The sequence below is a fragment of the Labrys methylaminiphilus subsp. lupini genome, assembly GCF_051161885.1.
Classification (GTDB): domain Bacteria; phylum Pseudomonadota; class Alphaproteobacteria; order Rhizobiales; family Labraceae; genus Labrys.
In genome coordinates, this window is the sequence record NZ_JBMDIH010000002.1 from 1,268,562 (window position 1) to 1,326,232 (window position 57,671).

Here is a 57,671-nt window from a genome sequence, read left to right on the forward strand (position 1 = left end):
AGCCAGCAGGAGTTGATGGAGACCAATCTCGAGTTGCAGCGCCTGACCAATGCTGACGGCCTGACGGGCCTCAGCAACCGGCGCTATTTCGATCAATATCTTGATACCGAGTGGCGCCAGGCCATACGCGCGAAAGAGCCGATCTCGTTGTTGATCATCGATGTCGATCACTTCAAGCAATATAACGACACCTATGGCCACCTTGCCGGTGACGAGGTGTTGAAAACGGTGGCGACAGCGGTGAGGGGCACCTTCCATCGCCCCAAGGACCTGGCAGTACGCCTGGGGGGTGAGGAATTCGCCGTGGTGCTGCCGCAAACCCAGGCGGGCGATCTTGCCTTTCTTGCAGATAAGGTGGTGCAGGCCATCGAGGCGCTAGGGCTGCCGCACGCGGCCTCTCCGATCGCCGACAAGGTCACCATCAGCGTTGGCGGCGCAACCCACGTTCCCGCCAGCGACGACCGGCCCGAAAAATTGATCGAGGCGGCCGACAAGGCGATGTATGAAGCCAAGAGATCCGGCCGCAATCGCGCTACCACGGCGGCGGGCCTGTAGGCCGTTTTGCGACCTCGTTGAGTCACGCAGAATCGCAAAGACGCGTTTAAACAAGGACTTCGGCCAAGAAAGCGCTCTGTCGTGACCACGCCTTGCCATCGGCAAAGTGTGCTCTCTCGCAAAGAGATACTAATGACCGGGGCATTTGCGCGCCAGGGCCTGCAGGCCGGCGAGGGCGAATGTTTCCAGCGCGCATGACATCGGTTCGATCTCCCGTTCGCGCTCTGCCAGGCTCGGGGCGATGGATTCCAGCACACCGCGCTCCACCGTAGCCAGGACCATGAAGGGTGCGTTGAGCGCCAGTTCGGCCCTACCGATGTCGGGATGGTCCAGCGGACGATCTAGCATGCGGGCAAGCAGGTCACGCAGCCAATGAACCTGGGGCGCCAGAAAATCCTCGTCCACAATCAACGTGGAGACTGTGGGCGTCACCATCTCGCGCGTGACCAACCTGATCTGCCATGAGCGTTCGGCCGGCGACAGCAATCGCCGGGCCATCAGGCCATAATAGGCCTTGAGCTGATCCAGGGGCTCGGCGTGTTCCAGAATGGCCGCGAATGCCTCGGGCGGAATGACGACCTCGCGCCGTGCCTCTGACACCGCCGCTTCATAGAGCGGGCGGATACCACCGAAATAATAGTTCACCGCCGCTGTGTTGACGCCGGCCAGATCGCAAATTTCCCGGCTCGTCGCCGCATGATAGCCCTTGTCGGCAAAGACCCGTCCGGCCGTTTCGATCAGGTTTTGGCGCGTCTTCACGCCACGCTCCTGGCTGTCTGGCGAAACACGACGGGCATGCAGGGGTCTGGGCATGAAGCTTGAACACTGTCTCTTGAGAAGTAACTTTTTACCCACGAGCTTTAAAATGTCAATTTCATATTCGGATTTGACATTGCGGTGCCGTTCGAGCAACCTCACGTTCTGCTGAGGCAATGGCTGTGCGCAAAGGCACATGCGGTCTCCGTTGAGCCTGCACCAACCCGCTGGAACCGCGCTATGCCCTTATCTTCGTCGGCGCCTCGCAAGCCAACCGCTCCGGTCGCCGACGAGCAGCACGCCGTTCCCGCGCCGATACCGCAACATACTGCGGGGCAACTCCCGCTCGATCACAGCGTGCCCGTTCCAGCCGTGCAGATATATCGGGATACCAGCGCACATGTCGTTGTCATCTGCGCCAATGCCTTGACCCGGACCTGCCTCATGCATTGCCTGACAGGCTCTGAAACCGGGTTGGTGGTGGAGGGTTACGCCGACGTCGAAGAGTGGGGCAGGCGGGGGCAGGGCGCCTCCATCGCATTGCTGTGCGTCACCGGTACACGGGAGACGACAATCGCCGTCGAGCGAGTGGTGAGGCGCGTTCTTGCCGTCACGCCCGGTGTGCGGGTTGTGGTGATTTCCGACATGAAATCGGCAAGCGACGTTTCGAAGGCTCTGGAGCAGGGTGCCAGTGGCTTCATCGCCATGGATTCCAATGTCGATGTCGCCATCGCCGCCATTCGCCTCGTCCGCAGCGGCGGTGTGTTCGTGCCCTCCCACAGCGTGATGCAGTCTCGAACCGAGACCATGCCTTTGCCAAGTGGTGGGGGATCCTTGCGGGATCGGGTGACCGCAAAGCAGCTCGAGGTCGTCGGCCTGATCCGCAGGGGGCTGCCGAACAAGCTGATTGCTGCTGAACTCGAGATGAGCGAGTTCACGGTGAAAGTGCATGTCAGGAACATCATGAAGCGTCTCAATGCGCGCAACAGAACAGAGGTTGTGGCCTTGACCAATGCCTATTTTACGCGCGACTACGCGATGGATGATGGCATCTGAAACACGACCCTGCGGGTAGGGACGGCGGAACATCTTCACCAGATCGGGCGTTAGCCGAATTGGCCACCAAATCGCGCTCCGTCAGAACCGAATATTCTATAACCTATTGTTATTAATAGTTTTTTGACCAGGAACACGCCACGTCTCTGCAAAGAGCGGGGAATGCCATCTCGGCCCTCCGCAACAGGCCGGTGGGCATGGTTGTGATTCGAGGAGCATCGAGCATGACGCATCCACTTTTCAGCCTGTTGCGAACGCTGGATCAGCAGCAGCTTTGGTATGTGCTGGACCGACTGACGCCCGACTCGATCACCCTGACGGTGACGGCCGCCGACAGTCGGTTCGAGATCGACATCTACGAGAATGGGCGTGTCGAATATACGCATTCCCCGACAGGCGGCGAGACTGATCGGGCCAGCCAGGCATTGGAGGGGACCCTCAAGCTGCTGGCCATCGCCGCACGCAGAGTCGCCCGGCCGGATCCGTAGACTTGAAGCATTTTTCTCCATGGCATCATACTTAATCTAAATGTTAAGAAAATATCTATAATATATTGATATTGCTTAATATTTATAGATATTAATCCATTTATCAGCAGTTCTCTCTAGAAGAACTGGCTGAGGAACACCGCCGCCTCGTCCGTGATGCCGATGATCTTGTTCGTCGCTTGCCGATAGAATTTGAAATTGAGCTCCGTGCCGGGCTGGCCGTCCTGCCAATTGCTGAGACGTTTGAGCTCGCGGCGCCCCAGTGGCCTCTGGGCAAGCGCGATGCGGCGCACGGCAATGCTCACACGCGGGGTCTGCCGAAGGGTGTCCTGTTTCTTGGCAACCGCCTCGGCAGAGGTCACGACGCCACGGGCGAAAAGACCCTGGCCCCCCTCATTTTCGCTCGCAAACAGGAAGATGATGTCGCCCTCAGCGATATGCTTGCCGCCATACATCGTCTTCTGTGCGGTGAAGCTGAGATTTTCCGCATCCAGGTCACGAATCTCGGCCTTGATCGCAAATGCCATGCTTCCACGCCTTGTCCTGACGCTCTGGGACCGCCCGTCCATGCTTCCCGGCCTGCGCAACAGTGAAACCTGTCCGGTTGCCGTGCGCAAGGCGGTCGGCGACACTGGCGGGAAGGGCGACGGCTTTCGAGCTGGCGTATCCGGTCGAATGTCGGAAAAGCGCGCACTGCTTCGTCCTTGAGGCAGGTAACGATAGGAGAGCAGGAGGAATCATGCCCGAATTCGTCACTGTGAAGGCGAACCGAGCCAACTGAGACGGCCAGCGATGGTCTTGGATCTTGGGATGATAGGTTTCCTCATGCCAAATATGCATTCTGAATACGGAGCAGGATCATGAAGGCACTGATTGCGGGAGCTGGCATCGGTGGGTTGACCGCAGCTTTGTTCCTTCATCGGGTGGGAGTAGACGTCGAGATTTTCGAGGGCGCAAAGGATGTGCGTGAACTGGGCGTCGGCATCAACATGTTGCCGCATGCCGTCGGCCTGTTGACGGAGCTGGGGCTGATCGAGGAACTCGATGCCGCGGGCATCCGGACGCGCGAATTGATCCATGCGAACCGGTTCGGGCAGGTGGTGTGGCGCGAGTTGCGCGGCATCGATGCAGGTCTCGCCGCACCTCAGTTCAGCATTCACAGAGGTAGGTTGCTCGGCCTGATCCATCGCGCCGTGATCGAGCGGATGGGCCCGGCGGTGATCCGCACCGGATGCCGCGTGAATGGTTTCGAGCAAAACAGTAATGCCGTCATCGTTCACCTGTCGGACAGCCTCGGCAGGCCGACGCAAGCTGTCGGTGACCTGCTCGTGGGGGCCGATGGCATTCATTCGGCCGTGCGTGCCGCACTCTATCCTGGAGAGGGCCAGCCGATCTGGAGCGGCATCATGCTCTGGCGTGGCGCCACCCCCTGGCCGAAATGGCAGGACGGTCGCACCATGGCGATCGCGGGCGGAAACTTTGCCAAATTCGTGTTCTATCCAATTGAAAAACATGAACAAAACTCAGAGACGCACCTCACCAATTGGGCGGTGATGGCACGAGCAGGCCAAGAGAGGGTTCAGAGCTTCTCCCTGGGAAACTGGAGCAGGCCCGGCGTGCTCGAAGAAGTCCTGCCATTCGTTCGCGACCGCTTCCACCTCGACTATGTCGATCCCGTCGCAATCATCAAAGCCACGGACGCGTTCTACGAATATCCCAACTGCGATCGCGAACCACTGCCGCGCTGGTCGTTCGGGCGCGTTACCTTGCTGGGGGATGCAGCCCATCCCATGTATCCGGTCGGTTCGAACGGCGCGAGTCAGGCCATTCTCGACGCCCGATCCCTGTCGGAGCACCTCCGCGCCGCGAATACGATCGAGGCGGCCCTGGCGGCTTATGACGCAGAGCGACGCCCCAGCACCGCCCAGATCGTCCTGGCCAATCGCAAGGGCGGTCCCGAAGGCGTGATCGATATGGTGGAAGCTCGGGCGCCCGACGGTTTTGCCGATATCGAGGCCGTTGCAACCTATGAGGAGCGAGAGCGTGTCGTGCGTGGCTACGCCTCATTGGCTGGATTTGGGCGTCAAGCGCAACCCGATCCGCCATTTCCCTCGACCTGAAATATCAGATATCAATTTAACAAATTAATTCAAAAATTTGTTTCATATAATCAATTTCTGATTGGAATGGCGGGGAGGGGCTTTGTTCTCCCACACGGTCCGCGCTTGTCGCCAAGGCCTTTTTGGAAAGAGCATAACCTGGGGGCACTGGGCATTTTGATATTGAGCCTCGTGCCGGGCTGGCCGCGATACCAGTTGCTGAGGCGTTTGAGCTTGCCGTGTCTGGGCAAACGTGACGCGGCGCACGGCCCGCTTACCTCTCGGATTTGGGGACCCAATAGACCGTCGAGTTTGTAGCCGATCCATCTACGCTGCTCTGGCTTGACCCAAAACGATCTGGCTGCACGCGGGGCCTGCGTCAAATAGGTCAGACTATATCTTCACAGTCATGCGCCGAGCCTCTGGACTGTTCGAGGCCCTCACGGCAGATAGATCGATGAATGTGTTGGAGGGAATCCCCTGTGTATTTGAAATGGTCCATCCCCAGATCGGTGCTGATGCTTCTTGCCATGACGGGCGTCGCTCATGCCGAAGGCGAGCTCAACATCTATAATTGGGGCAACTATACCAACCCCAAGCTCATCAAGAAATTCGAGGAGCAATACAAGGTCAAGGTCACCATCACCGACTATGATTCCAACGATACGGCCCTTGCCAAGGCGCGACAGGGTGGTTCAGGTTTCGATATCGTCGTGCCCTCGCAGACTTATCTGCCGATCTGGATCAAGGAAGGATTGCTGCTCGAAACCAATCCCGGCCAGATGGAGAATTTCAAGAACGTCACTCCGGAATGGGCAGATCCTGGTTTCGATCCCGGCCGCAGATATTCCGTGCCGTGGGCATGGGGTACGATTGGCGTCGTCGTCAATACCGAGGCGTATAAGGGCGATATCAACACCTGGGATATCATCTTCAAGACGCCGGACGAGCTGAAGGGCAAGGTCAACGTCGTTCCGGAGATGAAGGACGTCATTACGGCCGCCATCCGCTACGTCGGCGGCGAGCAGTGCACCGGCGACAAGCAGGTATTGAAGAAAGCGCGTGACCTTCTGACGGCCGCCAAGCCGAACTGGATCGCCATGGAATACAATGCCATCGAAAAGATGGGGGCAGGCGACTTCAAGGCCTCGTTGACCTGGAACGGGGCGGCCCTGCGCACGCGCCTGGCGCATCCCCAGATCCATTACGGTTATCCCAAGGAAGGCTTCACGTACTGGTCCGACAATGTGGCGGTGCTGAAAGAAGCAAAGAATGTCGACAACGCCAGGCTGTTCCAGAATTTCATGATGGATCCTGAGAACGCTGCACTGAACTCCACCTTCCATCATTACGCGAATGGCATCGCAGGCTCGGAAAAATACATGCCAGCCGAGATGAGGGACGCTCCTGAGATTGTCGTTCCCGCCGATGCCAAGGCCCATGGCACCGTGGCGCTGATGTGCCCGCCGGAGGTCGACGTGCTTTACAAGAAGATCTGGACCGAGCTTCGCAAGTAAGCACTCCAATCACGGGCGGTGTCTTTGACACCGCCATCATCACATTGAATTTCCAAGGCGTTGCGCCTTGGAAAAGAGATATGTCCAATGAGGAGAGGTATGACCGTTTCAGCGGAGCTCTACAGGGAATTAATTCGCATAACATATCTTATGGAACATAATCCCATGCCTCCGGCCGGGCCAAGGGGCATTTTCGACAGGTGGTCGGTGCCAAAGTCAATGTGCCGTGCATCCCTCAAGCCGGTCCGGGCGTTCGAGATCGGGGCGCATCTAATCGGATGGCCTTATCAGCACGAAGCTCGCAGTTGCGGCAGCAGAGATGTGAGTGCCATATTTGCCATACCGCCTCAGGCGCGCATCTGCTTGCTTGTAAATAGCGAGCGGAGACACGCTCTATGACGAGGATCGTCAAAAATGCGCGATCAGGTGTTGCCCAACATTGACAGGGCATTATCGGTGGACAATTCCTTGACCGAGAAGGACAGCACCTTGGGTGCTTCATAAGGGGCTCGGGCGACGAGAATGCCCGTCTTCTTGATAGTGGCCACGGGAGCGGCGCTCCCGGCATCGAGTTTCTTCGCAGCAGTGGCGGCCATCTCATACCTCATCATATATCGCAGCAGGCGGATGCCATTTGAACGTATAATCAATATTAATTAGGTATCGGATTAGAATCTGTCAATCGATATGGCTGTTCGAAGCGACGATTATGAATGATCAGAGTGTATCTTGGTTAGACAATTCGAGAAATCCAAGCGCGCGGTGGATATTAAGCATAGAAAGGAGGTAAAATTTGACCGACAGTGCTGATAATTGTTGCAATTTCGCCACATATAATTCCGATAATGCGATATATTCCCTAAGGTAATTTATATTCTTTTGACTCGAAAACGCGACGTCCCCATAGCTTCTGAAATAGGAAAGTTTCAGCGCCAGCCGCTGGATTTTCGGTGAACACATGTGGGAGAGAACAATTTATGTTCAAGGCAGTTTTCGTACCGACCGTGATGGTCGCAGCCTTGGTTGCCGGCGGCGCTGACGCTGCCGACCTCGCACCGCGACCGGTCGAACCCGTCGCTCCCGTCTATACGCCCTATGACTGGTCCGGTCCCTATATCGGCCTGCATGCGGGCTATGGCTGGGGCCGCGAGAACGACAATTATTCCGAGAACGGCCCGCTCCTGCCCCCTACCCCGGCCCAGACCCAGTCGGTTGCTGATCATTTCAATATGAATGGCTTCGTGGGCGGCGCTCATGCCGGTTACAACTACCAGATCAACCAATTCGTGATCGGTGGCGAGGTGGATATCGACTACGCCGATCTCAAGGGCAGCCATCGCTACAGCTATTATGGTGGAGGCTGGAGCGGCCGTCTGCAGATGAAGAGCGAGTGGCAGGGCTCGGCCCGGCTGCGCGCCGGCTACGCTCTCGACAACATCCTGCTCTACGCCACGGGTGGTATCGCCTTCGCCAACGGCAAGCTGTCGGATTCCGGCCAGTATTTCGGCACCGCCTACGGCACCAGCGACACCAACACCCATATCGGGTGGACCATTGGTGCCGGCGCCGAATATGCCTTCACCCAGAATTGGATCGGCCGCTTGGAAGTGCGCTACACTGATTTCCAGAAAAAGCGCTATGTCGTGACGGACCCGAGCGTCAAGGCCGGCTGGAATCAGACCACCGTCAATCTCGGCATCAGCTACAAGTTCTGATACTCATCAGCCAGAATGCAAACAAGGCCCGGCGATATGCCGGGCTTTTATTTCTGCCCCCTGCAGCCAGATCGTGAGAATAGCGGCAGGGGGCGGCAACACTCTGCAAAACGCTCTCCTTACCACCTCCCCTTTGAACGCCATAAGGGCCCTATTTGGTAAGAACCTCCTGAAACTGCTCCTCCAATTTGGCAACTCGATCGACGAGATTGATCGTGCCGTGGACGTGAGTTTCCAAGATGGAGACGATCAGAGAGTTGAGAGAAAGGCCCTTGAGCTTCGACTGTCCTTCGAGGAGCTTTCGCAGTTCGGGATCCATGCGAAGCCCAAATGGGCTGATTTGCCGTTTCGGGACGATGTACTTAGGCATGTATCCTCCTCATTCTTGGAAGAACCTTACCGGGGCCCCGAAACAGATCGAGTCACCAATTAGACTTAACGCAACGGCACCCTGGCGAACCCCACGATGGTTCCAAGCTCTTCAGGCGAGGCGAGTGCCCGTCCTTCCTTTGGATAGACGCGCCTTGATCGCCTAAGCCCCAATCGATCAATCATAATGCAAGCACCATCACAAAGGATGTTCAAAACTTACGTAGCGTAATATAAAAACGTATTGAAAAAACAAATATATTTTCTTATATTAAGAGGCTGGTTCAAGAAAGTGGCCATATCCCAGCATGCTGATCCTTTTTCACGATACCCTATGGGGAGCGCCGCTCGATTTGCCCGGGCCTGTTGAGGGAATCGAGTTCTCGACGGATCGTACCCTTTTTAGCGCTGCCGACGCAGTCGTCTTCCATCTGCCCGAATGGCGGTTCAAGCGGACGCCGACCGCCGGGGCGGGCGAGACGCTGCCAGAAAAGCGCCCAAGACAGCTTTGGGTCGCTTGGTCCATGGAGTGCGAGCAACACTATCCATTCATGTCCGACCCCAATTTCATGGCGGCCTTCGATCTCACGATGACTTATCGACGAACCGCAGACGTCACGTTGAATTACGCGAACCCTCATGGTGACATCGCCGCCATGCATGAAAGCTTTCGTCGGCCGCCGTCGCATTACAAAAAAAAAGACGCGCTCGTAGCTTCCTTTATTTCCAGCCGGTTCGATCAAAGTGGCAGATCTGGCTATCTCCAGGACTTAGCCCAGTACCTAGCAATTGATTCCTATGGCCGGTTTATGCGGAATCGCGTCCTTGATCCTGATCTTGGACGTATGAGCAAACTGAAGACGATTGCCGACTACAAATTCACCATTGCATTTGAGAATGCCTGCGCCGAGGACTACGTCACCGAAAAATTCTTCGACCCACTTTGGGCGGGATCCGTTCCGGTCTATCTCGGCGCACCTAATATCGAGGAATTTGCTCCGGGAGATCGGTGTTATATTGATGCCAGTTTGTATCCTGACCCGCAGTCCCTGGCAAAATACCTCTTGGAATTGGCGTCGGACGACCAAGCATATAACGCCTTTTTCAAATGGAAAACGAAGCCGTTCCGCAAGACTTTCGAGGATCTACTGACAGACTATACGACGCACTGGTCACAGCGCCTCAGTAAATGTGTAAAGGAGCACCTCATTTCTCGAATCAAATACGATTCGCCGATCGAAATAGATGCGACTGGGTTCTCGGAATAGCAATGACACGAGGAACTGGAGCCGAGGCGGATCGAGGTGCCGGCAACCATCAGGCCGGAGCCGTTATGCTCATATGGCGCGCCGTGCTCTCCCGCGTGACCAACTCGTAACCCAGATCGATCAGCCGCGGCTCGATATGCTTTCCGCCAATCCTGTCGATCAACATCCTCATGGCTTTCCTTCCCATCTCTTCTCGGTGGGTTCTGACGCTGGTGAGACCGGGATTCGCGACAGCCATGATGTCCAGATCGTTGAAACCGCAAATGCCGAATTGCTGGGGGACGGCAATACGGCGACGCTGAGCTTCGAAAAGCACGCCGACCGCAAGGTCGTCATTGTTGCAGAACACGGCATCGGCGTCGGGCGCTCGCGCCAGCAATTCGGACATCAACTCGCAACCCAGCGACACGGTGGATGGCCTGGGGGTCGTGACGATGAGCTTTTCATCGAGCAAGCCGGCTTCGTCCAGCGCTTGGATGAAACCTTGAAGGCGCCTCTGCGTGCGCGGATCCATGCGCGCACCCAGAAAAGCGATCCGCCGGTATCCGCGTTCCACCAGATGCCTCGTGGCAGCGAATGCGGCGCGATGGTGCGAAAACCCGACCATCATATCGACAGGGTCGTGGCCGACCTCCATGATCTGGACGATCGGGCACTCGGCCTGCAGGAGCTGCGCACGGGCCGCCTCCGATTGATCGATGCCGGCCACGACCAGGCCGGCCGGGCGCTGGCTGAGGAACACCCGGAGCAGCCTTTCCTCTTCGATAAGGGAATAGCGGGTATTGCCCAACTGTACCCGGAAGGCGGTAGCCTCTGCCTCGGCATAGACCCCACGCATCACATCCGCGAAAACATTGTTGGTCACTGACGGAATCAGTACGCCGATGACATTCGTCCGAGCCGAAGCCAGCGCGCTCGCTGCAGGATCGGGCACATATCCCAGATCGTCGACGATTTGCTGAATGCGTTGCCTGAGCTCATGCGAAACGGATTGCGGATTGCGAAGGGCGCGCGACACGGTGATAGCGCTAACTTCCGCAGCCTCGGCAATCTCGACCAATGTTATGCGTTTCTTCCCTGAACGTTTCTTGGGTCTTTTCATGTCGAAGGCCCGTCGCTGTTTTTTCGATGCAAAGATAGACCTTGCAAAATGATTGCGCAATCACTAAGGAGTTCGACCAAAGTTGAACGGGAGGAAAATGTGGCAGGACCGGCATATAGGCTGGTTATGAGCCTCTTTGATGCCGGTCGGCAATTCTTGCGCGCCGGGAAGTGTGATCACCTTTCAATACTCGTCTAGACACCCCGCCTTTCTCCAAGAAGGCAGGCGAATTTACGCTGACTTCATCTCCAGGACTTGGATCCTGCTCTCGGCTCGCCACCTGTGCGAACCGCTCTCGAAATGAACTGCGGCCATTCGGAAAGGTCGTGACGAACGCCACGAACAAACGCCTACGGGAGGAGGAACCCGATCATGCATACGACACCCGCTAGTTCACCCGCGCGGGGTGGCAGTCAGAAAGCGCCTCCTGGCGCCTCTCGCACCCGCTATATCATCCTGACATTGTGTTTCGCGGGCCTGGTCATCAACTATCTCGACCGGGCCAATATGAGCGTGGCGCTGCCCTATATCGATGCGGATCTCGGCCTCAATCTTACTAATACCCAGAAGGGACTGATCCTTGGCGCCTTCTTCTGGGCTTATGACGGGATGATGCTGATCGCGGGCTGGTTCACCGACAAGGTCGGCTCGCGCCGGGCCTTTACCATCGCGGCGATCTGGTGGTCGATCTTCACGGCGCTCACCCCCCTCGCCCGCAGCTTCTGGGGCTTCTTCGCCTTCCGCTTTGCACTGGGCGCCGGCGAGGCGCCGGCCTATCCGGCGGCAACCAAGGCAGCTTCTCGCTGGTTTCCGGTGGGCGAGCGTGCCTTCTCCACCGCAGTGATCGATTCCGGCTCGCGGGTCGGCACGGTGCTCTCATTGCCCATCGTCACCAGCCTTCTCGTCGTAGCGACCTGGCATTATTCCTTCGTGATCCTCGGCATGGCCGGCATCGTCTGGGCGCTTGTATGGTATTGGTACTATCGCGATCCCGTCGATCATCCCGATGCCAACGACCTCGAGCGTCAATACATCGCCGACAATGGCGGACGCACCGAGGCCAATGACGACAGCGAAGCCACCAAGATCCGCTGGTCGCAATTGTTCGGCTACCGTACGGTCTGGGGCATGATGCTCGGCTTCTTCTGCCTCAACTTCGTGATCTACTTTTTCCTCACCTGGTTCCCCGACTATCTCAAGAACGCCCGCGGCCTCAATCTGAAGGAACTGGGCACCCTCGGCATGCTGCCGGGTCTTGCCGCGGTGGTGACGGCCTGGATCGCCGGTGCCTATGCCGATCGCCTGATCCGTGGCGGCGCCAACGTTACCACGGTGCGCAAGGTCGTGATGGTCGGCGGCCTTTTGGGCGGGGCCGCTATCCTGCCCGCCGCCTTCGCCTCCTCCATCTATCTGGCCCTGTTCTTCCTGGCGATCTCCTATTCCAGCCTGGCGATCGCCGCGACCGGGATCTGGTCCCTGCCCGCCGACGTGGCGCCAAGCTCGCGCCATGTCGCCTCGATCGGAGGCATCCAGAACTTTGCCTCCAACATTGCCGGCATCATCAGCCCCTTCATGTTCGGCTTCCTGCTCGACATGTTCCATGGCGATTATACGCCCGCCTTCGCCCTGGCGGCCGGCTTCGCCGTGCTCGGCGCCTTTTCCTACGCCTTCATCGTCGGTAAGGCGGAACCTCTGCCTCTGCCGGAGAATGCAGGCCGCTGATTGGCGGGCTCCCCGGCAATCGGACTTCGTCACAGCCGCCGCGCATCTTCGGATTGCGCGGCGGTTTCTCTTTGCAGTTTCATCACCGGCCAGATTGCCAGGACGCCCCTGGCCGGCTAAGCAATCCGCCAGCAAGCGTTGGGGCGCCGAGGTTCGATTTTGCCTAAGTAAATACCGGTCTCTTCCTTTCCATCCCATCGCCTGGGCGGCCAGCCGGCAGCCCGGCGGGTAATTGTGTTCACCGGGTGGTGGTCCGAGACCGGTCTGGCTTGTCCGAATGTGCCATGCACACAGGCCGCTGCCCCAGCTCCCTCCCCAGCGAACATCGCCATACCGTGCCCGTAACGGGCCTCTCCGATCGCCATCTCGTTGGACTTCCTTACGGAAGACCGAGACGGTATGTGCAATCTTCTCACGGTCCGCTGGACCGTCACGCCCCGAAGCCCCCCTGAACCCTGGCTGGCCTGCACCGGATGCGGCATCGCCCGCCCCTTCCGTTGCAGCGGCAAGACAAGGCTCAACGCCAGTGGCCGACGGCTCGATGCCTGGCTGATCTATAAATGCCCGGTTTGCGACAAGAGCTGGAACAGGCCGCTGTTCGAGCGCCGGCCCGTGCAGGATATTCCTCCGGATATGCTCGCCGCGTTGCAGACGAACGACCCGATTTGGATTCGTCGCCAGGCTTTCGATCTCGCAGCCTTGCGCTCACACGCCTTCCATATCGAGGAATGCGCCGAGGTCGACGTCACCAAGCGAGTGCTCGACCGGCCGGATGGCTGGTCCATCCTGCATGTCGAACTCAGTGTCGACCTGCCAGCGGGAATTCGCCTGGACCGCCTCCTGGCGCGCGAACTCGGCCTGTCGCGAGCAAGGCTGCAATCGCTCCACCGCCAGGAACGGTTGCGCCTGGAACCCGGCCGTTCCGACGCCCTGCGCAAGCGCGTGGCAGATGGCGCCTCAATCATGCTCAACCTTGCCGATGAGGCGGACCAAACGATGATCGGCGATGCGGCCTCGGGACATTCAAGGCCGTAGATAGCTGACGCCTTCATGGCGGCGGAGCCGCGTCTGCCCGGGGCTCGGCACGAGGCCCCCACGCCGGAAACTTGCGGCGCGGGGGTACTGCATACCATCAGATAGGCCGCGGCTGCGCTTTGCCGGCCGGCAGATCATCGCCCGCCTCTTCCGCCGCGCCATCAAACAACCGGCCGATGCGCCGGCGCTCGGCCTCATTCTGTGGCAATGCGTAGGACAGCGCGACATAGACCAGCGTGTTGACAATGAGGCCAACCACCCCCGAGGTCATCCCCGCCAAGGCTGGAATGGACACGGGGTAGAGGAACTGCAGCACCACGGCCACCGCGAAACCGGCGACCATACCGCTGGCGGCACCCGCCGCGTTGCCTCGGCGCCAGAAGATGCCGAGATAGAGCGCCGGCGCCAGTTGCACGATGCCTTGATAGGAGGCGAGCGCCAGAGTGAGCAGGCCGGCAGTGACATTGGCGGTCGCCACCGCCCCGGCCACCGCCAGCAAGGTAGCGATGACGATGGTGATGCGCGCGGTACGGGTGTTGGTGGCCTCATCCGCGCCGCCGACATGGATGATATCCTGGGCGGTATGGGTGCCGACCGCAGCGGTGATGGCGTTCACATTACCCACCGTGGCGGCGAACACGGCCACGCCCGCCAGCGCCAGGACGAACGGCCCGCCATGCCCGGCCGCCAGGAACCAGACATTGTCCGGTGCCTTCGCCACCTCCGGAAGCTGGGAGGCCAGCATACTCATGGTCAGCATGATGGCGAGGAACACGAACATGAACGGCGCCGCCTTGAGGGCGGAATTGCGCACCGCCTGGGCACTCCTGGCCGTGAACAGGCGCACGAAGATATCGGGCCAGCACCACGAGCCCATCGCGCCGGTGAACACCAGCGAGAAATAGTAGAGCGGGCCGAGATCGCTGTGCAGGCCCGGCAGGCTGGCAAAGCTCTCCGGCAGGCCGGCAAAGCCCAGGCCCTGCGACATCAGCCAGACGATCAGGCCGAGCGCCACCAGCCCGCCGACGCCATAGGCGAAGATGCCCTGGATCATGTCCGAGATCACGATGCCGCGCATGCCCAGCCGCACCGTCCAGATCTGCCGGACGGCCAGTACCGCGATGCCGACGAATACCGCCGTCGTCGGCGCAACGGCACCGAAGGACAGATAGGAGAAGACGAGGCCAAGCGACTGGAAGGCGAGTACCAGCCAGGGAAAGGCCGAGATCACGCCGATCACGGCGGCAATCACGCGCACGCTGGTGGAATTGTAGCGCATGCCGACGAAATCGGCCTGGGTGCGCAGGTTGAACGCCTTGCCCCAGTCGAACACGCGCTGCGCCATCAGGAACATGAACAGCACCGCCAGCAGCGAATAGGAGATCACATAGTAGCCGATCACCCCGGCTGAGGCGGAAAGCCCAGCGAAGGCGATGAAGATCGTCCCGGGCAGCCAGGTGTTGAGGAAGGCCATGGTCTGGAACCATGACCCGAAGGAGCGGCCGGCCACCGCATAGTCGGTGAAGTCCCGGCCCTGCTGGCGGGTGCGCTCCAGCACCACGACGACGCCGATGAAGAACAGGGCCAGCAGCCCATAACCGATCAGGAAGTCCATGGCCCTATTCCTCTTCCCGGTCCGGGCTCGCCCGATGCAGATAGGTGAGGCTGACGACCAGGAACAGGCCGCTGCCCATGAAGAAGAACATCGCCATGCCAAGACTGCCGCGCGCCATCGCCAGATGGATCGGCGGAAACAGCATGATGATCAGGTTGAGCCACAGCAAAAGGCGGCGGACACGGCCAAAGTCAGACGCTTGCCTCTCCATTTCGTCCTCCCATCTCGATATTCTCCTGCTGGGTGGGCGGCGCGCCGTCGAAGCCCTTCGCTGGGCTTCCGCACGCACCATTCTTGTTGTTCTTCACGTCGCGGCCAATAGGCGTCACAGGCCGCAAGCCTGTATCACCGCATCGACCAGGGCCTTCTGGTGCGGCTGCAGATCCTGTCCGGGCAAGTCCTTCCAGAAGGCCTGATAGGGATCCTGGACGCCCGTCTCGACGCCGCTGAGCGTCTCAACCACGGCCAAGCCGCAGAAAGGCACGTAGAAGGGCGAATAGCCGCCCTCATGGCTGATCATCAACCGCCCCCCGCAGATCGAAGCGGCGAGATCCATCAGGCGACGGGTCATAAGGCGATAGGAGCCGGAAACCAGCATCATGCGGCCGAGCGGATCGGCATTGGATGAATCGAAGCCGCTCGCCACCATAATGACATCGGGCTTGAAGCGGGCAATTGCCGGCAATACCACCCGGTCGAAGGCATCGAGATAGGCCCCCTCACCCGAGCCCGCCGGCAGCGGGATGTTGATCGCCGAGCCCTTGCCGGCACCGACACCACAATCGGCAACCTTGCCTGTATCGGGCGGGAAATTGCCATCCTGGTGCAGGGAGATGGTGAGGATGTCGGGATCGGCTTCGAAACAGGCCTCGGTCCCGTTGCCGTGATGCACGTCCCAGTCGACCACCGCCACGCGCTCGATACCGAGCTTGGCACGTGCATGGGCGATCGCCACGGCGACATTGGCGAACATGCAAAAGCCCATGCCCTTCTCCGGGCGAGCGTGGTGGCCGGGGGGGCGCACCAGCGCATAGGCATTGGCGACCTCGCCCTGCACCACCGCCCGCAACGCACTGATGGTACCGCCGGCAGCCAGACAGGCGAGGTCCACGCCGGCAAAGCCGAAGGGCGAAACGCCGTCGCCCATGTCGCCGCCGCGGATGTCGGCACTGAGCGCCTTCATCTTGTCGAGATGTTCGCTCGTATGGACACGCAGAATGTCCTCGTCGCTAGCCTTGGTGATCTCGATGCGTTTCAGGGCCTTGGCGATGCCGGAGACCTCCACCAGGGAGGCGAAACGGGCCTTTGATTCCGGCGACTCGACATGCTGCAGGGGCTGGATGAATTCGCCCTTCAGGAACCCGGCCGCCGTGCCGGTGTCGTGCCAGCCAAAACGCTCATGCCACACCCATCCCGTGGTCATCGCAGTTCTCCCTCATCTGCATGTTTTCCGGCAGGCTAGCGCATGCAAACAAGGCGGGAATGGTGCAGATGCACTATTGGCGGCGGGCACCAACCTTGTGACGAACACCGTCCACGGTTAACATGACAAAAATACAACCCTCCATCCGGGGTCGGTGCATGTGACTTCCAAACTGTCCATGTTCTCGCAATTCGTGGTCGATCTTCATCAAGCCGGCCGGCGCGCCGACAAGGATGCGGATTTTGACGTGGCGGCCCACGCCCTCGAGCTGTTGCGCCCCCTGCTCGGTTTCGACTGTGCCTGGTATGGCTGGGCTCGCTTCGTGGACGACCGCACCACTGTGCCCGCCTCCTCCACGCTTGGCCTGCCGGACGGTTTTGCCCCGTTCTGGTCGACGATGGCCAGCCAGGATCTGGTCGCCACGGCCTTGCGCCGGGACCGCGGCAAGGTCTGCATCTATGACCGTGGGCAGCCCCGGCAGACCGACGAGATGGCCGAACTGTCGGAGCGCTATGGCATCCGCAAATGGGCCTCCGCCATGCATAATCGGCCGGGGCGCGCGACCACCTTCTTCGTCTCGGTCTATCGCACCCGGTGCCATGACCCGCATTGGGACGGGGAGGACCTGCAGCTTCTGCAATGCGCGGTAGATCACTTGTTCCTGGCGCTGCAGGCCGCGTTCGAGCGTCGCAGTGCGGACGGGCCGGGCGAGCGGGCGACACTGGCGGTCGACGAAGCCGGCTTCGCCCATCTTGGCCTGGATCAGTCCCATAGTTTCCTCAGAACCATCTGGCCCGGCTGGAACGGCGATCGCCTGCCCCGGCCTCTCAGGCAAGCGGCTCTGCATCCCGGCATCCATCTGTTCGAGCGCGAGGGTGTGGCGGTGAGCTGTCGCGAGGATCGCGGAGCAGGCCGGCAGTCGAGCCTGATCAGGCTGGAACTCTCGCTGCTATCCAAGCTCGACCGGCTCTCGCCGCGCGAGCGCGAAGTGGCGCACCTGCTCGCCAGCGGGGCAACCCACAAGCAGGCGGCGCAGATGCTGGGCAGCGCACCGGCCACCATCCGCAACCAGACCCAGGCCATCTACGACAAGCTGGGCATCCGTTCGCGGGCGGAACTTGCCAGCGCCGTGCGGCGCTGAGCACGTAATGGCCGACTTTATCAGCCACCGCCTGCCGGCAATTCCTCGCGCCACAAGGCGTGAAAATGATGGACGGGGCCGCGGCCGCGCCCGACCGTCAACCGACCGGACGCCTTCAGTGCCTCAGTAAGATAAAGCCCGGCCTCCTCCACCACTTTTACCAGGGGAAGCGAGGGCAGGAGCGCAGCGATCGCCGCCGACAGTGTACAGCCGGTGCCGCGCAGATTGCCGGGCGCGACACGCGGCGCCGCATGCTCGGTGATGCCGCCTCGGTCTGGATCTGCCGGGAGCAATCCTCGCCACTGCCGGCATCATCGCCGCGAGCCTCGGCTTGATCGCCAGCGGCGAACAGGCCTCGCCGTCCTCGCCTTCATCAATGGCGCGACCTCCTACGGATTGGTGCTTCTGCCCGGCCAAATCCTGCTTGCAATCGGCCTCTCCCTGATCTTCTCGGGCTCGGCCGTGCTCGCTACCACCCATGTGCCCGAGCACCAGGCCGGTCTTGCCGGTGGCGTCATGAGCACCGCCACGGAACTTGGACCGACCCATCGGTCTGGCCGCGCTGATGTCGGTTGCCGCAGGGCAATCGGATGTGGTCGCCGGCTATGCCACGGCATTTGCCGCCGCTGCCCTCGTCTGTGTCATTGCGGCTATGGGTCGAATGGCCCTGGTGAGGGGCGGCTGCAATCTCCAGTCCGCGCGGGGTACCGGATGAAGCGCAGGCGGCCGCCGTGCTTTCGCGCAAACCACCCACCCAAAACGCCCAGACCATGCGGTCTAAAATCCGATTCGACAGATAAGAGGTATAATTAAACCTTGAAATTTCGTGCGACCTGGATCTGCATGTAGCACATTGTTTCAACGACGGTATCGGAGGCAGGATCGAGCAAGTTGACCAAACGGCACTTTCCCTTTGTTTGCCAAGATGATGTGAGGGATTCTGAGCCACGTTTCCCCTTTCAGGAAGTGCACCTGAAGGATATCCTGGTTGCGTCAGGCTTTTTCGTGCGCCATGTATCGGCGCTGTTGCATCTCGATATTCGGAGGTATCTCAATACACCCTCCGAGGGGCACCATGAATGTCCTGCGCATTCGTGGCTGGAGAGGGGGAGAAGATGCCGGTTTTGCCGGAACCCATGACCGTGGCGGATCTTATCGATCTGCTGCGCGAGCAGAACCCGGAAGCTCTGGTCACCATTGGCAATCCCAACACCGGGCCCGATTGTGCCGGTGCCCTCTTCAGCGGCTTTGTCCGGCCTCAAGGCAAGTCTTTTCGACACATGCCGTGGAGCCAGGTTCAGCATGAGGGATATCTGCCGGCCGTCGTGCTGGAGCGCCATGTGCGACGGAAATGAACTTGGCGTCTTGGCCCGCGGATGATGGCGATATGCCTGCGTGCCACTCCCGCCCAGGCTTTTGTCGATGGCTTTTTTGCTTGCCCTGCCCGCGCTCCGCGCCTACCTAAAGGGCCATGTATGAGGATAGAAACAGTCAGGACAGCCCTGGCAATTCGCCCTCGGCTGGCGAGACGGTCTTTGCGTCAGCCTTATCTGAGCCCGACAAATGGGCGGTTTTCCTGGATATCGATGGCACGCTGATCGATCTTGCCGCGACGCCGCTGTCGATTACCGTTCCCCCGACGCTGCCCGATGACCTCTGGGCTCTTTCACAGCATCTGGGGGGTGCCATGGCTCTGGTCACCGGCCGGAACATCGTGCTCGCCGACGAATTATTTGGCCCCCATCTTTTTCCCATCGCGGGCTTGCATGGTGCCGAACGGCGTGATGCTTCCGGCGCGGTGGACAGCCTCACCGTCCCTTCGGCTTTCGAGCAGCTCAAGCGCGACATCGCCGACGAGGCTGGAGCGTGGTCTGGCGTCGTGGTCGAAGACAAGGGCGCGGCATTGGGGGTGCATTACCGCCTGGCTCCCGAGCGCAAGGCCGATGTCGAGGCATTGATGTCACGCTTCGCCCCAACCATGCCCGACTGGTCGCTTCAGCACGGCAAGATGGTGGTCGAGTTGCGCCCTGCGCGTGCAAGCAAGGGCAAGGCGTTGGAAGCCTTCCTGCAGGAAGCACCTTTCAAGGGCAGAGTTCCCCTGGCGATCGGCGACGATCTCACCGACGAGGCCATGTTCGAGACGGTCAACAGCCTCGGCGGCCAATCGATCCGTATCGGATCGGCAGGGACCCAAACGCGCGCTCGCGCGTTGATATCATCGCCAACGGCTTTGCGGGCCTTGATCGCCCGCGTTGCGGCCTAATCCGATTCCGTCATCAATATTCGAAAGTTCCCATGGGTCGACTTGTCGTCATTTCCAATCGAGTTCCCGTTCCCGCGCGCAGCGGTGAAGCACCCGCCGGTGGTCTGGCGGTTGCCCTGAACGCCGCCCTGCAGGAGCGCGGGGGCATCTGGTTCGGATGGTCCGGAAAATCCAGTCCCGGCGTCGAGCCCCCTCCCCCCAGATTCCAGCAGCAGGGCAATATTTCCTATGTGCTGACCGATCTGACCGAGACCGACGTGGAAGAATATTATCACGGCTTCGCCAATCGGGTGCTCTGGCCGATCTGCCACTACCGGCTCGACCTTGCCGAATATGGCCGCAAGGAAATGGCGGGTTATTTTCGCGTCAACCGCCTGTTCGCCCATCGCCTGGCTCCGCTGATCAAGCCGGACGACATCCTATGGGTGCATGACTACCACCTGATCCCCCTCGCCTTTGAATTGCGGCAGATGGGTATAAAGAACACCATCGGCTTCTTCCTGCATATCCCTTGGCCTCCTTCGGATGTGATCGCCGCCATGCCGATGCATGAGGAAATCATCCGGGGCCTGTCCCACTACGATCTCATCGGCTTTCAGACCGACTACGATCTCGACAACTTCGCCGGCTACCTCGCCCGGGAAGGCATCGCCAGGGATCTCGGGGAAGGCCGGTTCGAATATCACGGGCTGCATTTCAAGGCCGCCGTGCATGGCATCGGCATCGAGACCAAGTCCTTTGCCCAGATGGCGCAGGTCGCTATCGGCAACAGCGCTGTCCGCAAGGCGCGCCAGAGTGTCGAAAGCCGCGACCTCATCATCGGCGTCGACAGGCTCGATTATTCCAAGGGCCTGACCCAGCGCATCGATGCCTTTGAGCGCTTCCTGCGCGCCTATCCGGGCTATCACAACAAGGTCACCTATCTGCAGATCACGCCGAAATCCCGCTCCGAGGTGCCGGAATATGAGACGATGCAGAAAATGGTGGCCGAGGAGGCCGGGCGGGTGAACGGGGCCATGGGCACGCTCGACTGGGTCCCCATCCGCTATGTGAATCGCTCGATCGGCCGTCATATCCTGGCGGGTCTTTACCGGATCGCCAGGGTCGGACTGGTCACGCCTCTGCGCGATGGCATGAACCTGGTCGCCAAGGAATTCATCGCCGCCCAGGACCCCGACAATCCCGGCGTGCTCGTTCTATCGCGCTTCGCCGGCGCCGCGCGCGAGCTCAATGGCGCAGTGCTGGTCAACCCCTACGATACCGAAGGGACGGCCAACGCGATTGCCCGCGCGTTGAGCATGTCGCTGCAGGAGCGGCGCGAACGCTGGCAGAACATGATGAATTTCCTGCTCGTGCATGACGTGTCGCACTGGTGCGACGCCTTCCTCGATGACCTAGCGCAAAACAAGCAGGTACTGCAAGCGTCGGTCTCGGCAAAGGCCAGTGCCTGAACGAGCCCAGGAAACCGAAGCTTCAATAAAAATATAGGACTTTCAGATAAGATTAGGATTCTTATATAAAATATTGAATTTCATGATTTATTTTGGTCAAGAGAGCGGAGGGGGCGGCGATGTTCCCTTCCCGTCTGGATGACAGCGGCGTCCTTCGTTCGGCAGCTTCGGCGCGCGGATACGCCGTACCGCGCCAGGCGTTTTCGATGCGCAGATCATTCCAAACCGGAATGCCCTCTTGCCCATTCATGGATATCGGAGCCAGACAGGAAGCGATAAGGCTAGCCCGCATGCCTACGGCGAATGATGTCGCCTGCATCGGGCATCTGGGCAAAACAACCGCGTCCCTTTGGCGAGATCCTACCGTGCTGAATGATCCGCGCTCCCACGGCCTCTGGGAAAAGACCGCTCCCCGTGCGCCGCAAACCGAACCGCTCCGCCAATCCGTTATCGCCGACGTCGCCGTCATCGGCGGCGGCTATACGGGGCTGTCGGCCGCCCTGCATCTGGCACAGGCCGGCGCATGCGTGCATCTGCTGGAGGCCGTCGAGATCGGTTTTGGCGGCTCCGGCCGCAATGTTGGCCTGATCAATGCCGGCATGTGGGTCATGCCGCAGGACCTGCCCGGGGAACTGGGCCCGGTCCATGGCGAGCGTCTGCTGGAGATGCTCGGCGACGCGCCGGCCGTGGTCAAGGACCTGATCGCCCGTCACGACATCGCCTGCGAGCTCAGGACGAATGGCACCCTGCATTGCGCCGTCGGCCACAAGGGACTGCAGGAAATCGAAGAGCGCGCCCGCCAATGGCACAAGCGGGGGGCTCCGGTCGAACTTCTCGATGCCGAGGAGACCGCAAGGCGGGTGGGTACGATCGCCTATGCCGGCTCCCTTCTCGACAGGAGGGCCGGTACGCTCCAGCCCTTGGCCTATGCCAGGGGCCTCGCTGATGCGGTGCTGCGTCAGGGTGGCCACATCCATACGGGCAGCCCCGTCACCAATGTCGAGCATCGCGACGGCCGCTGGCTGGTGACGACCCCGCAGGGCCAGGTCACCGCAGCCTGGATCGTGGTCGGGACCGATGCCTACGGCCAGGGACCCTGGGAAAAGGTGCGCAAAGAGCAGGTGCATCTGCCCTATTTCAATCTGGCTACGGCTCCCCTCGCCCCGGAACTGCGCAAGCAGATCCTGCCGGGTGGCGAAGGCGTCTGGGATACTCGCACCGTGCTCTCCTCCTTCCGCATGGATCAATCCGGGCGGCTGGTCTTCGGCAGCGTGGGCGCTCTCAGCGGGGCCGGTGCCGCCGTCCACAAGAACTGGGCCAGGCGCGCCTTGCGGAAACTGTTCCCGGCCATCGAGCAGGTTGAATTCGAACATGAGTGGTTCGGCAAGATCGGCATGACCGGCAATGCTCTGCCCCGTTTCCACAGCTACGGGCCGCAGGCCGTCGGCTTTTCTGGCTATAATGGCCGCGGCATCGCACCCGGCACCGTCTTCGGCCGGGCGCTTGCGGACCACATCCTTGGCACGATGAGCGAAGCCGAACTGCCTCTGGCGAGGACCGAACTCACGCCAGCCGCCTTCAGGTCCTGGAAGGAAGCCGGCTACGAGGTGGGTGCCCGGCTCGTTCATATGATCGATAAACGACTCTGAATAGAAACTATAAATGATATATATATCAATGAATTATATATCATTTATGATCTAGTATATTATCAAATGAACGACGATCACCTAGTCGTCCTCGACCGAGACCTGTGTGCGAAGCCATTGCCGGAAGGCCAGCAAGGGCGGGTGCATGGCGCGATCGGCTGGCCAGACCAGGTAATAGGCCTCCGCGCTCACCATCGGCAGATCGAGAGCGCGAACCAGCCGACCGGCTTCCAATTCCTCGATGATGAGGAATTCGGGCAGCAAGGCAACTCCGAGCCCGGCGATCGCAGCCTGCGCTGCCGTGGCGAACTGATCGAACAGCATGCCCCGCACCGATTGGGCCGGCGCGCCATGCAGGGCGAACCAGCGTTCCCAGGCATCGGGCCTGGTGGTCAGATGCAGCAGCGAGGCATTGCGGAGATCGGCAGCGGACTTGAACCCGAGTTGGTCGCGCAGGACCGGGTTGCAGGCAGGCACCACGGTCTCGGAACGGATCTTCTCCATTTCACCGCCAGGCCAATCCGGGCTGCCGAAATGGACGGCGGCATCAACAGGATCCTGCCGGAAATCGAAATAGGACAAGCGCGTCACCAGATTGATGGTGATGCCGGGGTTGTGCGTCAGGAACTGCGGCAGCCGTGGTGCCAGCCAGCGCGTGCCGAAGGTCGGCAGGATCGCCAGGGTGAGCGTTCCCCCCAGCGGGTTGGCGCGAAGCATCAGCGAGGCGGTGCTGATCTTACGCAGGGCATCGCGGATCTCGCGAGCATAGGCTTCGCCGCCCGGTGTGACGCTGATGGTTTGTTTTTCGCGATGGAACAGCTCGACTTCGAGTTGTTCCTCCAGAAGCTTGATCTGACGGCTGACGGCGCTTTGCGTCAGGTTGAGTTCCTTGGCCGCAGCGGTGACGCTTCCCGTGCGCGCCGCCGCCTCGAAGGCGCAAAGCAGGGAGATCGAGGGCAGGAAACGTCGCGGACCCTGCATCGCTTCACCCTCGGACCCGCATGGACCGCCCCAGAGATCGAGCGATCGATGGTCTCTTCCAACAGCGATATTGTTTCATCATTCCCCCAGCTTGGCTGACGGCCATGTTCATTCCCAACCGGTATGAGTTGTTGAGATAACATTGCTATTCAACCCGTGTCCATTGGCGCATGAGTTCCGGCAACATGACGATTGCGAATGAGATCTTCGCCCAATCGAGTCGCAGTGGGAGCCCGGGACATGGCCAATCAGACCTTCTTGCATCCAGACGAGATCCGCACCCTGTTCTCGACGGCCATGTCGCAGATGTACCGGACCGAAGTGCCGCAATATGGCACGCTGATGGAGCTGGTCGCCGACGTCAACGATACCACCCTTGCCGACGATGGCGAGCTGCGGGAGACGCTGACGCGCAATGATGAACTGGCCCGCTTGAGCGTCGAGCGCCATGGCGCCATCCGCCTCGGCACGGCGGAGGAATTGTTCAACATTCGCCGCGTCTTTGCCGTGATGGGGATGTTCCCGGTGGGCTATTACGACCTTTCCGTTGCCGGCGTCCCGGTTCATTCGACCGCCTTCCGTCCGATCGACGATGCCTGCCTGCGCAGCAATCCCTTCCGTGTCTTCACCTCGCTGCTGCGGCTGGAATTGATCGAGGACGAGGCCCTGCGCCGCGAGGCGACATGCATCCTGGCGGCGCGGCGCATCTTCACGTCACGGGCACTGGAACTGGTCGACCTATTCGAAACCAACGGCGGCCTGACGCCTGGCGAGGCGCAGGAATTCGTCGAGGAGGCGCTCGAAACCTTTCGCTGGCATTCCAAGGCCACGGTCTCGCTCGGCACCTATGACAAGTTGCACGATGCCCACCGCCTGATCGCGGACGTCGTCAGCTTCAAGGGGCCGCATATCAACCATCTGACGCCGCGCACCCTCGATATCGACGCCGTGCAGGTCGCCATGCCCGCGCGCGGCATCATTCCCAAGGCCGTCATCGAGGGGCCTCCCCCGCGCAAATGCGCCATCCTGCTGCGCCAAACCAGCTTCAAGGCGCTCGAAGAGACGATCGAGTTCCTCGCCGAGGACAATGATGGCCGTGAGGGCACGCACACCGCCCGTTTCGGCGAAATCGAGCAGCGCGGCATCGCGCTCACCCCGAAGGGGCGTCGGCTCTATGACACGCTGCTGTCGGGCGTGCGCGCCGATGTCCGCGTCGGCCAAGGCGGCGCCAATGCCGGCGACTATCAGTCGGAACTTGCCGAACGCTTTCGTGCTTTTCCTGATGAATGGTCCGAGCTGCGCGCCCTGGGCCTGGCCTATTTCCGCTATTCGGCGACCGAGCAAGGCCTTGCCGCTCGGCAGGACAAGCGGCTTCCCGCAAGCGTCGACGAGTTGGTCCAGGCCGGCTTCCTGCGCTTCGATCCGATCGTCTACGAGGACTTCCTGCCGGTCAGTGCCGCCGGCATCTTCCAGTCGAACCTCGGCACCGACGAACAGCAGAATTATGGCGAGCGCTCCAACCGTATCGAGTTCGAAGGCGCCCTCGGCGCACCCGTCCAGGACGAGCTCGCCCTCTATGCCGCCACCGAAAAGCGATCGCTGGATCTGGCCCTCGCACAGCTCGGCGATCCCCATTTGGCGATGATGGCCATCGCGTAAGGATCGGCGCGGCCATGAATATGAGAGTGCAGGTCGAGGAGAAGGCCGTCCCCCCGGGGCTCGATGCCTTCCTGTCCGCGCTGGTGCCCGCCGGCTATGCCGGCGACATTGCGCGCGATCGCGCCACTCGCATCGTTCATGCCACCGACAACAGCATCTACCAGGTCGAGCCGGCTGCGGTGCTGTTTGCCCGCGACGGCGAGGATGTCGCCCGCGTCGTCCGGCTGGCGGCCGATCACGGCATTCCGCTCTCGCCGCGTGGCGGCGGCACCGGCACCAACGGCCAGTCGCTGACGCGCGGGGTGCTGGTCGACACCTCCCGTTACATGAACCGCATCCTCGAGCTCGACCTCGAACGTCAGATGGTGACGGTCGAGCCAGGCGTGGTGCTCAACCAGCTCAACGACTATCTCCAGCCTTACGGCTTGTTCTTCCCGCCCACCGTTTCCACCGCCTCGCGCGCCACCCTGGGGGGTATGGTCGCCACCGATGCCTCCGGCAAGGGCTCGCGTATCTATGGCAAGACCTCCGACTATATCGAGGCGATGGAGATCGTTCTCGCCAATGGCGAGACCTTCCAGGTCGAGACGATGCCGGTTGCCGAAGCGCGCGAGCTGGCGCGGCGGGAAGATGCCGCCGGCCGCATTCATCGGGAAGTCTTGCGGGTCGTCGACGAAAACGCCGAACTGATCGCGTCGATCTTTCCGGAGATGAACCGGGGCCTGACGGGCTACAATCTCAAACATGTGCTCGGCGAGGACGGCAGCTTCCGCCTGCCCTATCTGCTGGCCGGGTCGGAAGGCACCCTCGCCTTCACCACCCGCCTGACCTTGCGGTTGCGCAGGCGCCCGGCTTGCCGTGCGCTGGTGCCCGTGCGCTACGCCACTTTCCAGGCGGCCCTCGTCGACGTCCAGCGCCTGCTGCAGGCTGAGCCGGCCGCGATCGAAATTCTCGACGACACCATCCTTTCGCTCGCCAGGCAGGATGTGGTGTGGGGAGAGATCGAGAGCGTTCTGGGAAGCGATGACGACAGGCCGGTGGGTGGGCTGAACTTCGTAGAGTTCGTCGGCGAGACGCAGGACGAAGTCGATGCGGCTCTGGCCCTCTTGTCGAACCTGCTCGCAGCGCAGCCCGGCACGGTTCTCGACTGGAAAATCGTCACCGACGCCAGGACCATCGCCGGCCTCTGGTCCCTGCGCGAAAAGGCCGTCGGGCTGCTCGGCCGTCTCGGCGGAGGCAAGCAAGGCACGCCTTTCGTCGAGGACACTGCCGTTCCTCCCGAAAGGCTGGCACCCTATGTGGAAGAGTTCCGCGCCATCCTCGATCGGCATGGCCTCGCCTATGGCATGTTTGGCCATGCCGATGTCGGCTGCCTGCATGTCCGCCCGGCCCTCGACATGCGCCTCCCCGAAGATGCCGCGCTGATCCGGCCGGTCAGCGATGCCGTTGCCGCCCTCACCAGGAAATATGGCGGCTTGCTCTGGGGCGAGCATGGCCGCGGCTATCGCGGTGAATATTCTCCCTTCTTCTTCGGGGGCAAGCTCTATGACGAGCTATGCGCTCTCAAGCGGGTGTTCGATCCGCTCAACCTGCTCAATCCCGGCAAGCTCGCCAGTGTCGATGCCACCCTGTATCCGGTCGAACGCATCGATGCCGTGCCGCTGAGGGGCGAGAAGGACCGGGCCATCGCCGCTCCTCTCCAGCGCGATTATGACCGGGCGATCGCCTGCAACGGCAATGGCGCCTGCTTCAACTGGGACAGGCATGATCCGATGTGCCCGTCCTACAAACTTACGCGCGACCGCCGCCATTCCCCCAAGGGGCGGGCCGCGATGCTGCGCGAATGGGCGCGATCGACCGCGACCACCACGGGTGACGCACTGCCAGACACCGCAATCGAGGAACAGCTCAAGGCCTCCCTCGATCTTTGCCTGTCCTGCAAGGCCTGTTCCAGCCAATGCCCGGTCAAGGTCGACATTCCCGCCATGAAATCGCGATTTCTGCATCGCTATTTCAAGCATCGTCGCAGGCCGCTGCGCCACAGGATCGTCGCTGCGATGGAGCCCGGCCTGTCGCTGGCCAGGCGTTTTCCCACAGTGGCCAATCTGGGTTTGCGGCTGATGGCCCTGTCACGCCTGGCGCGTTGGACGCGCCTGGTCGATCTGCCGGCTCTGTCCGTGCCCGTGCCCGCTCCGCGTCTTTCCCGCGCCGATCTCGACTGGCTCGCCGCCGACTCCTGGCATGACGAGATCATCCTGCTCGAAGACAATTTCACGAGTTCGTTCGACGGCCGCGTCGTCGACGCGGTCGCCGGCCTGCTGAGCCGCCTGGGCTATCGCGTGCATCGGGCCGGCCCCACCGCCAATGGCAAGGCGCTGCATGTCCTGGGCATGCTGGATGAATTTGCCAAGGTCGCCGGCACGGCCAGGGCCTATCAAAGCGGTCTGCTGGCAACGGGATTGCCAGTCGTCGGCATTGAGCCCGTCACCGTGTTGATGCGCGACCACGAATATGCCGGCCCGGGACTCGGGGAGCCGCTGCACATCCAGAGCCTCGATGAATTCCTGGCCAAGGCGCTCGAAAGCGGCCGGCTGGGACAGGCTCATCCGGCCTTCACGGCGGCGGCCTATCACCTCTTCCCCCATTGCACGGAGAAGACGGCAAAGCCCGGCACCGGCCAGGCTTGGGCGCGCGTCTTCCATCATTTCGGGCTCGACCTCAAGCTGCCCACGGCCGGCTGCTGCGGCATGGCCGGCCTTTTCGGACATGAAGCCGAGCATGCGCAGATGTCGAAAAACCTGTTCGCGATGAGCTGGGCCCCGCGTCTTGCCGACCTTGATCCCTCGACGGTGCTGGCCACCGGCTTTTCCTGCCGCTGCCAGACCAAGCGCTGCGCCGGCTTTTCTCCGCTCCACCCGGCGCAGGTACTTCTCGCTCATCTCGACAGCCTTCCCCGATCCCCGCAGGACGCAGTTCCGAATTCCCGGCCAATTCCGCATTCCCAGCAAGGAGAACCCCGATGACCGCATCGTCCGCCCAGCGCCACGCCGGCGCCGAACCCAGCACCGCGCCCCTGTCCGTCGCCGCCGACGCCATCGCGCTGCTCGAGCAGGTCGGCGTCAAGGCCAGCCTCTATACCGGCGGCACCCTTGCGGCCCGCTCGCCGATCACGGGCGAGACCCTGGCGGCCGTGAAGGAAACCAGCTCCGAGGAAGCGCTTGCGCGTATCGAGATGGCCCATCGGGCCTTCCGGGCTTGGCGCAACGTGCCAGCCCCCCGCCGTGGCGAGCTCGTCCGCCTGCTCGGCGAGGAATTGCGCGCGCATAAGGCATTGCTCGGCCGGCTGATTTCGATCGAAGTCGGCAAGACCGCCTCCGAAGGCCTGGGCGAAGTCCAGGAGATGATCGACATTTGCGACTTCGCCGTCGGCCTGTCGCGCCAGCTCTACGGCCTCACCATCGCCACTGAACGGGCAGACCATCGCATGATGGAAACCTGGCATCCCCTCGGCGTGACCGGCGTCATCTCGGCCTTCAATTTCCCGGCGGCGGTCTGGTCGTGGAACACGGCGCTTGCCTTGGTCTGCGGCAACGCCGTGGTGTGGAAGCCCTCGGAAAAGACCTTGCTGGTCGCCCTGGCGACCGAAGCGCTCGTCGAGCGTGCCTTGGCGCGTTTCGCGGTCGAGGGTGAAGCGGCCCCCGCCGGCCTGCACGGCGTTCTCTACGGCAATCGTGAGCTCGGCGAACTCCTGGTCGATCATGACAAGGTTCCGCTGGTTTCGGCAACCGGCTCCACCGCCATGGGCCGCGCGGTGGCACCGCGCCTGTCCCAGCGGTTTGCCCGTGCAATCCTGGAGCTCGGCGGCAACAACGCCGCCATCGTCTGCCCGTCCGCCGATCTCGATCTCACCCTGCGCGGCGTCGCCTTCGCGGCCATGGGCACGGCCGGGCAACGCTGCACCAGCCTGCGCCGCCTCTTCGTGCATGACAGCGTCTATGAGGCCCTGGTGCCGCGCCTCAAGCGCGCCTACGCCTCGGTCTCGATCGGCAGTCCGCTGGAAGCAGGCACGCTTATCGGCCCGCTGATCGATGAAGCCGCCTTCAAGGCCATGCAGAAGGCGCTTGTCGCTGCGAAGGAGGCCGGCGGTGCCGTCCACGGTGGCGGACGCGTCGATCTCGGTCTGCCGGACGCCTATTACGTCGCTCCGGCCCTGGTCGAAATGCCGGGACAGGTCGGCCCGGTGCTCGAAGAGACCTTTGCCCCCATCCTCTATGTGATGAAATACAGCGATATCGACACGGTGCTGCAAGCGCATAACGACGTGCCGCAGGGACTGTCATCCTCCATCTTCACCAACGACATGCGCGAGGCGGAGACCTTTCTGTCGGCGCGTGGCTCCGACTGCGGCATCGCCAATGTGAATATCGGCCCCTCCGGTGCCGAGATCGGTGGCGCCTTCGGCGGCGAGAAGGAAACCGGCGGCGGCCGCGAGTCCGGCTCGGACGCCTGGAAGGCCTATATGCGGCGGGCAACCAACACCATCAATTACGGCCGCACGCTGCCGCTGGCCCAGGGCGTGAAGTTCGACGTCGAGTGAGCCCGTCATGAACATGAATGTGCAGATGGCGCGGGGCTTTCGCCCCGCGCGCCGGATCGAGGCCATCGGGGTGTCGGAGATCCTCCGGATCACGGCCCTGGCCCAGCAGCGCAAGAAGGCCGGCCGGGACGTGATCATACTCGGTGCCGGGGAGCCCGATTTCGATACGCCCGCCAATATCAAGGAAGCGGCTGTGCGGGCTATCGCCGACGGCAAGACCAGGTATACCGCCCTCGACGGCACGGCCGAGCTGAAGGCGGCGATCCGCGAGAAGTTCCGGCGCGACAACGGGCTGGACTTCGGCCTCGACCAGATCACGGTCGCGGCCGGCGCCAAGCAGGTCCTCTACAACGCCATGATGGCGACCATCGACGAAGGGGATGAGGTGATCATCCCCACCCCGTTCTGGGTGACCTATGCCGACATCGTCAAGATTGCGGGCGGCACGCCCGTGCTCGTGCCCTGCCGCGAGGAGAACGGCTTCCGCCTGACGGCGGAGGACCTCGAGTGCGCGATCACGCCGCGAACGCGCTGGCTGATGCTCAATTCGCCGTCCAATCCGTCAGGCGCGGCTTACGCGGCCGAGCATTACCACCCCCTCATCGAAGTCTTGCTGCGCCACCCGCAAGTCTGGCTCATGGTCGACGACATGTATGAGCACATCGTCTATGACGATTTTGCCTTCGTGACGCCGGCCGCGCTCGAACCTCAACTCGCCGGGCGGACCTTGACGGTGAACGGCGTGTCGAAAGCCTATGCCATGACAGGCTGGCGCATCGGCTATGCCGGTGGTCCGGCTCCCCTGATCGCGGCCATGGCCATCGTCCAGAGCCAGTCGACCTCCTGCCCCTCCTCCATCAGCCAGGCCGCCGCCGTCGAGGCCCTGGCCGGCCCGCAGGCGATCGTCAGCGAAAGATGCCAATCCTTCAAGGCGCGCCGCGACCTGGTCGTCGAGGCGCTGAACGCGATCGAGGGTATTTCCTGCCGGGTTCCCGAGGGCGCCTTCTACACCTTCGCGAGCTGCGGCGGATTGATCGGCAAGACGACGCCGGATGGCGTCATCCTCGATAGCGACCATGCTTTCACCGACTATCTGCTGCGCTCGGTAGACGTGGCCGTGGTTCCCGGATCGGCTTTCGGTCTCGGCCCATATTTCCGCATCTCCTATGCCACTTCGACCGGCGAATTGCAGGAGGCCTGCCGGCGTATTACAGCGGCCGTTGCAAGCCTGTCCTGAGCCCATCGCGATTTGACGGAATCGGCGGAAATGGCAAAGACGCCTGAAACAGGGTGTGAGAGCGTGGGGGATGCTTGCGCTCGAACGCATCTGCTCCAGGGATGGCAAGGGCAAGCCGCTCTCCATGCTCGCCTCCCCTGCAAGGGAGGATTGCGTGCCGATCGACGTGATGATCCGCGATTTCAGCTCCGCCGACCGCGAGCCTTGCGCCAGAATCCTGTCCAAGGCCGGGCGGATGGCCTTCTACTGGGCCGATTGGCCCGTCTTCGACGGCCCCGGCTTCGATGAGGTCACCAAGGGCGAACAGATTCTGGTGGCCGAGACGCACAATCAGGTCGTCGGATTTGCCGCTGTCTATATGCCGGAGAATTTTCTGCATCACCTCTATATCGATCCCGACCTCGCCGGTTGCGGCATCGGGGCCACGTTGCTCGGCGAGACCATCAGGCGATACGGTCCGGCCCTATCGTTGAAATGCCAGATGCGGAACCAGGTGGCGCGAAACTTCTATCGCAAATGCGGCTGGCTCGAAGACGACCAGCCTGGCGGGGCCGACAGGCTCGGCTCCTGGCTGTTCATCCGCAGCCCTGGGCCATTTTGAAAGCCGTTGCCTCCTCCAGCAATCTCAGGCCTCGGCTGCCTCGTGCGGCACGATCGCGGCCTCGAGCCCGGGACGGGCGGGTGAGACAGCGGTAGGATCGAAGCCTTCGGCCAGGACCGCCTCTTCGACAGGCCGGCAGCGGACGAGCGCGGCAGCAGCTCTCGCGAGAGCCGGCGCCGTCTGGATTCCGTAGCCGCCCTGCCCCGCCAGCCAGAAGAAGCCCTCGGCCTTCGGATCATAGCCGACCACCGGACTGCGATCGGCGGCGAAGGTCCGTAAGCCGGCCCAGCGCCGGGCGATGGTACGGACCGGCAGATCGGCCGCGCGCTGGATGCGATCGATGGCAATGGCGATGTCGAGTTCCTCGGGCTGGGCGTCGCAGGGATCGCTCGGCGTCTCGTCGGCCGGCGACGCCAGCAGCCGGCCGGCATCCGGCTTGAAATAGAAAGCCTCGTCGATGTCGATCGCCATCGGCCAGGCGGTGCCATCAAAGCCACGCGGCATGTCCAGCATCATTGCCGTCCGGCGTAGCGGCGTCAGCACCACGGTGGAGGCGCCGGCCAGCCCACCGACGGTGCTGGCCCAGGCTCCGGCGGCGTTGATCACGGTCCCGGCTTCGAACGAACCTGAAGAGGTCCGGATCCGCCAACGCCCGGCCTGCCGGTCGAGGCCTAGCAGCTCGGCCGAAGTGACGAGTTCGGCGCCACGCGCTTTCGCGCCCCGCAGATAGCCCTGATGCAAAGCGTGCACGTCGATATCCCTGGAACTGCCGTCGAGCAGCGCCTGGGCGACATAATCGGTCCGCAAGATCGGCACATGCGCACGCGCCTGAGCGGTATCGAGCACCGTCGGCTTCTTGCCACTCGCCTCGGCGAGGATGTCGGTGAAGGCGGCAAGGCGTGCTACCTGATCGGCGCGCGCGATGAACAGAACCGGCCGCGGCGTCAACAGGGGAAGATCGGCAAATCCGGCAGGCGGCGCTTCGTAAAGGCCGCGGCTGGCCCGCGTCAGCGCCCGGATCGTAGCGTTGCCATAGGTTTCGGAAAACAGGGCTGCCGACCGGCCGGTCGTATGATAGCCGCAGAACTGCTCGCGCTCGATCAGCAACACGCGGTCGGTCTCCGCCAGTTCATAGGCCAGGGACGCCCCCGCCATGCCGCCGCCGATAATGACGAAATCGAACGCTGCCTTGCCCACTGCCAATCCCGCTGGAAAGATAATTTTCCTATTGATCAATTATTTTTCCGATTTGCGCAAGAACTTGTCTGCGTTATCATTATCGTGATGAAAAATCAGAGCAGGCCACCGATCAAACTTCCCGCCAAGCCAGCATCCGCGACGGAGGCCAAGGCCAGCCTGGGCGATTGCCTTCGGGACATACGAATCCGCAACCAGTGGACCCTGTCGCAGATGAGCGCGATGACCGGGCTGGCGGTCTCGACCCTGTCCAAGGTCGAGAACAACCAGATGTCGCTCACCTATGATCGGCTGATCCAGCTCGCCGAAGGGCTCGGCGTCGACATCGTCGAGTTGTTCGGCACCCGCACGGCCGAGGCCAGCCAGGCACCGCTGGCCCGCCGGGCCATTAGCCGAATCGGCGAAGGGCGGCCGATCAAGACCAGCAATTACGATTATTTCTACCTCTGCACGGACATTTCGAAAAAGGCGATGGTGCCGATCATGGCCCTCGCCCACGCCAGAAGCATGACCGAATTCGGCCCCTTCATCCGCCATGTCGGGGAAGAATACACCTATGTGCTCGAAGGCGAACTCGAATTGCATACCGAATACTACGCGCCGGTGCGGCTGAAGGCCGGCGAATCCTGCTATTTCGATGCCGCCATGGGGCACGCCTATATTTCGGTCAGTGAGGAGCCGGCTCGCGTGCTCTGCATCTGCTCGATCAGCGAGACCGACCTAATTGCCGCCACCCAGGATGCCAGGCCGGGACCCGCTGCACGCAAACCGCGTGCGAAAAAGACTGCCGGCGACATATAGCATCAGAAAAATTGATTGCGCTTCGGAAAAATCGCGGCATTCTTACGCGATGGATCACCAAGCCGGAAACCGGCACAGATCTCATCCATCCAATGCCGGAGAGGGCGCATGATCTCGACTCAACTCAAAACCATAGGGCTCGCTCTGCTTCTCGCCACCTGCCTCAGCCAAGGCGCCATGGCGGGAGCCAAGGACGTCTTGGTAGTGGCGCGATCCGAGGATGCACCCACCGCCGACCCCGGCGTCGAGATCGACAATAAGGGTTATACCTTCACCTATGCCGCCTATGAGCGGCTGGTCGCCTATAAGGGCAGCTCCACCGAGGTGATACCAGAGCTGGCCGGAAGCTGGACGGTTGATGATGCCAAGCTGGTGTGGACCTTCAAGCTGGCGCCCGGCCATCAATTCGACGATGGCTCGCCGGTCGATGCCGCCGCCGTCAAGTTCAGCTTCGACCGCCTGATGAAGCTGAAGGCCGGCCCTTCGGACGCCCTGCCCACGCTGAAGACCGTCGAGATCGTCGATCCCATGACAGTCCGCTTCGTCTTGTCAGCGCCCTTCTCGCCCTTCCTTTCGGCCCTCGCCACCTCAGGTGCGGCCATCGTCAATCCCAAGGTGATGGCGCATGAGAAGGACGGCGATATGGCCAAAGCCTGGCTCGCCGAGCACAGCGCCGGCAGCGGTGCCTTCCGCATTGCCAGCTGGGAGCGCAACCAGAGCACGGTGCTGGAGCGCAACAGCCATTATGCCGGCCCCGCGCCCGCCTTCAAGCAGGTGGTGGTGCGTATCGTCGGTGACATCTCGGCGCGCCGGCTGCAGCTTCTCAATGGCGATGCCGACATCATCGAGCAGGTTCCTGTCGAGCAGGCCGAAGCGCTCGGCAAGGAATCCTCCGTGGTCGTGGAGAGCAATCCGAGCCTCTACGTCACCTATATCTATCTGAACAACACCAAACCGCCGCTGAACGACCCACGCGTGCGCCAGGCGATTTCCTATGCCGTCGACTACAAGGGTATCGTCGAAGGTATCATGCTGGGCCAGGCCGAACAGATGCGCGGCGCCGTACCCGATGGCATGTGGGGCCATGACCCCTCGGGCTTCCAGTACAGCTACGATCCGGAAAAGGCCAAGGCCCTGCTGAAGGAAGCCGGGCAGTCGAATCTGCACTTCACCTATACCTTCTCCCAGGCCAACCCGATCTGGGAGCCGGTGGGTCTGGCGCTGCAGGCCAATCTCGCTGATGTCGGCATCAAGCTCGATCTGCAATCGCTGGCCGACACCACCAAGCGCGAAATGGTGGCCAACGGCAATTTCGAGCTGGCGGCCGGCGATTGGACCCCCGATTTCGCCGACCCCTACATGTTCATGAACTACTGGTTCGATCCAGACCGCAAGGGCGCCCCCGGCAATCGCGCCTTCTACGACAATCCCAAGGTCACGGCGCTGATCCGCGAGGCCGGCAGCATCGTCGACCAGCCCAAGCGCCAGCAGCTCTATTTGGAGGCTCAGAAGCTGTCGACACAGGACGCGCCCTATCTCTATCTCGTGCAGAAGAACGACATCTTCGCCCGCCGGGCTGCGGTGAAGGGCTATGTCTACAATCCCATGCTGATCCAGGTCTATAATTTCGCAGCCATGTCCAAGGCGGACTGACGATAGCCGGAGCCGGTGGTACGCGGTGCCATCGGCTCCGTTTGCGTTAGATCGCAGGATGGCTAAGCCTCACCAGGCACCCCAGCAAGGAGAGACAAGCCGATGACATTCGCGCGCATCATTGGCCAGCGCGGTCTGTTCCTGTTCCTGGTGGTGTTTGGCGTTGTCGTCATCACCTTCGTCATTTCCCATCTCATTCCCGGTGATCCGGCCCGGCTGATCGCCGGCGATCGGGCCAGTGCCGAGACGCTCGAAAATGTCCGCCGCGATCTCGGCCTCGATCGCCCGGTGACGGATCAGTTCGCGATCTATGTCGGCAAGCTCGTCCAGGGCGATCTCGGCACCTCGCTGCGAACCCGCCGGTCGGTCGCCGCCGATATCGCCACCTTCCTGCCGGCAACGCTGGAACTGGGTATCACAGCCCTGTTCCTGGCGGTGCTGATCGGCGTTCCCCTCGGCGTGGCATCGGCGGTGAAGAAGGACGGGCTGGTCGACCAGATTGCCAGGGTGGTCTCGGTCTGCGGCATTTCCATGCCGGTGTTCTGGTTCGGCCTGATCCTGATCCTGCTTTTCTACGCCAAGCTGCAGATCCTGCCGGGTGGCGGCCGTCTCGCCATGGAAATTCCGCCGCTGCGGCCGATGACCGGCTTCTTCCTGGTCGATTCCCTGCTCCAGGGACGCCTCGATGCTTTTGCAAGCGCCGTCCGCCACCTCATTTTGCCAAGCGTCGTGCTCGCTTTCGCCAATCTGGGCGTGATCACCCGCCAGATCCGCGCCTCGATGCTGGAAGTGCTGCAGGAGGACTATATCCGCACCGCCTGGGCGAGCGGGTTGCGCCGGCGGGCCGTCATTTTCAATCATGCCCTGCGCAATGCGCTGATCCCTTCCATCACCCTGCTCGGGCTCGCTCTCGGCGACCTGCTCTATGGCGCCGTGTTGACCGAGACGATCTTCGCCTGGCCGGGTATGGGCAGCTATGTCGTGACTTCGATCCAGACCCTCGATTTCCCCGCCATCATGGGTTTCACCGTGGTCGCCTCGATCGGCTATGTCCTGATCAACCTCATGATCGACCTGGCCTATATGGCCGCCGACCCGCAAATCAGGGAGATCGGCTGATGACCATGCAGGCGCCCGAAGCGACCAGTGCACGTTCTCCCTCGAAGCTGCGCGAACGCCTTGCCTATCTTGGCTATCTGTCGCGCCGGCAACCTTTGACCGTGATCGGCCTTGCCATCGTCCTCATGGTCCTGGTGATCATCGCCGCAGCACCCCTGCTCGCACCCTACAATCCCGACAAGGTCGCCCTGTCCCTGCGCCTGAAGCCGCCGAGCGCGGCCCATTGGTTCGGCACCGACGAAGTCGGGCGGGACCTGTTCTCCCGCGTCATCTATGGTGCGCGCGCCTCCTGCGGCGCCGCCTTTCTCATCGTGGCGATCTCGACCATCGCCGGCGCGCTGATCGGCTGCCTGTCGGGTATCCTCGGCGGCCGTCTTGACACCGTCATCATGCGGCTGATGGACGTCCTCTTGGCACTGCCCGCGCTGGTGCTCGCCATGGCTCTGGCGGCCGCACTCGGACCGAGCCTGGTCAACGCCATGCTCGCAGTCGCCATCGTGCGCATTCCCGCTTATGTCCGGCTGGCGCGCGGCCAGACCTTGTCGCTGCGCGAAAGGGTCTATGTGCGAGCAGCCCGCACTTACGGGGCCTCGCCCTTCTATATCCTGCGCTGGCATGTGCTGCCCAACGCACTGTCGCCTCTGATCGTGCAGGCAACGCTCGATCTCGGCAACATCATCCTCATCGCCGCCGCCCTCAGTTTTCTCGGGCTCGGGGCGCAACCGCCGACCTCGGAATGGGGCGCGCTCGTCAGCAGCGGCCGCCGCTTCATCCTCGACCAGTGGTGGTACAGCACCTTTCCGGGCCTTGCGATCCTGGTGACGGCCATGGGCTGCAACCTGCTCGGCGATGGTATCCGCGACCTCCTCGATCCGAAAATGAGGTCGCGCTGATGGCCGCCGCAACTGCTCCCTCCGCGCTGCCGTTGTCGATCAGCGGCCTGTCGCTGGAATTTCCGACCTATGGCGGCGCCGTCAAGGCGCTCGACGACGTCTCGATCGAGGTCGGCCAGGCCGAGATCGTCGGCCTCGTCGGCGAGTCCGGCTGCGGCAAGTCCGTCACCACCATGGCGGCGACCCGCCTGCTCCCGCAAGGGGGCTATCGCGTTACTGCCGGCAGCATCCGCCTGTTCGGCCGCGATCCCTTTGCCATGGATGAGGCAACGCTGCAGGATGTGCGCGGCAAGCTGGTCTCGACCATCTTCCAGGAGCCGATGAACGCCCTCAACCCGACCATCCGCATAGGGCGGCAGCTCGTCGAGGTGATCCGCCGGCATGAGCAGGTCGGCCGGGACGAGGCCGAGCGAACCGCCCGGGCGATCCTGGCCGACATGCTCATCCCCGAGCCGGAACGGGTGATGCGGGCCTATCCCTTCGAGCTCTCCGGCGGCATGCGCCAGCGCGTCCTGATCGCCATGGCGTTTTCCTGCAATCCAGGCCTGATCATTGCCGACGAGCCGACCACGGCGCTCGACGTGACCGTGCAGGCGGTCATCCTGCGGCTCATCCAGAACCGCGCCCGCCGCACCGGCACCTCCGTCGTGTTCATCTCCCACAACATGGCGGTGGTGTCGCAGCTGTGCGATCGCCTCTACGTCATGTACGCCGGACGCATCGTCGAGGCAGGCCCGACCCGCGCCGTGCTGGAGGAGCCGCAGCATCCCTATACCCAGGCTCTGCTGCGCTGCCTGCCGGAGCGCGTCGCGCCCAAGGCCGAGCTGGAAGCCATTCCCGGCACGGTGCCCAATCTGTTCGATCCGCCCGAAGGCTGCTTCTACCGTCCCCGCTGTCCCGAGGCCACCGCCCGATGCCTGACCAAGCCGCAGTCGACCTCCCCGGCCCCGCAACGTCTCGTCGCCTGCTGGCAGCGCCAGGCCATTCGCCACCAGGGGAGCGCCTCGTGACGGAGGCGCCCCTGCTCGCCGTCGAGGACTTGCGTGTCCGTTTTCCTCTGCCGCGCGGCTGGTTCGAGCGTGAGAGACCTTATGTTCATGCCGTCAACGGCGTCGACCTCGTCGTGCGACCGGGCGAAAGCTTCGGCATTGTCGGTGAATCCGGCTGCGGCAAGAGCACCCTGGTCCAGGCGATCATCGGCCTTGTCGGCCACGGCTCTGGACGCGTGCTGATCGGCGGCGCCGAATTGCGCCTGGCGCAGGGCCAGGCGCAGCGCGACATCCGCCAGCGCATGCAGATCGTCTTTCAGGATCCGCAATCCTCGCTTGATCCGCGCATGCCGGTATGGCGCTTGATCACCGAACCGCTGCATGTGCGCGGCGGCATGACCAGGGCGGCCCTCAGGGCGCGCGCCGCCGAACTCGCGGCGGCGGTGGGCCTGAGACCAGAGCTTCTCGACCGCCTGCCACACGCCTTCTCCGGCGGCCAGCGCCAGCGCATCGCCGTAGCCCGGGCGATCAGCACCGATCCGGACCTGCTGATCCTCGACGAGCCGACCTCGGCGCTCGACGTCTCCGTGCAGGCGCAGATCATCAATCTGCTGCTCAAGCTGCAGCGCGAGCGCAATCTCGCCTATCTCCTGATCTCCCACGACGTCTCGCTGGTGCGTCATTTCTGCGATCGCGTCGCAGTGATGTATCTCGGCCAGATCGTCGAATCCGGCCCAGCGCAGGCGGTGCTGGAGCAGCCCGCCCATCCCTATACCCGCACGTTGCTGGCAACGGTGCCGAGCCTCGAGCACCCATTGCCCCAGCTTGCGGCAAACCGGGTCGGCGAACTGCCCAACAACCGGGTGCTGCCCGCCGGCTGCTTCTATCGTGAACGCTGCCAATCCGCCGCCGCAGGCTGCGACAGGCCCCAGGCACTGACGGTCTATGACGAGGCCATTGCCGCCATGGAGGGGCGCCGGGTGCGCTGCCACAGGGCTGCAGAGTTGAAGGCGGCAATCTAGGGTATCCCGCCGACGGTCAGGGAGCTTTCGATAAAAAATACATTAGATAATTCTACTAAATTATTGAAAAAACGAATAATTATATATTCGTAGTGGCTACTGCATCGGGGCGCTGTCCCGTCAGGTGCCAGCCTCGGCAAAGGGGTCGTCCACCTTGGGCCAATAAGGCCGCGCGAGCTTGGTGTAGGGTATGCGCTCGAACCGCGGCTGCAGAGCCCCCGGTGTCGCAACATATAGGATCTCGCGAGCAATCGGCTCGAAACCCGCGCGGAAGTGGTTGATCGATTTGACCAGCACGAGCTTGCGCGTGGCCGGATCGAGACCGAGCGCGGTCATGCATTCGGGATGGAAGGCCTGGCTGCGCACGCTGTTGAGCACGAGATCGATCCCGTCGGCGCTGACCCAGGCCGCATCGCCGATCGCAATCGGCACCTGGCCGAAACGCTGTGTGATGCCGGAAGCGACGCGCCGGACCGTGACGGTCAGATCGATCGGATCGCCGGAAGCAACGCCGATCTTGCCGCCGATCCTGAGCGGCAGCGTGGCTCCCTCGCCCGCCTCCCGGCAAAGCCTCACGGCGATCGGATCCCAATAAAGGCAGCTCGCGACATTGCGAATGCCGCGCTCGATGACACGACGGAGCAGGAAGGTGGAGTCGCCCGGCGCGCCGCCGCCGGCATTGTCGGAGACGTCGGCCAGCACGACGGGACCGCCCTCGATGGCGCAGGCCCGATCGAGCGCCTCGTCCATGTCGAGATAATCCGGCTGCAGTCTGTGGCGCTGTGCGAAGATCTCCTGGCCGAAGTGGGCAGCCACCGCCCGTGCCTGCCTCCCGTCACCATCGGCTACCACCAGCATCTTGGCGCCGACATCGGCGACATCGCCCCAGGGAAAGCCATGTCCGAAGGAGACGGACAGGATGCCGTCACGCCCCTGCTGTGCCTTCATGCGGTCGACGAGGTCGCGCAAGGGCTGCTCATGGACGCGGAAGGTGCCGATCATCCGGCAATCGAACAGCGCCATCACGGGACGGGTCTCGCCGGCAAGCACCTGGGCCATAAGCCTGAACAAATGGTCGGCTCGTTCCTCGATATCAGTGTGGGGATATTCGAGATAGGTCGCCAGCAAAGTGGCCTGATCAAGCATGCGTTCGGTGAGGTGGCAATGCAGGTCGAGTTCGGCGCCCACCGGTACGTCAGGTCCCACCAGCGCGCGAACATGACCGAGAAGATCGCCCTCGACATCGTCATAGCCCTCGGCCACGCAGGCCCCATGCAAAGCGAGCAGGACGGCATCGACCGGCATGGCGGTGGCGAGATCGCGCAGGATCTCATCGCGGAAGGTCTCATAGACCGAGCGCGTGGTGACACCGCCGGGCTCGGCCACGGCGCACAGGCTCTCGGCCACATGCCATCCCCGCACCTCGGCTCGGGCTCGCCAGACGGCAAGCTGCGCCGAGCAGCAATTCAGCGGCCTCGAAGTGGCATCGCCATGGGCGATCAGATTCTCGGCATAGGATTCATAGCCCGTGTGCATCGGCGAAAACGTGTTGGTCTCGGTATCGAGACCGGCGATGAACAGCTTCAACGCGCCCTCCTCTTCTTGGAAAGTTATTTTTCCTAAAAGAAAATAGCTTTACTATCGGAAAGTCAACCGACATCAAGGCCAGGCGCATTGCCTGGAACGGGTTTCTCGCGGAAGCGCCCTCAGTCGCCAATCGAACGAATGATCCTGGCCGGGTTGCCTGCGACGAGCATATTTGGGGGCACGTCCCTGGTGACCACGGAACCCGCCGCAACAACCGAGTTTTCGCCGATCGTCACCCCACCGATGATCGTCACGCCGGCTGCGATCCAGACATTCCTCTCAATCGCAACGGGCTTTGCGATGACGGAGGTGCGCCGTTGCGAAGGCTCGACGGGGTGGCTGGATGTGAGGATACTTACATTCGGGCCAATCATCACGTCATCGGCAATATCCAGCCCGCCAAGGTCGTAGAATGTACAGTTCTGATTGACGAAAACGTTGCACCCCACGCGGATGTCCGTCCCACCGGTGGTGTAGAATGGCGGGATCAACATAAAGCTGTCGTCTACCTTCCGGCCGATGAGGTCGCTGAACAGCGCCCGGACTTCATCCGCATCGTTGAACGTCAAGCGGTTGAGGGCGGCAGTGATCGCCATCGCCCGCTTGACACTTGCCAGCATGGCCGCTGATTCTGGTGTTCTTCTGGGAATTATCTTGGCGTGACCATTATTCGCCATTCTTCATTTCCTCTGGTGCAGTCGAACGAGTATTCGGCGCATGACGGCGGTGTCGAGATTCGGCGACTATAGCCACATGGCCTTTGCGGGTGATTTACGCGGTCGCACGCACAGGATTTCGCACTTTCGCGCAGGCGAGCCCTGCCCTGGCGGGCACCAATGGGCTATCGTCGGTGGAGTCCCGTCTCGAGCTTTCTGACGAAGAAGCCATGCCGATCGATCGCAGCCCCCCGCTTCCCGTACGTTTTCCCGAAAGGCGCGACCAGACTTCGGGCCTCAATCTGGTACAGGCCGCCGATCACAATCTGCGCGTCACCTTGGAGGCCTTGCGGCGCGGCGGTGCGATGACGCGGCTCGAACTCGCCCATGTCACCGGCCTCACCGTGCCGGGCATCGCCAACATCCTGCGCCGCCTGACCGGCGAAGGCCTGATCGAGACCAATAGTTCGGCGCGTTCGAACCGCTTCGCCATTCGCCAGGGCAGCGCCGTGTCGATCGGTGTTGACCTCGCCGGCGAGCGGGCGAGGCTGATCGCCACCGATCTTGCCGGCACGCTCCTCTTTGCCGAGGAAGCGCCGGGTTCGGTGCGCGAACCGGCCGAGGCCGCCACCTGGATCCGGCGGGCGACCTCCCGGCTCTCGACGGCGGCGCCGGGCGGCCGTCTGTTCGGCATCGGCGTGACGGCAGGCGAACATGCCGAGGCTATCCGTGCCGCGCTTTCTCCCTACCGGGCCATCGTCGAACGCGATACGGTCGCCGCAGCGATCAGCGAGAGGCAATCCGGGATTGCAACGGCCGATGATAGTTTCGTCTTCGTCCTGCTCGGCGCCACCGTTCGCGCCGGCATGATCATCGGCGGCACCGTCTTCGACGGTGCGGAGCACAAGGCTGGCTTGGTCGGACTGATGCGCACCGGCCGCGACGGGCGCTATCTCGACGAGGTGGCGGCGACCAGCCGCCTGCCCAGCCATGATCTGTCGGACCCTGCCGTGCAGCAATGGCTCGACGATGCCGCCGAGCATCTGACCGACATGATCATCGCCATGGCGGCCTTCATCGGACCGCGCCTGATCGTGGTGGGCGGCCGCCTGCCGACGCCGCTTCTGGAAGCGCTTGCCGCACGCCTGCAGGTGCTGCGCCGGAGCCGGATGATCGACCCGACACACCCGTTCTGGTTGCCGGAAATCCGCTGCAGTACGCTGTCCGAGCAGGGCGTGGCTCAAGGGATCGCGGCGATCCCTTTCCTCGACATCCTGCTGCCGGACATGCGCCGGACCGTCCTTGTCCGCCAGAACGTTAGCGAAGATCGCGGGCACGCAAGGGCGAACGCGTCCGCTGTGCCGGATCGGCCGCCTCCAGCCTGAGGGCGTGGGCGAGCGGCATGGTTGCCGCCCCCAGCGCCGCCGCATCTTCCGAACCACCGGCACGATAGACCGGTGGCATCGGCCTTGGATCGCGCGCAAGCTCCTCGTGAACGAAGAGCAGCAGCTTGTCCATCAAGGTCACCGGCAGGCGACCGCCGATCAGCACCGCATCGGGATTGATCAGGAGGCCGATATCGATGGCTGCCTCGGCCAGATGCCGGGCGGCCATGCGCAGCCAGATCACCACCAGATCCCGACCGCGTTCGTCGAGGGCCAGCAATTGCTGCGGCTGCGCGACGGCGATGCCGTGCCTGGCGAGAAAATCGTAGAGCTGCAGCAGCGAGACGAGCTGGCCGAGCGGCTGGACGCCGTCGCCTTCCCGCCCCCCCGCCGGCGACAGCGGCAGCCAGCCGATTTCCCCGCTGATGCCGCTCGAGCCGTGATAGCAGGCACCATCGAGCACGATGCCTCCGCCGAGCCCCGCGCCGATGAAGATGTAGAAGAAGCTGCGAATCTCCACGCCGAGCCCGTAGGTGAGCTCCCCGATCGCCGCAGCCGTTGCATCATTGTCGATGAAAACGGGCTGTTCCGTGAAGGCGGCAAAGCGGGCGCGGATATCCGTCTCTTCCCAGACGGAATAGGCCTCCGGCATGCCGATGAAGGGGATCTCGCCGAGGAGGTCGGGAATGGCGAGGCCGATGCCAACCAGCCGGTTCTCGTCGATGGCATGGCGGCGGCGGAAGGTCTTCAGGGCTTCCTTCACCTCGGCGAAGAAGGCGTCAGGTAGAAGATAGCGTATCTCCCGATGGAGCCGGTCGCGTACCGTGCCAAGCGCATCGACGGCGACGATGGTGAGGTGATCGCGCCCGAGGCCGATACCCACCGAAAAACAGCCTTCCGGATTGATTTCGAGCTCGATCGCCGGCTGCCCACGCATGCCGTAGCGCCGGCGCGCCTCGATGATCAGCCCGTCGTCGAGCATCTTTTCGGTGATGCGGGCGACGGCCTGCTTGCTGAGGCCGGAGCGCCGCGCGAGCTCGGTGCGCGAGATCGGCTGGCTCCAGCGAATGGTGCGCAGGATGACAGCCTGATTGTGGCTCGCGGCATGGCCGGAATTGGAGCCGGCGAGTTCGCCCGGCAGGAGGGAAGACTTCATATCCGGACCGATCAAGCCGCACGGTATCCCATCTTGTCAACCATGGCGCTCGGTGTGGGCATTCTCCTGGCAGCGCGGGGTCCCCGCCCGCTCTCGGAGAGGAGGTGCTCAATGAGAGGGAAAAGCGGATCGTCCGACTCTCACTTGAGTGTCGTAGGGACGTCCGCGCTCCCAGGAAGCCACTCTGCGGTAGCCATTCAGCCTTTCTTCAGCACCCAGCTGCGCACCTCGAAAGGCTTGAGATCCGGGCCGTCGGCACGTGATACCGACTCTTCGAGGATATCGACGGCATCGCCGAGCCGCCAGCCCGTGGCTGGTTTGACGGCGAAGGCACCGCGGGCGCCGGCGGGCTCATAGACGCGCAGGATGAGCCCCCCACCCTCCTCGGCCTGCTTGAGACCGCCGAGCCCGGCCGCGATGCCCTCGACGGCGAGCGGCTGATGTGATCCGGGCTGGAGGCCGGTGGCGGCGAGCGCCAGCACCGGCTGGTTCAGATCGAGCGCCTCCTCGCGCACGTCGCCCTCATGCCAGCTGCCCTGATGCGGCAGGAGCGCATAAAGGAAGCTCTGCTCGCCCTCGTCGGCCAGCGGATCGGGATAGATGGGTGCGCGCACCAGGCTCAGCCCGAGCACATTGCCCTTGACGCTGTGGCCATATTTGGCGTCGTTCAGGATGGCGACGCCGAAACCCGGCTCCGACAGATCGGCAAAGCGATGGGCCGGCACCTCATATTGGGCGCTCTCCCAGGAGGTGTTGTCGCGGGTCGAGCGCCTGACGACACCGAAAGCGCATTCGAAGGTGGCGAAGTCCGAACGCACCGCCACCGGCGTCAGGGTTCTGAGCAGCACGCGGCGGTCATGCCAGTCGAGATCGGTCCTGATCTCCAGGCGCGGCGAGTTCGCCCATAGCCGCAGGGTCTGGGTGATGGTGGAATCGCGGAAGCGCCTCACGATCCTGACGGCGACGCGATGCGGACCGGTCTCGACGACGTCGATCGCCTCCACCGCAGTCAGCTCCTGGCCATTGGCGGTGTAGTCGTCGTCGATGTCCCAGGCATCCCAATTGCGCGGCTTGTCCATGGCATAGGCCCAGAGCTGGTTGCCACGGCCGGCCAGCGCCTCGCGCCCGGCGCGCTTGTCGTAGAGGCTGGCGAGCGTGCCGTCGCCATTGAGGGCAACCCGCACGAAGCGGTTTTCGAGGCCGGTCTTCGAGACAGTGAGGCCATCTGACGGGTGTAGCCCGCCGCGGTCGAGAACAACAATGCCGAGCGGGGGCACCGTCCCTTCCGGTGCAAGGGGAACACCACCGATTTCGCAGCGGATGGGTCGCGCATGGAGATCAGGGTTGACCACCACCAGCACGTCCGTCGACCCGCTCTTTGGTAGCTGCGCCGCCACTGCCGCGAGCCCGGCCTCCTGCGCTTCACGGCCGGTCGCCAGCGCCTCGCCGAGTTCGCGCTCAGCATCCTCGTAGATCTCGCGAATGCCCGAGCCCGGCAGGATGTCGTGGAATTCGTTCTTGAGCACCTTGCGCCAGGCCGGCTCAAGGCTCTCGGGCAGAGGGCCGCCGAGCAACGCCGCCAATGAAGCGACGGTCTCGGCCGTGATCAGCGCCCGTTCAGCATGGCGATGCAGCTTTTTGGTGTGGCTTTGCGTGGTCAGCGTGGCACGGTGCAGTTCGAGATAGATCTCGCCAGACCAGACCGGGATTTTCTCCGCCGGCACTTCATCGTGTATACGAGCGTAGAAATCCTCGACCCGAACCGGCCTGAGCGCCGGGATCGCCGGGAAATCGACGAGCTGGGCCTGGCGTTCCAGCATTTCGGGCGTGGTGCCACCACCGCCATCGCCATAACCGACGGCGAGCAGGCTTTCATCATGGATGTCCTTGCGGCGGAAATTCTTCCAGGTCGGAATGATGGCCGCCGGCTCAGTCGAACCATTATAGCCGTGCAGTGGATTGTCGAAGGTGTGGGCAATCACCTGGCTGCCGTCGAGGCCTTCCCAGAAGAAGAGGTCGTGCGGGAAGCGGTTGGTTTCCGACCAGTTCACCTTGATGGTGAAGAAGGAATCCATGCCGCCCTGCCTGAGCAGTTGCGGCAGAGCCGGCGAGAAGCCGAAGCAATCCGGCAGCCAGCAGACGCGATGGCGCACGCCGAATTGGCGCAGGAAATAGCGCTGGCCATACAGGATCTGGCGCACGAAGCTCTCGCCGGTCGGCATGTTGGTATCGGGTTCGACCCACATGCCGCCAATGGTCTCCCATTGGCCCTTCTTCACGGCGGCGACGATATCGGCAAACAGTGCCGGATCGTCCTCCTCGATTTGGGCATAATAGGCGGCCGTTGACTGGTTGAAGATGAAGCTCGGGAACTGCTCCATCAAGCGTAGCGCGGTGTGGAAAGTGCGCCGGGCCTTGCGCCGGGTCTCGTCATAGGGCCAGAGCCAGGCGAGATCGATATGGGCATGGCCGGTGATGCCGAGCTTGCCCTGCTGAGGAAAGCGGGCCTTGAGCGCGCGCAATTCGGCCACCAGTCTGTCATGGGCCGCCGCCACGCTGGCGCGGTGGTCCTGCCGCAGCCCGTCAGGGTTCGGTTTCAGTGCCGGCAATTGCCAGATCGAGCGCTGCTGGGTGTAGTCGCCCATGCGTGCCACATAGTCCGAGGTCGCCGAGGGCCAGTCGAGCGCAGCATAAGTGCGCTCCGCTGCGCCGACGAGATGGGGCACGACCTCGTGGTCGCCCAGCAGGTGCGCCACCTCGGCCACCTGCTTGAGCAGCAGGCGCAGGCGATGCACGGATGGTTCGAGGCGCACGAGGCGTGCCGCAACCAGCCGAGGCTCGGGCACCGGCTCGCCGAAGGGCAGCCGGGCAACACTGTCCGTCTCGATCGAGAAATGCCGGCCGAGCACCGGATATTCCTGATGATAGGGATCGTGGCCGTAGCGCTTCTGTCCCGCCTCGCTCTTCAGCGTGATCAGGCTCTCGCCGCCGAGATCGAGGATCAGGCGAGTCTCCTCCAGCGGCCAGGACTGGGGCACCTCGGCCTTGGCCATGAAATGCACGACACCGTCGCGCCTGGGCCAGTCGGCACCGAGAGCGATCGGTTCGCCATTGAAAGTCCAGCCTTTGATGGCAACCTTTTCGTGCTCTCGCCAGAAACCGAGCTCGAGCACGCGGACATTCAGGCGATCGATCCGCTGCTGGATCGTGAGTGACATCTTAAACTCCTAGATAAAACAATATGTTACGATCTAACCTTTAACTGCTCCGGCAGTTAGCGCTCCTACCACCATGCGCTGCAGCGCCACGAAGGCGATGATGGCCGGCACCACCGCCACCAGGCAGGCAGCCGCCAGTACCTGGGTGGTGGAGGCATTGGACGTGCCAGCGAAATTGAAGATCGCCACCGAAATCGGCAGCTGCGGATCCTTGTTGAGCAGCAGAAAGGGGATCAGGAACTGCGACCAGTTGAGGATCATGATCAGGATGAAGGCCGAGGCGATGCCCGGCGTGATCAGCGGCAAAGTGATGCGCCAGAAGATGCCGAAGCGGCTGCAGCCATCGATGGCGGCCGCCTCCTCCAATTCGCGCGGAATGGCGTCGATGGCGCTCTTGAGCAGCCAGGTGCACATGGGAATGCCCACGGCGATATAGACCATGATCACGCCGAAATGGCTGTTGAGCAGGCCGAGATCGCTCATATAGCGATAGAGCGGCACCAGGATCACCAGCGGCGAGACCATCTGAAAGGCGAGGATCGCCATCATCAGGGCCGAGCGGCCGGCGAACCAGAAGCGCGAAAAGGCATAGGCGGCGGGTGCAGACACCGCGAGGCAGCCGAGCCCCCCGAGCGCCGAGAGCTTCAGACCGTTCCACAGATAGACCAGGAAGGTGGGATCGCTCAGCACCTGCGCGAAATTGGCGAGCGTCGGGCGCTTGGGGATGAAGCGGGCAGCCCCGAGGAAGACCTCCTGGCGCGAGCGCAGCGCCAGCGACAGCAGCCATAGAAGCGGCGTCAGGAAGAAGGCGGCGATCAGCACGGCCAGTATATAGGTGGCGACATCGCCCCATTTCTCGCGGCGCTCGCCCTTCATGTCCGATCCTCCCAACGCGGCAGGAAGGCGGCATAGAACAGGGCCAGTGCCAGGCTGATCGCCAGCATCAGCACCGAGAGCATACTGCCGCCGGCGAGGTCGTAATTGCGGAAGACGGTGTTGTAGGTGAAGAGCGAGAGCACTTCCGTCGCCCGGCCCGGCCCGCCGCCGGTGAGCGAGATGATGGCGTCAAAGGTGTTGAGCGTTTGGATGGTGATCAGGATCGAGTTGACCAGGATGGCACTGCGCATCATCGGCAGGGTGACGAAGCGGAATTTCTGCCAGCCATTGGCGCCGTCGACATTGGCCGCCTCATAGAGCGTAGGGTCGATGCCCTTGAGCGCGGCATAGAACACGATCATCGAGAAGGCCGTGCCACGCCAGACATTGGAGATGATGGCCGAGATCATGGCGTTGGTGGGATCGGACAGCCAGGCCACCGGGGCGATGTGCATCAGGCGCAGTACGCTGTTGATCGCACCGAACGGCGCTTCGGAGAACAGCATCTGCCAGATCAAGCCGTTGGCGATACCGGGAATGACCCAGGCGATCAGCACGATGGTGCGGATCACCGTCATGCCGGGAAGGCGGCGGCGCTCGCCACGCACCACCACCAGGGCGATGCCGAAGCCGACCGCCTGCTGGCCGATCACGCTAGCCGCGCAGAAGATGAAGGTGGTGAGGAGGATATCGCCGAGCGCGGCATTGCCGAGCATGGCGTAGAGGGTGTCGAGCGTGTAGCGCTCCTCGGAACTGAGCAGCGTCGCATTGGTCAGGGACAGGCGGAAGACGTCGATAATCGGGTAGAGATAGAAGGCGGCGAGCAGCAAGACGGCTGGCGCCAGCCAGGAGAAGGCATTGGTGTCGATCCGCCCTGCAAGGCCGAGCCCTCGCTGGCGGCGCGGCACGGCGGCGATGGCGGCCCTGGTCGTCGACATGGCGTCCCTCTCCTGTCTGGCATCAGTCCGCGGATTCGGTTGCCCCTCCCCTATTTCTGCCGGGTATAGGCCGCCTGCACGGCGGCATTGGCGGCATCGAGGGCCGTTTCCGGCGTCTTGGTGCCGGCCAGCACTTCGCCCATCATCACCTGGATCTGGTTGGAGATTTCCGCATAGATCGGCACGCCCGGCCGGGCCTGGCCGTGGGCGAGCGCCGCCGCAAAGGTCTTGTTCGCCTCGGTCTTGAAGACGTCGAACTTGTCATATTGCGCCTTGGAGGTTGGCAATTGCTGCTGGAGGGCATTGCCCAGGCCCGAATAGACCTCCTTGGCGATCGCCGCGCACATGGCAACCTTCTCGGGATCGTTGGCGAAGGCTCCAACCGTCCAGCCGCCGGTACCGGTGGCGTTCTGGCCGGCGGTCGGTCCCGGGATCTCCGAGAAGGTCCATTGCTCGAAGGCTTCCGGTTCGAGAATGGTCTTGAGCTGGCCATATTGCCAGTTGCCGCCGATGAACAGAGCGGTTGTCCCGGCTGCGGCCGCGGCGTTCAACTCGTCATAATTCATGATGGTGGTGACGCGCTTGGGCGCGGCGCCGGAATCAACAAGTTCCTTGAAATATTTGACGGCCTTCAGGAATTTCTCGCGGTTCTCACCCTCTGCGAAGACGGGCTTGCCGGTGTCGTCGACGAGTTTGCCACCCTGGCTCCAGAAATTGGCGAGCCAGTCGAAGGTCGTGGCCTCCCAACGCCCGGCATTGAAGAGCAGACCCTCCATACCCTTCTCCTTGGAGGCGAGAGCCGCTGCCTTCAACTCGTCCCAGGACTTGGGGGCATCCGGCACGACGTCTTTCTTGCGGTAGAGCACGCGCAGATCGGTATCCCACCACCAGGCATAGATCTTGCCGTCCTTGCCGGTGATGCCCTGGCGCACGAAGGGGAAGAGATCATTGACCTCGTCCTTCGTAAAATAGGCATCTAGCGGCTTCAGTACGCCGGCGCCGATGAACAGGGCCAGCACGAAGGAATCCACCGCGGCGCAATCGGGTCCTCGCCCGGCCTTGGCCTGTTCGAGCATGCGGGCCTGTTCCTGGCCGATATTGTCGGACATGCGTTCGAGCTCGATCTTCCAGCCGGGATGGCGCTGGATGAAGTCGCCGAACAGCTTCTTGTAGCCCTCCGCCCAGACCGGGTCGGTGCTGTCAGGCCCGTCTCCCGTCAGCCGGAAGGTCAGTGATTTCGGAGCATCGGCCGGCCCGATCCGGCTCTTGGTGACGAGGTCTTCGGCCTGTGACGAGGCGGTTGCGAAGGCAACGGCCGAGGCGAGCAGCGCGGTAACCAGACGCTTGCGCATCTTGTTTCTCCCTGGGGTGTTTCCTCGATCGGGCGGATCGGTTCCGCCTCGTGATGGGCGCAGTGACGCCACGCGAATAAATCACATCGATTTTATTGAGGCAAGCCTCTTGGGTACCGAGAGAAAATACGGGAGGCAGCGACGCAGGCGCTATTCCCGGACAGCGCCCCGCGATGGCCGGCCGAGGCGAGGCCATGGCATCCACGATACAAGCAAGCACCGATCTAACGCTGGGGGGCGGCTTGCGGGCGCTTGTCGGTCCATTCCGGCGGCGCCCCGAATTTTTCGGCGACGACGCCCAGAAGACCTGGCGCCCGGCCGAAACTGTCGCAGGTCGCATATTTCGGCTTGCCGCCCAGCCAGGATCGTATCCGCTGTCCGGATGGCAGCCTGATATCCAACGTGCGCGGCTCCTTTCCGGTAACGAGCATGCGGGAGAACTCGCTCCCGAACATCGTCGCCAAGCCATAGGCGTCACCGACTTCGGACATGCGCGGTTTGTTCGAGATCGAGTTGGCGCCGCGGGCCCAGAGCATCGCGGCGCGCTGGTTGCCCTTGCTGTCGACGGCTTCCGCCTCGACCGCCAGATCACCCAGGCCGAAAGGAAGCCTGGGAACGCTGACCGGTAGGGCAAAGCCGCTGCCCAATGTCACGGCAGTCGCGAGCACCGCCACCGCCCTGTTGGTCGGTACGATGTCGGTGACCACAGTCCGAACCATCAGGTCAGCAGGCGCGCCCGGTCTAACGATCTGAAACTTGTCGCTCAGGGCGACGCAGATCTCACGATCAAGTGCATTGGCAACCATCGCCCGATCGCTCGGCGTTTTCACCCGCGCGGAGGCCGACTGAGTCAGCGTGGTCGGCACGATACCGACAGTCTTCACGGAAGCCAAAGCACTGGCATCGACGTAATTTCTCGACTTTGACAGCAGTCCTTTTGGTTTGCTGAGCTTGTCATAGCTCGTCAACGTGCCTGCAGACTTGAGAGGAACCGAAGCACATCCGGTGGACAGTAAAGGCAGAATCAAACAGGCCGTCGTTACCCGAACTTGTATCAGGACATCCCGCAGACAGGCCGTCATAGCAGCGTGGGGATCGGTTGCCTTTTCGCTCACCCTACCGAATGTCACAAGGCCCGTGCGGATTCGAAACACGGCCAGCCGCCGTGGAAGAGGAAAACTTGTCACGCCCAGCTCCAAATATAGGATACACTGACGCATCTAGTTATAGCATTGTGGTGGAAATAAGATGCGAAAATGCATCTTATTTAGATAAGGAATTTCATGCAACAGCGACGTCGAGGAGTGGATCTCGAACAGGCGATTCTGGAAGCAGCGTGGTCCGAACTGGTCGAACGCGGCTATGCCGGGCTGACGATGGAGGCCGTGGCCGAAAGGGCCGGTACCAGCCGCCCGGTGCTCGGGCGTCGTTGGGACGGCAAGGCGCCCCTCGTCGTCGCGGCCATTCGGCAGCAAATGGCGAAAAACCCGATTGACGTGCCGGATCGAGGCAATCTGCGCACGGAACTACTGGAATTCCTGGACCGGGCCTCGGAACGCACCTCCGCGATCGTCGCTACTTTCTCGCTGCTATCGAGTGCGTATTTCACCGAAACCACCTCCACGCCAAAAGACCTGCGCGCTTCGCTCATCAAGGGGGGGCATGGGCAAATGCTTCCGACGATCCTCGAGCGTGCCGTGACGCGCGGCGAGGTTGATCGGGAAAAACTCGCCCCGCCCGTCGATTCCCTGCTGAGCGATCTTTTCGGGGGGCATATCCTCATGACCTTTTCGGCGCCACCGCCCGCCTTGTGGAAAGCTTGGGTCGACAGCGTGTTTCTCCCGCTCGTTCGAGCCAAGTAGAGCCGTCGTGCCATGAGGTCAGGACCGAGTGGTCGTGCCGCCTAGAGGGCGCCGGGGTGGAATTGAGGCCCCTCCAACAGCAAGCGAAAGACAGGTTGTGGAGAAGCAAGGGCCGGTGGCCAGAGGCATGGCGATCCCGCCCCGCCTTGCCTATGGTGCGCGACTCATTGTCGAGCGAGGAGCGCATGAACGGCAAGCAACACGCCACCGGAGCCGGCCTGCGCCTGGCCACGATCATTGCAGCCGAGATCGGCGCCAGGCCGCAGCAGGTCACGGCCGCCGTCGCTTTGCTCGACGAAGGCGCCACCGTCCCCTTCGTCGCCCGCTACCGCAAGGAAGTGACCGGCGGGCTCGATGACACGCAGTTGCGCGATCTTGCCGAACGCCTCGCTTATCTGCGCGAGCTCGAGGCCCGGCGCGAGACCATTCTTTCCTCCATCCGCGAGCAGGGCAAACTCGACGACGAACTCGCAGCCAAGATCGCCGCAGCCGCCACCAAGGCGGAGCTGGAAGACAACTATCTGCCCTACAAGCCCAAGCGGCGCACCAAGGCCGAGATCGCCCGCGAGCGCGGGCTCGGCCCGCTCGCCGAGGCCGTTCTCGCCGACAGGGCGGCGGTGCCCGCGGAGCTGGCGGCTGCCTATCTCGGCGACGAGGTCCCTGACACCAAGGCGGCCCTGGAGGGCGCGCGCGACATCCTGGTCGAGCGCTTCAGCGAGAACGCCGAGTTGGTCGGCCGGCTGCGCGCCTACATGAAGGAACATGCCTTCCTGCGCGCCCGCGTCATCGACGGCAAGCAGGCGGCCGGCGCTAAATTCTCCGATTATTTCGACCATGTCGAGAAATGGTCGGGCGTGCCCAGCCATCGCGCGCTCGCCATGCTGCGCGGCCGCAACGAGGAGGTGCTGTCGCTCGACATCGAGGTCGACGCCGACAATGCCTCCGCGGTCAAGCCGGTGGAGCGCATGATCGCCCAGGCCTATGCGATCGCGGGCAGCCTTCCCGGCGACCGCTGGCTGATGGAGGTTGTGGGCTGGGCCTGGCGCGTCAAGCTCTCCCTGCATCTCTATGTCGACCTGATGGGCGATTTGCGCGAACGGGCCGAGGAAGAGGCGATCCGGGTCTTCGCCCGCAATCTCAAGGACCTGCTCCTCGCGGCCCCCGCCGGCTCGCGCGCCACCATGGGCCTCGATCCCGGCATCCGGACGGGCGTGAAGGTCGCGGTAGTCGACGGCACCGGCAAGGTCCTGGCCACCACCACCGTCTATCCCTTCCCCCCTAAGAACGATTTGCGCGGCACCCAGACGGAGCTCGCGGCCCTCGTCCGCCGTCACGGTATCGAATTGATCGCCATCGGCAACGGTACCGGCAGTCGCGAGACGGAAAGGCTGGTGATCGACATGCTCGCTACCCTGCCCCCGCCCAAGCCGCTCAAGGTCATCGTCAGCGAGGCGGGCGCTTCGGTCTATTCGGCGTCGGCAACGGCCGCTGCCGAGTTTCCGGATCTCGACGTGTCGCTGCGCGGCGCGGTCTCGATCGCGCGACGGCTCCAGGATCCCCTCGCGGAACTGGTCAAGATCGAACCTAAATCGATCGGCGTCGGGCAATATCAGCACGATGTTGACCAATATCGCCTGGCGCGCTCGCTGGATGGTGTGGTGGAAGATGCGGTGAACGCGGTCGGCGTCGATCTCAACACCGCCTCGGCCTCGCTGCTCGCTCGCGTCTCCGGCCTTGGCGCCTCACTCGCCGAGGGCATCGTGATGTATCGCAATGCCAACGGTCCCTTCGCCAGCCGCAAGGACCTGCTCAAAGTCTCCCGCCTCGGCCCGCGCGCCTTCGAGCAATGCGCCGGCTTCCTGCGCATTCCTAATGGCAGCGAGCCGCTGGATGCCTCGGCCGTGCATCCCGAAGCCTACGGCGTCGCCAAGAAGATCGTCGCCGCCTGCGGGCGCGACGTGCGTACGCTGATGGGCGACAGTGCCGCCCTCAGAAAGCTCGATCCGCAGGCTTTCGTGGATGAACGCTTCGGCCTGCCGACCGTGCGTGACATCATCGCCGAGCTGGACAAGCCCGGCCGCGACCCCCGTCCCGAATTCAAGACCGCGACCTTCGCCGACGGCATCGACGACATCAAGGATCTCCGGCCCGGCATGCTTTTGGAAGGCACGGTCACCAACGTCGCCGCCTTCGGCGCCTTCGTCGACATCGGCGTGCATCAGGACGGCCTAGTGCATGTCTCGCAGCTGGCCGATCGTTTCGTCAAGGACGCGCACGAGGTGGTGAAGGCCGGCGACGTCGTGAAAGTGCGCGTGGTCGAAGTCGACATTCCCCGCAAGCGCATTGCCCTGTCGATGCGGCGGGACGGCAATGCCAACTCCGACAAGCAAGCCAGGCGCGACGACAAAGCCAAGCCGAATCCGCCTCGTCCCAGCCAGGGCCGTCCCGACAAGCCATCCTCGCAAGGGGCTTTCGGGGCGGCCTTGGCCGAGGCGTTGAAGAAGCGTTGAAGTGTCTTCCTACCGTCTTTCCTGTCCCCAGACGTATTCCGGGGAAGGTATTCGTATCGGAAGCGGTCTATTCCGACAGGGGCAAGGGCCGCGGCCGGCCGCCCCGCCCGAGTTCGGTATCGGCGAAGCTTTCGGCAATATAGTCTTCGAGGCGAATGATCGCCTCGCTCGAATTGCCGGCAAGCCGGTGCAGCCTGAGTTCGAGATGGCCGAGCGGCGGGAAATCGTCGCGCTCACCGAGCATGCGCACGCCCGACGGCGCCGCACTCTCCGCCATCACCGTCACGCCCAACCCCGCCCGCACGGCGGCGGAAATGCCGTCATAGCTCGAGCTGAGATAGGCGATCCGGCAGGGCCTGCCGAGCCCGTTCAGTGTCTCCAGGATGCGGTGCCTGTAGATACAGGGCGGCGGTGCCACCACCAGGGGCAAAGGGCTCTGGGTGTGGCGCTCATGGTCGGCGCTCGTCATCCACACCAGCGGCTCGGTGAAGATCTGGCGTCCCTCCGTCAGGTTCGGCTCGTCGTGCAAAGCAATCACGAGATCGAGATCGCCATCGGCCTGGCGACTGAGCAGGTTCTTGCTCAGGTCACTCGTTACTTCCAGCATCACATTCGGATGGGACTGGGCGAACTTGCCAAGGAAGTCCGGTAGCAGCGAAGCCGTATATTCATGGGGGGCACCCAGCCGGATGCGCCCGGCAACCTTGGGCTGGCGCATACTGGCAAGCGCCTCGTCGTTCAAGGCCAGGATGCGCCGGGCGAACTGGGCGAGCAACGTTCCTTCCTGGGTGAGTTGCAGCTTGTGCGCATCCCTTTGAAAGAGCTGTGCCGCCACGATTTCCTCGAGCCGGCGAACCTGGAGGCTCACCGCCGACTGGCTGCGGCCGACCAATGCACCGGCGCGCGTGAAGCTGCCTGAATCGATGGCCTTCACGAAGGTACGCAGGAGTTCTGTAGGAATATTCTGCATGGCGTTATCATGAGAAATTTCAATCCTAGCATTTGAACTATGAATTTCTGCAATGTCAAACGATCTGGCATATCCGAGCTGTCCGAAGACGTTGGCGCAGTCGACGGTCCTGGGATGCCATGCCTGCGCATGGGTCGATATTCTCGATATTTGGCCTGAGAAGAACCACCACCGAGGACATGCCCATGGACGACAAGATTGAACCTGGCAGGAATGAACTTGGAAAGACGCCGCTGACCGCGCTCAATGCCGCGCTCGGCGGCAGAATGGTGGAGTTTGCGGGCTATGACATGCCCGTGCAGTTTCCCGAGGGCGTGGCGAAGGAACACCTCCACACCCGCGCCCTGGTAGGGCTGTTCGATGTCGGCCATATGGGCCAGGTCGTGCTGCGTGCGAAATCCGGCAAATACGAGGATGCGGCGCTCGCGCTGGAGCGGCTGGTCCCGGTCGATGTGCTCGGGCTGAAGCCGGGTCGCCAGCGTTACGGGCTCTTTACCGATGCGGGGGGCGGTATCCTCGATGATCTGATGTTCGCCAATCGCGGCGACCATCTCTTCCTGGTGGTCAATGCGGCCTGTAAGCAGCAGGACATTGCCCATCTGCGTGCTCATCTGTCTAAAGACTGCGAGATCGAGGAACTGACGGATCGTGGGCTCATTGCCTTGCAAGGCCCGTCCGCGGAGGCAGCGCTGGCCAAGCTTGCTCCAGAAATCGCCGCTATGGCCTTCATGGATGTAAGAGAGCTCTCCATCCTCGGCGCCTCCTGCCTGGTTTCCCGTTCGGGCTATTCGGGCGAGGATGGCTACGAAATCTCGGTGCCATCGGCCCAGGCGGAAGAACTGGCCAAGGCCCTGCTTGCCGATCCCGACGTGCATCCCATCGGACTCGGCGCGCGCGACAGCCTTCGGCTCGAAGCCGGGCTGTGCCTGTATGGCAACGACATCGATACCTCGACGACACCGGTCGCGGCGGCCCTCGAATGGGCTGTGCAGAAGGTGCGGCGCACCGGTGGCGCCCGCGCGGGCGGCTTCCCGGGGGCGGAGGTGATCTTGCCCGAATTCGAGCGTGGTGCGCTGCGCCGGCGCGTCGGGCTCGCCGCCGAAGGCCGCGCGCCGATCCGGGACGGAGCAGAGCTGTTCGCCGACGAGACGGCGGCAGCGCCGATCGGCCGCGTCACGTCCGGCGGTT

49 protein-coding genes (2 of these 49 cut by a window edge) are annotated in these 57,671 nt (G+C 62.6%); 29 read left to right on the forward strand and 20 right to left on the reverse strand.

The genetic code is table 11. The features are described from left to right. Positions 1-555: the 3' portion of a diguanylate cyclase domain-containing protein gene (locus ACN6KF_RS31485; protein WP_434960817.1), read on the forward strand. 474 nt of this gene lie to the left of the window's left edge; the window shows 555 of its 1,029 coding nt (coding positions 475-1,029); its start codon lies beyond the left edge, outside the window; it ends in the stop codon at positions 553-555. Positions 556-684: 129 nt separating this feature from the next. On the opposite strand, the gene ACN6KF_RS31490 is transcribed toward ACN6KF_RS31485, so the two are convergent. Then, positions 685-1,314: a TetR/AcrR family transcriptional regulator gene (locus tag ACN6KF_RS31490; protein WP_434960818.1), complete on the reverse strand. Its 630-nt coding sequence runs from the start codon at positions 1,312-1,314 to the stop codon at positions 685-687. 441 nt (positions 1,315-1,755) lie between these two features. Between ACN6KF_RS31490 and ACN6KF_RS31495 the strand changes: the two genes are divergently transcribed. Next, positions 1,756-2,367: a response regulator transcription factor gene (locus ACN6KF_RS31495; protein WP_434960819.1), complete on the forward strand. Its 612-nt coding sequence runs from the start codon at positions 1,756-1,758 to the stop codon at positions 2,365-2,367. A gap of 224 nt (positions 2,368-2,591) precedes the next feature. Beyond that, the gene (locus ACN6KF_RS31500) at positions 2,592-2,855 is read left to right on the forward strand and encodes a hypothetical protein (protein ID WP_434960820.1); all 264 of its coding nucleotides are present in this window, start codon (positions 2,592-2,594) and stop codon (positions 2,853-2,855) included. 116 nt (positions 2,856-2,971) lie between these two features. On the opposite strand, the gene ACN6KF_RS31505 is transcribed toward ACN6KF_RS31500, so the two are convergent. Continuing rightward, on the reverse strand, positions 2,972-3,382 hold the full coding sequence (locus ACN6KF_RS31505; RefSeq protein WP_434960821.1) for a hypothetical protein: 411 nt from the start codon (positions 3,380-3,382) through the stop codon (positions 2,972-2,974). A gap of 333 nt (positions 3,383-3,715) precedes the next feature. Here ACN6KF_RS31505 and ACN6KF_RS31510 point away from each other — a divergent pair, with 333 nt between their 5' ends. Further along, positions 3,716-4,975, forward strand: a complete 1,260-nt coding sequence (locus ACN6KF_RS31510) for a flavin-dependent oxidoreductase (RefSeq protein ID WP_434960822.1) — start codon at positions 3,716-3,718, stop codon at positions 4,973-4,975. A gap of 440 nt (positions 4,976-5,415) precedes the next feature. Next, the gene (locus tag ACN6KF_RS31515) at positions 5,416-6,471 is read left to right on the forward strand and encodes an extracellular solute-binding protein (protein WP_434960823.1); all 1,056 of its coding nucleotides are present in this window, start codon (positions 5,416-5,418) and stop codon (positions 6,469-6,471) included. Between the two features lie 422 nt (positions 6,472-6,893). Here the strand turns inward: ACN6KF_RS31515 and ACN6KF_RS31520 are convergent, their stop codons facing one another. Next, positions 6,894-7,067 (reverse strand): hypothetical protein, encoded by a 174-nt coding sequence (locus ACN6KF_RS31520; protein WP_434960824.1) that lies wholly within the window; start codon positions 7,065-7,067, stop codon positions 6,894-6,896. Positions 7,068-7,448: 381 nt separating this feature from the next. On the opposite strand from ACN6KF_RS31520, the gene ACN6KF_RS31525 reads away from it, so the two are divergent. Next, positions 7,449-8,186, forward strand: coding sequence for an outer membrane protein (locus ACN6KF_RS31525; RefSeq protein ID WP_434960825.1), 738 nt, complete (start codon positions 7,449-7,451; stop codon positions 8,184-8,186). A gap of 151 nt (positions 8,187-8,337) precedes the next feature. Here the strand turns inward: ACN6KF_RS31525 and ACN6KF_RS31530 are convergent, their stop codons facing one another. Continuing rightward, complete coding sequence (locus ACN6KF_RS31530) at positions 8,338-8,556, reverse strand: hypothetical protein (protein ID WP_434960826.1); 219 nt, start codon at positions 8,554-8,556, stop codon at positions 8,338-8,340. Positions 8,557-8,863: 307 nt separating this feature from the next. Here ACN6KF_RS31530 and ACN6KF_RS31535 point away from each other — a divergent pair, with 307 nt between their 5' ends. Beyond that, a complete protein-coding gene (locus tag ACN6KF_RS31535) occupies positions 8,864-9,823 on the forward strand; it encodes a glycosyltransferase family 10 domain-containing protein (protein ID WP_434960827.1) in 960 nt (319 codons plus the stop codon). A gap of 49 nt (positions 9,824-9,872) precedes the next feature. Here the strand turns inward: ACN6KF_RS31535 and gntR are convergent, their stop codons facing one another. After that, positions 9,873-10,925, reverse strand: a complete 1,053-nt coding sequence (gntR, locus tag ACN6KF_RS31540) for an HTH-type transcriptional regulator GntR (RefSeq protein WP_434961355.1) — start codon at positions 10,923-10,925, stop codon at positions 9,873-9,875. A gap of 372 nt (positions 10,926-11,297) precedes the next feature. On the opposite strand from gntR, the gene ACN6KF_RS31545 reads away from it, so the two are divergent. Continuing rightward, positions 11,298-12,647: an MFS transporter gene (locus ACN6KF_RS31545; RefSeq protein WP_434960828.1), complete on the forward strand. Its 1,350-nt coding sequence runs from the start codon at positions 11,298-11,300 to the stop codon at positions 12,645-12,647. A 399-nt stretch (positions 12,648-13,046) separates the two neighbouring features. Then, complete coding sequence (locus ACN6KF_RS31550) at positions 13,047-13,682, forward strand: DUF1062 domain-containing protein (protein ID WP_434960829.1); 636 nt, start codon at positions 13,047-13,049, stop codon at positions 13,680-13,682. Positions 13,683-13,779: 97 nt separating this feature from the next. On the opposite strand, the gene ACN6KF_RS31555 is transcribed toward ACN6KF_RS31550, so the two are convergent. The 3 genes from ACN6KF_RS31555 to ACN6KF_RS31565 all read right to left on the reverse strand — a co-directional run bounded on the left by ACN6KF_RS31555 (position 13,780) and on the right by ACN6KF_RS31565 (position 16,720). Next, the gene (locus ACN6KF_RS31555; RefSeq protein WP_434960830.1) at positions 13,780-15,297 is read right to left on the reverse strand and encodes a sodium:solute symporter family protein; all 1,518 of its coding nucleotides are present in this window, start codon (positions 15,295-15,297) and stop codon (positions 13,780-13,782) included. Positions 15,298-15,301: 4 nt separating this feature from the next. Then, entirely contained in the window at positions 15,302-15,508 is a 207-nt protein-coding gene (locus ACN6KF_RS31560) for a hypothetical protein (protein ID WP_434960831.1), read from the reverse strand. Positions 15,509-15,622: 114 nt separating this feature from the next. Next, positions 15,623-16,720, reverse strand: coding sequence for a class II histone deacetylase (locus ACN6KF_RS31565; protein WP_434960832.1), 1,098 nt, complete (start codon positions 16,718-16,720; stop codon positions 15,623-15,625). 160 nt (positions 16,721-16,880) lie between these two features. On the opposite strand from ACN6KF_RS31565, the gene ACN6KF_RS31570 reads away from it, so the two are divergent. Continuing rightward, positions 16,881-17,861 (forward strand): helix-turn-helix transcriptional regulator, encoded by a 981-nt coding sequence (locus tag ACN6KF_RS31570; RefSeq protein ID WP_434960833.1) that lies wholly within the window; start codon positions 16,881-16,883, stop codon positions 17,859-17,861. A 20-nt stretch (positions 17,862-17,881) separates the two neighbouring features. Here the strand turns inward: ACN6KF_RS31570 and ACN6KF_RS31575 are convergent, their stop codons facing one another. After that, on the reverse strand, positions 17,882-18,154 hold the full coding sequence (locus ACN6KF_RS31575) for a bifunctional hydroxymethylpyrimidine kinase/phosphomethylpyrimidine kinase (protein ID WP_434960834.1): 273 nt from the start codon (positions 18,152-18,154) through the stop codon (positions 17,882-17,884). Between the two features lie 786 nt (positions 18,155-18,940). On the opposite strand from ACN6KF_RS31575, the gene ACN6KF_RS31580 reads away from it, so the two are divergent. The 4 genes from ACN6KF_RS31580 (at position 18,941) to ACN6KF_RS31595 (ending at position 23,224) form a co-directional block, all read left to right on the forward strand. Further along, positions 18,941-19,216 carry a ubiquitin family protein gene (locus ACN6KF_RS31580; RefSeq protein ID WP_434960835.1) on the forward strand — a complete coding sequence of 92 codons (276 nt, stop codon included), beginning with the start codon at positions 18,941-18,943 and terminating at the stop codon, positions 19,214-19,216. 116 nt (positions 19,217-19,332) lie between these two features. Next, entirely contained in the window at positions 19,333-20,124 is a 792-nt protein-coding gene (otsB, locus tag ACN6KF_RS31585) for a trehalose-phosphatase (RefSeq protein ID WP_434960836.1), read from the forward strand. Positions 20,125-20,156: 32 nt separating this feature from the next. Then, positions 20,157-21,575 (forward strand): alpha,alpha-trehalose-phosphate synthase (UDP-forming), encoded by a 1,419-nt coding sequence (otsA, locus tag ACN6KF_RS31590; protein WP_434960837.1) that lies wholly within the window; start codon positions 20,157-20,159, stop codon positions 21,573-21,575. Between the two features lie 365 nt (positions 21,576-21,940). Next, positions 21,941-23,224, forward strand: coding sequence for an NAD(P)/FAD-dependent oxidoreductase (locus ACN6KF_RS31595; RefSeq protein WP_434960838.1), 1,284 nt, complete (start codon positions 21,941-21,943; stop codon positions 23,222-23,224). Positions 23,225-23,305: 81 nt separating this feature from the next. Here ACN6KF_RS31595 and ACN6KF_RS31600 read toward each other — a convergent pair whose 3' ends face one another. Beyond that, entirely contained in the window at positions 23,306-24,205 is a 900-nt protein-coding gene (locus ACN6KF_RS31600) for a LysR family transcriptional regulator (protein ID WP_434960839.1), read from the reverse strand. Positions 24,206-24,445: 240 nt separating this feature from the next. Between ACN6KF_RS31600 and hglS the strand changes: the two genes are divergently transcribed. The 5 genes from hglS to ACN6KF_RS31625 all read left to right on the forward strand — a co-directional run bounded on the left by hglS (position 24,446) and on the right by ACN6KF_RS31625 (position 32,299). Then, complete coding sequence (gene hglS / locus ACN6KF_RS31605; protein ID WP_434960840.1) at positions 24,446-25,864, forward strand: 2-oxoadipate dioxygenase/decarboxylase HglS; 1,419 nt, start codon at positions 24,446-24,448, stop codon at positions 25,862-25,864. A gap of 14 nt (positions 25,865-25,878) precedes the next feature. Continuing rightward, positions 25,879-28,887 (forward strand): FAD-binding and (Fe-S)-binding domain-containing protein, encoded by a 3,009-nt coding sequence (locus ACN6KF_RS31610; RefSeq protein ID WP_434960841.1) that lies wholly within the window; start codon positions 25,879-25,881, stop codon positions 28,885-28,887. After that, the gene (gene amaB / locus ACN6KF_RS31615; RefSeq protein WP_434960842.1) at positions 28,884-30,461 is read left to right on the forward strand and encodes an L-piperidine-6-carboxylate dehydrogenase; all 1,578 of its coding nucleotides are present in this window, start codon (positions 28,884-28,886) and stop codon (positions 30,459-30,461) included. Before ACN6KF_RS31610 ends, amaB begins: the two co-directional genes overlap by 4 nt. Before the next feature lie 7 nt (positions 30,462-30,468). Beyond that, positions 30,469-31,698: a pyridoxal phosphate-dependent aminotransferase gene (locus ACN6KF_RS31620; RefSeq protein WP_434960843.1), complete on the forward strand. Its 1,230-nt coding sequence runs from the start codon at positions 30,469-30,471 to the stop codon at positions 31,696-31,698. A 70-nt stretch (positions 31,699-31,768) separates the two neighbouring features. Continuing rightward, positions 31,769-32,299 carry a GNAT family N-acetyltransferase gene (locus ACN6KF_RS31625; RefSeq protein ID WP_434960844.1) on the forward strand — a complete coding sequence of 177 codons (531 nt, stop codon included), beginning with the start codon at positions 31,769-31,771 and terminating at the stop codon, positions 32,297-32,299. Between the two features lie 24 nt (positions 32,300-32,323). Here the strand turns inward: ACN6KF_RS31625 and ACN6KF_RS31630 are convergent, their stop codons facing one another. Then, entirely contained in the window at positions 32,324-33,496 is a 1,173-nt protein-coding gene (locus ACN6KF_RS31630) for an NAD(P)/FAD-dependent oxidoreductase (protein ID WP_434960845.1), read from the reverse strand. Positions 33,497-33,583: 87 nt separating this feature from the next. Between ACN6KF_RS31630 and ACN6KF_RS31635 the strand changes: the two genes are divergently transcribed. From ACN6KF_RS31635 to ACN6KF_RS31660, 6 genes are all read left to right on the forward strand, one after another. After that, positions 33,584-34,297 (forward strand): helix-turn-helix domain-containing protein, encoded by a 714-nt coding sequence (locus ACN6KF_RS31635; protein WP_434960846.1) that lies wholly within the window; start codon positions 33,584-33,586, stop codon positions 34,295-34,297. 108 nt (positions 34,298-34,405) lie between these two features. Then, positions 34,406-35,950 carry an ABC transporter substrate-binding protein gene (locus ACN6KF_RS31640; protein ID WP_434960847.1) on the forward strand — a complete coding sequence of 515 codons (1,545 nt, stop codon included), beginning with the start codon at positions 34,406-34,408 and terminating at the stop codon, positions 35,948-35,950. Positions 35,951-36,052: 102 nt separating this feature from the next. Further along, positions 36,053-37,069, forward strand: coding sequence for an ABC transporter permease (locus ACN6KF_RS31645; protein WP_434960848.1), 1,017 nt, complete (start codon positions 36,053-36,055; stop codon positions 37,067-37,069). After that, positions 37,069-37,962 carry a D,D-dipeptide ABC transporter permease gene (ddpC, locus tag ACN6KF_RS31650; RefSeq protein ID WP_434960849.1) on the forward strand — a complete coding sequence of 298 codons (894 nt, stop codon included), beginning with the start codon at positions 37,069-37,071 and terminating at the stop codon, positions 37,960-37,962. The genes ACN6KF_RS31645 and ddpC overlap by 1 nt, the downstream gene beginning before the upstream one ends. Beyond that, complete coding sequence (locus tag ACN6KF_RS31655; protein WP_434960850.1) at positions 37,962-38,972, forward strand: ABC transporter ATP-binding protein; 1,011 nt, start codon at positions 37,962-37,964, stop codon at positions 38,970-38,972. The genes ddpC and ACN6KF_RS31655 overlap by 1 nt, the downstream gene beginning before the upstream one ends. After that, complete coding sequence (locus ACN6KF_RS31660; protein ID WP_434960851.1) at positions 38,969-39,973, forward strand: oligopeptide/dipeptide ABC transporter ATP-binding protein; 1,005 nt, start codon at positions 38,969-38,971, stop codon at positions 39,971-39,973. The genes ACN6KF_RS31655 and ACN6KF_RS31660 overlap by 4 nt, the downstream gene beginning before the upstream one ends. A gap of 120 nt (positions 39,974-40,093) precedes the next feature. Here ACN6KF_RS31660 and ACN6KF_RS31665 read toward each other — a convergent pair whose 3' ends face one another. Together ACN6KF_RS31665 and ACN6KF_RS31670 are read right to left on the reverse strand one after the other, a co-directional pair. Further along, the gene (locus ACN6KF_RS31665; protein WP_434960852.1) at positions 40,094-41,560 is read right to left on the reverse strand and encodes a M81 family metallopeptidase; all 1,467 of its coding nucleotides are present in this window, start codon (positions 41,558-41,560) and stop codon (positions 40,094-40,096) included. 119 nt (positions 41,561-41,679) lie between these two features. Continuing rightward, a complete protein-coding gene (locus ACN6KF_RS31670; protein ID WP_434960853.1) occupies positions 41,680-42,237 on the reverse strand; it encodes a sugar O-acetyltransferase in 558 nt (185 codons plus the stop codon). A gap of 209 nt (positions 42,238-42,446) precedes the next feature. Between ACN6KF_RS31670 and ACN6KF_RS31675 the strand changes: the two genes are divergently transcribed. Continuing rightward, positions 42,447-43,601, forward strand: coding sequence for an ROK family transcriptional regulator (locus tag ACN6KF_RS31675; RefSeq protein WP_434960854.1), 1,155 nt, complete (start codon positions 42,447-42,449; stop codon positions 43,599-43,601). On the opposite strand, the gene ACN6KF_RS31680 is transcribed toward ACN6KF_RS31675, so the two are convergent. The 6 genes from ACN6KF_RS31680 to ACN6KF_RS31705 form a co-directional block, all read right to left on the reverse strand. Then, positions 43,534-44,757 (reverse strand): ROK family transcriptional regulator, encoded by a 1,224-nt coding sequence (locus tag ACN6KF_RS31680; RefSeq protein WP_434960855.1) that lies wholly within the window; start codon positions 44,755-44,757, stop codon positions 43,534-43,536. The two genes, ACN6KF_RS31675 and ACN6KF_RS31680, sit on opposite strands and share 68 nt — an antisense overlap. Before the next feature lie 197 nt (positions 44,758-44,954). Then, entirely contained in the window at positions 44,955-47,975 is a 3,021-nt protein-coding gene (locus ACN6KF_RS31685) for an alpha-mannosidase (RefSeq protein WP_434960856.1), read from the reverse strand. Between the two features lie 33 nt (positions 47,976-48,008). Beyond that, entirely contained in the window at positions 48,009-48,851 is an 843-nt protein-coding gene (locus ACN6KF_RS31690) for a carbohydrate ABC transporter permease (protein WP_434960857.1), read from the reverse strand. Further along, a complete protein-coding gene (locus tag ACN6KF_RS31695; protein WP_434960858.1) occupies positions 48,848-49,789 on the reverse strand; it encodes a carbohydrate ABC transporter permease in 942 nt (313 codons plus the stop codon). The genes ACN6KF_RS31690 and ACN6KF_RS31695 overlap by 4 nt, the downstream gene beginning before the upstream one ends. 50 nt (positions 49,790-49,839) lie before the next feature. Further along, positions 49,840-51,141: an extracellular solute-binding protein gene (locus ACN6KF_RS31700; RefSeq protein WP_434960859.1), complete on the reverse strand. Its 1,302-nt coding sequence runs from the start codon at positions 51,139-51,141 to the stop codon at positions 49,840-49,842. Between the two features lie 224 nt (positions 51,142-51,365). After that, the gene (locus ACN6KF_RS31705) at positions 51,366-52,328 is read right to left on the reverse strand and encodes a DUF3313 domain-containing protein (RefSeq protein WP_434960860.1); all 963 of its coding nucleotides are present in this window, start codon (positions 52,326-52,328) and stop codon (positions 51,366-51,368) included. Positions 52,329-52,424: 96 nt separating this feature from the next. On the opposite strand from ACN6KF_RS31705, the gene ACN6KF_RS31710 reads away from it, so the two are divergent. Continuing rightward, on the forward strand, positions 52,425-53,003 hold the full coding sequence (locus ACN6KF_RS31710) for a TetR/AcrR family transcriptional regulator (protein WP_434960861.1): 579 nt from the start codon (positions 52,425-52,427) through the stop codon (positions 53,001-53,003). 185 nt (positions 53,004-53,188) lie between these two features. Further along, positions 53,189-55,513, forward strand: coding sequence for a Tex family protein (locus ACN6KF_RS31715; protein WP_434960862.1), 2,325 nt, complete (start codon positions 53,189-53,191; stop codon positions 55,511-55,513). A 67-nt stretch (positions 55,514-55,580) separates the two neighbouring features. Here ACN6KF_RS31715 and ACN6KF_RS31720 read toward each other — a convergent pair whose 3' ends face one another. Next, positions 55,581-56,483 carry a LysR substrate-binding domain-containing protein gene (locus tag ACN6KF_RS31720; RefSeq protein WP_434960863.1) on the reverse strand — a complete coding sequence of 301 codons (903 nt, stop codon included), beginning with the start codon at positions 56,481-56,483 and terminating at the stop codon, positions 55,581-55,583. 185 nt (positions 56,484-56,668) lie between these two features. Between ACN6KF_RS31720 and gcvT the strand changes: the two genes are divergently transcribed. After that, positions 56,669-57,671, forward strand: the 5' portion of a protein-coding gene (gene gcvT / locus ACN6KF_RS31725) for a glycine cleavage system aminomethyltransferase GcvT (protein ID WP_434960864.1). It continues 155 nt past the right edge of the window; 1,003 of the gene's 1,158 nt are visible here — the first part of the coding sequence; its start codon is at positions 56,669-56,671; the stop codon falls past the right edge of the window.

Bases quoted from the DNA above. Each gene is read 5' to 3' on its own strand.
- ACN6KF_RS31495 (WP_434960819.1), top strand. From the start codon at position 1,756: ATGCATTGCCTGACAGGCTCTGAAACCGGGTTGGTGGTGGAGGGTTAC.
- ACN6KF_RS31500 (WP_434960820.1), top strand. From the start codon at position 2,592: ATGACGCATCCACTTTTCAGCCTGTTGCGAACGCTGGATCAGCAGCAG.
- ACN6KF_RS31505 (WP_434960821.1), bottom strand. From the start codon at position 3,382: ATGGCATTTGCGATCAAGGCCGAGATTCGTGACCTGGATGCGGAAAAT.
- ACN6KF_RS31510 (WP_434960822.1), top strand. From the start codon at position 3,716: ATGAAGGCACTGATTGCGGGAGCTGGCATCGGTGGGTTGACCGCAGCT.
- ACN6KF_RS31515 (WP_434960823.1), top strand. From the start codon at position 5,416: ATGTGTTGGAGGGAATCCCCTGTGTATTTGAAATGGTCCATCCCCAGA.
- ACN6KF_RS31520 (WP_434960824.1), bottom strand. From the start codon at position 7,067: ATGGCCGCCACTGCTGCGAAGAAACTCGATGCCGGGAGCGCCGCTCCC.
- ACN6KF_RS31525 (WP_434960825.1), top strand. From the start codon at position 7,449: ATGTTCAAGGCAGTTTTCGTACCGACCGTGATGGTCGCAGCCTTGGTT.
- ACN6KF_RS31530 (WP_434960826.1), bottom strand. From the start codon at position 8,556: ATGCCTAAGTACATCGTCCCGAAACGGCAAATCAGCCCATTTGGGCTT.
- ACN6KF_RS31535 (WP_434960827.1), top strand. From the start codon at position 8,864: ATGCTGATCCTTTTTCACGATACCCTATGGGGAGCGCCGCTCGATTTG.
- gntR (WP_434961355.1), bottom strand. From the start codon at position 10,925: ATGAAAAGACCCAAGAAACGTTCAGGGAAGAAACGCATAACATTGGTC.
- ACN6KF_RS31545 (WP_434960828.1), top strand. From the start codon at position 11,298: ATGCATACGACACCCGCTAGTTCACCCGCGCGGGGTGGCAGTCAGAAA.
- ACN6KF_RS31550 (WP_434960829.1), top strand. From the start codon at position 13,047: ATGTGCAATCTTCTCACGGTCCGCTGGACCGTCACGCCCCGAAGCCCC.
- ACN6KF_RS31555 (WP_434960830.1), bottom strand. From the start codon at position 15,297: ATGGACTTCCTGATCGGTTATGGGCTGCTGGCCCTGTTCTTCATCGGC.
- ACN6KF_RS31560 (WP_434960831.1), bottom strand. From the start codon at position 15,508: ATGGAGAGGCAAGCGTCTGACTTTGGCCGTGTCCGCCGCCTTTTGCTG.
- ACN6KF_RS31565 (WP_434960832.1), bottom strand. From the start codon at position 16,720: ATGACCACGGGATGGGTGTGGCATGAGCGTTTTGGCTGGCACGACACC.
- ACN6KF_RS31580 (WP_434960835.1), top strand. From the start codon at position 18,941: ATGTCCTGCGCATTCGTGGCTGGAGAGGGGGAGAAGATGCCGGTTTTG.
- otsB (WP_434960836.1), top strand. From the start codon at position 19,333: ATGTATGAGGATAGAAACAGTCAGGACAGCCCTGGCAATTCGCCCTCG.
- otsA (WP_434960837.1), top strand. From the start codon at position 20,157: ATGGGTCGACTTGTCGTCATTTCCAATCGAGTTCCCGTTCCCGCGCGC.
- ACN6KF_RS31600 (WP_434960839.1), bottom strand. From the start codon at position 24,205: ATGCAGGGTCCGCGACGTTTCCTGCCCTCGATCTCCCTGCTTTGCGCC.
- hglS (WP_434960840.1), top strand. From the start codon at position 24,446: ATGGCCAATCAGACCTTCTTGCATCCAGACGAGATCCGCACCCTGTTC.
- ACN6KF_RS31610 (WP_434960841.1), top strand. From the start codon at position 25,879: ATGAATATGAGAGTGCAGGTCGAGGAGAAGGCCGTCCCCCCGGGGCTC.
- amaB (WP_434960842.1), top strand. From the start codon at position 28,884: ATGACCGCATCGTCCGCCCAGCGCCACGCCGGCGCCGAACCCAGCACC.
- ACN6KF_RS31620 (WP_434960843.1), top strand. From the start codon at position 30,469: ATGAACATGAATGTGCAGATGGCGCGGGGCTTTCGCCCCGCGCGCCGG.
- ACN6KF_RS31625 (WP_434960844.1), top strand. From the start codon at position 31,769: ATGCTTGCGCTCGAACGCATCTGCTCCAGGGATGGCAAGGGCAAGCCG.
- ACN6KF_RS31635 (WP_434960846.1), top strand. From the start codon at position 33,584: ATGAAAAATCAGAGCAGGCCACCGATCAAACTTCCCGCCAAGCCAGCA.
- ACN6KF_RS31640 (WP_434960847.1), top strand. From the start codon at position 34,406: ATGATCTCGACTCAACTCAAAACCATAGGGCTCGCTCTGCTTCTCGCC.
- ACN6KF_RS31645 (WP_434960848.1), top strand. From the start codon at position 36,053: ATGACATTCGCGCGCATCATTGGCCAGCGCGGTCTGTTCCTGTTCCTG.
- ddpC (WP_434960849.1), top strand. From the start codon at position 37,069: ATGACCATGCAGGCGCCCGAAGCGACCAGTGCACGTTCTCCCTCGAAG.
- ACN6KF_RS31655 (WP_434960850.1), top strand. From the start codon at position 37,962: ATGGCCGCCGCAACTGCTCCCTCCGCGCTGCCGTTGTCGATCAGCGGC.
- ACN6KF_RS31670 (WP_434960853.1), bottom strand. From the start codon at position 42,237: ATGGCGAATAATGGTCACGCCAAGATAATTCCCAGAAGAACACCAGAA.
- ACN6KF_RS31675 (WP_434960854.1), top strand. From the start codon at position 42,447: ATGCCGATCGATCGCAGCCCCCCGCTTCCCGTACGTTTTCCCGAAAGG.
- ACN6KF_RS31680 (WP_434960855.1), bottom strand. From the start codon at position 44,757: ATGAAGTCTTCCCTCCTGCCGGGCGAACTCGCCGGCTCCAATTCCGGC.
- ACN6KF_RS31685 (WP_434960856.1), bottom strand. From the start codon at position 47,975: ATGTCACTCACGATCCAGCAGCGGATCGATCGCCTGAATGTCCGCGTG.
- ACN6KF_RS31690 (WP_434960857.1), bottom strand. From the start codon at position 48,851: ATGAAGGGCGAGCGCCGCGAGAAATGGGGCGATGTCGCCACCTATATA.
- ACN6KF_RS31695 (WP_434960858.1), bottom strand. From the start codon at position 49,789: ATGTCGACGACCAGGGCCGCCATCGCCGCCGTGCCGCGCCGCCAGCGA.
- ACN6KF_RS31700 (WP_434960859.1), bottom strand. From the start codon at position 51,141: ATGCGCAAGCGTCTGGTTACCGCGCTGCTCGCCTCGGCCGTTGCCTTC.
- ACN6KF_RS31710 (WP_434960861.1), top strand. From the start codon at position 52,425: ATGCAACAGCGACGTCGAGGAGTGGATCTCGAACAGGCGATTCTGGAA.
- ACN6KF_RS31715 (WP_434960862.1), top strand. From the start codon at position 53,189: ATGAACGGCAAGCAACACGCCACCGGAGCCGGCCTGCGCCTGGCCACG.
- ACN6KF_RS31720 (WP_434960863.1), bottom strand. From the start codon at position 56,483: ATGCAGAATATTCCTACAGAACTCCTGCGTACCTTCGTGAAGGCCATC.